This window comes from Serratia ficaria, from assembly GCF_900187015.1.
Lineage (GTDB): Bacteria > Pseudomonadota > Gammaproteobacteria > Enterobacterales > Enterobacteriaceae > Serratia > Serratia ficaria.
In genome coordinates this window covers 3,174,299-3,231,741 of sequence record NZ_LT906479.1, presented here as the reverse complement: position 1 = coordinate 3,231,741, position 57,443 = coordinate 3,174,299, and the positions used below count along the sequence as shown (strand labels likewise).

The following is a 57,443-nucleotide window of genomic DNA, read 5'->3' as shown; positions in this document are numbered from 1 at the left end:
GTTGTCGTCATTACCGCGTGCGTGTTACTGATTTTGGCATCGGCGTGTATACGTTATTGGCGACTGGCTGGGTCAGGCCGGAACAACGGACATGGTCCGCACTGAGTCCCGGAAAACGAGCAATCACCATCCTGATGGGCCCTGCCGCCAGTTTTTATTATGCAGCGGTGGGCATTGTTATATGGGGAATAACGGGAGTCGGCTCGCCGTTCCATGATATGGCGGTCGTGATGATCGTCGCCTCCTGCCTGTCATTAATACCTACGCTGTTGCCAATTTTCAACGGTGATACCTACCTCGCGTTGACTGAATTGTTTAACCAACCCCGTTTGCGGCAACGTGCGTTGCGTTACTGCCGCCAACGTCTGGTAGGTAAGTCTACTGAAGATGATAAAAATAGCCGTCTCTATTGGTTAGTAAGCTTGTTCACCGCATTAGGCTGGGTGCTGGCCTGGTGCGGGATTGCCATGATGATTTTTCGTCTATTGCCCTAAGGAGAACCTGATGAAACCTGAAATGAAAGAAAATGAACAAAACCAAGTTGTGGAGCAACAGCCTGCGGATGAGCAGGTAGATAATCTGTTTGAAGAGTTTGATCTGGATGATATCGAAGTGATTGAAAGCAAAGTCTTTGCATAAACACTACTGCCCTGGAAACAGGGCAGCTTTGTTCCGACGGGGATTGTGGACGATATGACTATAATGGCAAAACCCACGGTAGTTGGAGTGGGTATTCAATATAACCCAGAAATACTGGACTGGTTTCCTTTTGAAACCTTGCACGTCGATTTGTTGGAGATACTGTTAGATAACATTATGGCGCCACTGGACGGGCCGCATATTATGCGCCCGGAAATGCGTGCGACGTTGGAGAAACTTGGTGAACGTTTCACTCTATTGGCGCATTCAAACTATGGTTGCGATTTTGGCTTTAATCCTTTGGCCAGCACTGCCGCGGTGCAGCGGCATATTCCATTGGCCAAGATGATCAACAGCCCATGGGTGGCTAACCACTGCTTTTACGGTGATGATTCCTGGTTGGATATTTGGAGCAGCCCACTGCAGTTTTCACAGCGAGAAGTGATCCGTTGCGCCGATCGCGCCGCTGAATTGCAACAACGTTATGGTATGCCGTTGGCCCATGAGAATGCCGCTTATTATCTGCCTTGTCCCGGAGCAGAAATGCGTGAAGCAGAGTTTCTTGCTCGTTTGGTGCAGCGTTCTGGCACTTTTTTGCATCTGGATTTACATAATATTTATGCCAACTCTATTAATCTTCCGAGTTTCGATCTGGCTGATTATCTTGACACTTTACCGCTGGAACGCGTGATTTCGGTCCATCTGGCCGGTGGCAGTTGGGCGGACGGTCTGTACCACGATTGGCACGATGCCGCCGTACCGGAGCCGGTGTGGGATCTGTATGAAGATCTCCTGTCGCGCACCTTGCCTTCGGCCATCGTGCTGGAGTATCAGGGACAGGCGCACCATGCGTTGACGCGGATAATGGACGCTAATGATGAGTCGATGATTGTCAAAGACGTGAAGCGTGCTCAGGCTATTTGGCAGCGAGCGGTGAGCGGTCAACAGGTGGTAAGCGATGGATGCTAAAATTGCCTGGCATACCTGGCGTAAGATCCTGCGCGATGAAGGGTTACAACAACAATTGGTTGACCGCCAATGGCAACCCCAGATTTGTGATGCATTTACGCCGGAAGAGCAAGCGGTGATTGCCGACTATGCTGAAAATATTGATCGTGCGAGGTGGTTTATTGAGAACTACCAATTCCGATTGGTAAATTCCTTTATTAATGCGCTGGAAAATGGTGCTCCGTTGACGTTGCGAGCGCTGCTTAATCGCGGCGTAGGAATGCCGCAACTGTCACGAGAGTTTTTACAGGCGCACCAATGGTATGATTATGGTCCACGTGTTTACACCTATTGTCGGGATATCCTCAATTGGCTGACTGCGGACGGGAAAAACCACGTATGGCCAGCGCCGTTGGTCGATTTAATGGAACTGGAGTCCCAAGTGGTATCGTTGTATCTGTCGCTGCAACAAGGAGTATTTTCTGAGGTTGCGGGAACTGCGGGTTATACTCACACCGGCATGGCCCGTCTGTACTGCAGCCAGTTTCGGCTTTCGCAGTGGTTGCGCGATAAAAAAACGCTGGGGCAAGCCATGCCACCACCCGGTGAGGAACACCTGCTGGTGACGTTGCCGGATTTGAACAGCCGTCATAAGTACCTATTGTTACCACCTCGTTGTGCCGCATTGTTTAACCAGCCCCCCGTTGCCGAAGCGCCTTTGGATGAGAGCGACCGGCCGTTTTTGGCACGTTTGGTCGCTGCAAATGCCTTGATGTGGCGGGAGGTAACGCATGAGGTGCGCTGATTATTTTTGGTTGCGTTCTGCGGGGTTTCCAGCGGATCAACTAATGCAGGCCACGTCGTTCCCCAGTCTGCCAGCCTTTACCTCACTGATGGCACTGCACCAATTGCGTGGGCGGTTATTACAGCAATTTGAGCAGCAGATGGCCGTCGTTGGGGAAGTGCAGTGTCGTAAGTTCGCACGTAAACTGGCGGCTCAACAGGCGGTGAGCGTGAGTGACTTGCCGTTGCCGTTACGCGATGTATTGCAACAACCACTCGATGAGTGGCACAACGTCAACGCGAAGATTGTGGCACAAGAAACTACTCTGCGCCCCGTGTTTGCCAACTTTAATGAGCAGGGACGCCAACAGTTGATTGATTTTCTGTCTCGGGCCGACGTATCGGAAGCGATATTCATTTCTAACCCTGATGCCGCACAGCGAATCAATGCACTGATCACTGAACGTCATGCGCCCCATGACAGTCGTAAAAAACAGAAAATTCGCTTGGGGTGGAGTTATGCCCAACGTTTTTGTACCAAGAATGATACCTGCAGCTTTTTTGGGCCGATCGCCTGGGGGCGCTTTGACGATCGGCAAACAGTGCTGGCCAATGTCAAGTGGAGCATGGGGTCGTGGCTTTCTCAGCGGAAGACTTTTTTTGAAAGCTGGGTAATACAACGCCTTGTTGCCCAGATAAACGCGCAGTGTCCGGAACCGATGTGTTTGCCGTTATCGGTTAACCCTGGCTGCTATCTACAGGGCGATGTGCTGCACTATCCGTTGGGTAAATCACGCCGCTTGACAGGCCCGACTTTTGATGTTTTGAAAGCATTGACGATGGCCGTTGTCAGTGAAAAACAGTTGCGTGACCGTCTGGATAACAACCCGGGGCAGGTAGTTAAACACTTGATTAGCGCTGGCATTGTGCAACGCGGTTTCCAGCTTTCGCCGCGTGATCCGGCCGCGTTAACCACGATATTAGAGGCAATGCGCACAGCCGCGCTGCCTGAACGTTTCGTTGCCCACTGGTCCGAATGTTTTCAGCGTTTGGAAAGACAACGTGAAACTTATGCCGGCGGCGATTTACAGCAGCGCCAGCAGGCATTGGCGGCGATGAACCAGACACTGAGTGATGCGGGGGTTTCGTTAGCGCGGGACAGTGGGAAGATGTATGTCGGGCGTTATCCGGTTTATGAGGATTGTGCCCGCGCCAGTACCCTGACGTTTAACCGTAAGTTGCAACAAGCGCTGGATGTGGATTTTGCACCGCTTATGTCGTTGTATCAGTGGCTCACTCGCGCTACAGGCGTTTTGTTGCATCAGGCCTGGTTGGATGTTTACCAGCTCATCCCGCCATGTCCGGATGGGCAAGACGTCAGTCTGTTGGCGTTTCTGCACCTATTGCATCCGCAACAAGCGGCGATCCAGCAACAGGTTTGCGACCGGGTCCGCACCATGCTGAATGAAGCCTGGCAACCGTTACTCAGCGTGGTGCATACCGAAGAGTTGCAACTTAGCGCGGCGCAATTAGAACAGGTATTGGCGGCACTGAATCAACAATGCCCTGCGGCCGCAGATTTTCCGGTATTTGGTGACGATTTCCATTCACCGGATTTCATGTTGGCAGCAGATAATCTGGAGGCATTGAACCGTGGGGAATACCAAGTGGTGCTGGGAGAGACGCACCCCGGGGTTCATACGTTGAGTCAACCGGTCGCCGCGCCGTTTTGCCCCGTAACGGCAGAGATTGACCAAGGGGTTAATGCGCTATTGGGGCGAGAACGACTGATATTAGCCGACTCGCCTGAGAGTTATCAGCGTTCACATATCGATTGGCCACTGGTATCCCATTATGTTCAGTTGATATTGCCGGGCGGTGGCGGCAGCGTTGCCGCTGAAAAACGTTATCCAGCGGGGCGCGCACGTCTGCATTGCAAGACAGGTCGCTTGACCGTAGAGGATATGGACGGCGCTTTTCACGAGGACTTATTGTGTGTCAGCGGCACCTCTCTGCATCAATTGCTGTTCCGACTGGCGGGAGATGTATTGCCACGCCACGAGCCTCGCCGCATCCGTGTGAATCGCACCCTGTACAAGCGGCGTACCTGGGCGTTTAACGCCGGTGGGTGGCCCGAGGCGGTGTCTGACGAATTCATGGCGTTTATCCAATGGAGAGACTGGCAACAGCGGCAGGCACTGCCTCGTTGGGTATTTATCAAGTGTGACAGTGAACCCAAACCGTTGTTTATCGATTTCGACAATCCACTTTCTTTAGACGCACTGGCGACGGCATTGAAGAAGGCGCGGGTGATTCAGGTATCGGAAATGCTACCGACACCTGATGAACTATGGTTCAACGATGCTCGTGGCCGCGTCTGCTGCGAGATACGTACCACATTCTCCCCCATTAAGCAGGAGACGACCGAGAATGCAGAATGAAGAGGTTTCTAGCGTAGCGATACAAGAGACGAAAAAAAGCTTCGCCATGCTGTTCTTAACGATATTTATCCCCTTCGGTATGGGGCACTTTATCTCCTACCTGTACCGTACCGTGAATGCCGTGATTTATAACGACCTTGCCAATGAGCTTCAACTGCCGGCGGAAAGCTTGGGGTTGCTGACCGGGGTTTATTTTCTCACGTTCGCCGCCGCTCAATTGCCCCTCGGCGTCATGCTGGATCGCTATGGTCCCCGTTCGGTACAAAGCCCGATGCTGTTGATAGCCGCCGCCGGTTCAGTGATTTTTGCGCTGTCACACAGCGAGGTAGGGTTGTTGATTGGGCGGGGGTTGATCGGCTTGGGCGTTGCCGGTTCCCTGATGAGTGCCATCAAGGCATGCTCCATCTGGTTACCGATAGACAGGCTGCCGCTCAGTACCGCTTGTCTGCTTTCGGTTGGCGGCTTGGGAGCCATGGCCTCGACGGCGCCGTTACACGCGGCGCTGACCTGGATCACTTGGCGAGATGCATTCCTGCTGCTGGCCGGGTTAACGGTGCTGGTGAGTGTGGTGATTCACTTTTCTGTACGCGGTGCTTTCATCTCGAAAAATACGCGTTTCAGCGATATGTGTCGTGAAGTGGGCCGTTTATACCGTTCATGGACCTTCTGGCGGTTGGGACTCTATTCGGTGTTTGCTCACGCGACTTACATGGCTATCCTGGCACTTTGGATGGGGCCCTGGCTGCACGACGTTGCCGGCCTGAGCAATGGACAGATGGCCAATGCACTGATGCTGGGTACGGTCGCGATGGTTGCAGGATCGCTCGGCTTTGGCTGGTTGACGGATTACTTGCGTAAATATGCGGTGCAACCGATTATGATTTGTGGCTGCGGCGTAGTGATTTTTGTGCTGTTTCAGGTGCTGATGTTAAGTGGCCTTTCCGTGTCACCTTACGTGATCACCATGGGATTCAGTTTCTTTGGCACCGCCGCCACCATGAACTATGCCATTGTGGCCCAGTCCGTTGAACCCGCGTTAGCCGGCCGGGTAAGCGCTTCATTCAATCTGGTGGTCTTTGTGTTGGCATTTATCGTGCAGTGGTTGGTGGGGGCGGTGATCGGTAACTGGGGCACGGTGGCCGGCAGTTATCCGGTGGTGGCTTACCAGTGGTCGCTGGTCCTGCTGATCGCCCTGCAAGTACCGGGTTTACTGCTGTGGTTAACCTTTAAACCCTGGAAACAAACACACGTTTAAAGACGTTCGCGTGCCGATCAGCCCTCAGATATGGACCCCATCAAGGCCAAGGGCCTGGAAAAGGGCATTTTACGATGGACGCCCCATATCAGAGCTGGAGTATTGGCATGCCTGATCTGAAATTATACCCACTTCCCTTCACATTGACGAAGCTTTTCTGATGCCCCTCGGGGGACCTCAGAGCACCGGCGCCGCTAGCCGGAGCCGATCGCCAGTAGCGCGCATGGGCCGTTATTCACGCATTCGCCGGAATGTGCTTGCTTGTCCGCTCATGCCAAATGTTTTCCAACCCTTCACGGTAAGTGGTGACGGTGAAATCTGGGAAGCGGCGTTTGAACTTTGCCGAGTCGAATATATTGTCATGCTGATACCGCGGCAGCAGCTCCCGCATTTCACGGGCTCCCTGCGAAAAGAGACCCGCGACGGCCAGGGCTGCTGGGCTGATGATCGAGTAAGCGACATCCTTACCGAACACCTCACCGGCCAGGGAAACAAACTGAGCGTAGGTGAGCCGATCATCGCAGCAGGGCAAGTGCCACGTCTGGCCGAAAGCATCGGGCGTATTACCGAGGATCGCCAGGGCCCGGCTGGCGTCAGGCGTCCAGATGAGCGTGCGCAGCTTATCGTCGCGAACCGGAACGCGCGCCTTCTTCGCTGCTTTAAGTTTGTCGATGATCAACGCATTGGTGAAGCTCTGCGTTTTGCCCGGCCCATAGAACTCCGGCGCTCGCCCGATAGTGACGGGCATGGCGTTTCGCGCCATTTCCTCGAGCACCATGTTCGCCATCAATGCGCGAACCCGCCCCTTGCGCCCCCTGGGGGCAAAGCCGGTTTCCTCGGTCTGCGGGGCGCCGTTCTGCGGATACATATAGGTGTTGTCAAAGTAGACAAAACGGGCGCCCACCGTGCGGCTCGCGTCCAGCGCATTCTTCAGCATCGTCGGGAACTGTTTCTCCCACAGTGCCGAATCCGGCGGCAACCCCGCGGCGAAGTAGAGAACGCTGCTGCCTTTGACGGCCTCCAGGGTCTGCTGCGCATCAAGCAAATCCGCCGCCACGGTGACATCGCCGTCATTGACCTTCCGCGGGGTGCGGCTGACCAATCGCAGGTCCGGGGTATACGCGCGCTTCAACTCACGCGCAAGTTCTTGGGCTATCTGGCCATTGGCGCCCAGGATGGTTTGCATTGTTGTTCCTCGCATCGGGATTAGGCCGCCAACGGCAGAGCGAATCTCCAACTCTGGCGTTTTGCCGGATGCTCTCAGAGACGGGCCCCGGCCCTGTCGTGAGCCGGGGCCCGCCCGATCCTGGGCCTCAGCTGTTCACAAATGCCAGCAGATCGGCATTGACCTGGTCGGCATGGGTGGTCGGTATGCCGTGCGGCGCCCCCGGGTAAGTATTCAGTTTGCCGTTTTTGACCAGCTTGGCCGAAAGCAGGCCCGAATCGTGGTAGGGAACCACCTGATCGTCGTCGCCATGGATCACCAAAACCGGGATGGAGATATTCTTGAGATCTTCGGTGAAATCCGTTTGCGAGAAGGCGACGATACCGTCGTAGTGCGCCTTGGCTCCGCCCATCATGCCTTGCCGCCACCAGTTCCAGACGACAGCCTCCGACGGATTGGCCCCTGGGCGGTTGTATCCGTAGAAGGGGCCTGCGGGGACGTCGTAATAGAACTGCGCTCGGTTGGCGGCCAGCTGCGCCTGGAAATCATCGAATACCGATTTGGGCGTGCCCTGCGGATTGCTGTCGGTTTTCACCATTAACGGCGGCACCGCGCTGATCAGCACGGCCCTGGACACCTTGTCCTCGCCGTGGCGCGCGATGTAACGCACAACCTCGCCGCCGCCAGTGGAGTGGCCCACGTGCATGGCGCCCTGTACGCCTAAATGCTTCACTACCGCGGCAACGTCATCGGCATAATGGTCCATGTCGTGACCGTCCCACACCTGGCTGGAGCGGCCATGGCCGCGCCGATCGTGGGCAACGACCCGGAATCCCTTGTTCACGAAGAACAGCATCTGGGCGTCCCAATCATCGCTGGACAGAGGCCAGCCATGGTGGAAGAAAATGACTTTTCCATTTTTTGGGCCCCAATCCTTGTAGAAGATATCAACGCCGTCGCGAGTGGTTACGTAACCCATGTCGTTTCTCCAATTAAGTCGGTGTCAAAGAGGGATGGTTATGTTGCGCTTAGCGCCGGGGCCTGCCGATTGCAGCCCTGGCCCGGTTTGCCTGCGGCCTTACGTTGACCGTGCAGAGAGTATAGGTTTAAAGTTAACTTTAAGGTCAATAGGGAGTCTGTAAACGGCATGAAGATTGGTGATGTGGCAAAAGCGACGGGGCTAGCGCCCTCTCGAATTCGTTTCTACGAGGCCGAGGGCCTGATCAGCCCCCCGCCGCGCCAGGGCAATGGCTACCGAAACTACTCACCCGACGTAGCGGGGGTTCTGAAAATTATCGACAACGCCCAGCGGGCGGGATTTTCCCTTGAACAGATCCGCCAGTTTCTGCCGCATGCGCAAGAAAACTGGGACCACGAGGGGTTAATGCAATCGCTACAAACCCGCGTAGCCGAGATCGAGCGATTGCAGAATCAACTGCAGGAGAGCAAAGAGGGGCTGATGACGATGATCGCCAACATTGCAAATCGACCCGAGGGCATCTCCTGCGGGGACAATATGCAGCGGTTGATAGGCCTGTTGCGGGATCCGCAGCTGTTATCGCCTTCAACCAACCCCGCCCCCGCAGCGTGAAGCGTCGGCCCGCACATCAGGCCACCGGCGCCACCGTCAGCAGCAGATTGGCGAAGCGGCGCCGTTCGCCGGAGGCGATCACCAGCAGCGTCCGATCCGATTTGACCGCCGCATAAAAATCCTCGCGCGCCAGGTGCTCGATGGCGCAGCTTGCAGGCAGCAATCGCCGATACTCGGCTTCGGCGCCGTTGATAAAGTCCGGCGGGCAGGCCATTAGCGCGGCGCTTTCCACGTTGATGCAGGTCAGGATTTTTTCCAGGATCAGCGGGGCCGCGAGCGTGCCGGGCGACAGGTTCAAATAAACCCGGGTCGCGTCTTTGGGCGCGTTGGTCACGCAGGCGTAGTTGCCGTCGGCGATTAACAGCTGGGATTTGTGCCCGCATTGCGCCAACGCGCAGAGCAGCTGCGGATGAATGAGGTCTGATTTAATCATGATGGCTCTCTCTGAGCAGGCAGCCGCAGCGGGCCGCCTGCGGGTGAGTTACATGCGGAAAATGCCGCCGTTGATATCGATGGTGGCGCCGGAGACGAAGCCGTCATATTCCGCGGCCAGGAAGGCGATCGCCCGCGCTACATCGTCCGGCGTGCCGGCCCGGCCCAACGGAATGGCGCGAATGGTTTCCTCCGCCGACTGTTGGGTGGTGTGGCGGTTATGGAAACGCGTGCCGAGGATAAGCCCGGGGGCGACGGCGTTGACCCGAATGCCATGCTCGCCCAGCTCCGCCGCCAGCGAACGCGTCCAGGTCAGCACCGCGCCTTTGGTGGCGGAATAAACCAGCGAGCCGGAATGGCCGCCGGAGCGGCCGGCCAGCGAGGCCAGATTGACGATGCTGGCGCCGTCCTGCGCCGCCTTCAGGAAGGGCAGCGCGCTCTGCGTAACGTTCAACATGGTGGTCAGATTCACGTCGAGCACGGTTTGCCAGAACGCGCGGTCGATCTCCCCCAGCCACTTGCGCCCCACGATACCGCCGACGTTATTGATCAGAATATCGATGCCGCCGAGAAACTCGGCGCCGGCCAAAACGCAGCGCGCGGTCTCGTCGGCCGAGGTTAAATCGGCGTAGCTGTAGGCCGCCTTTTGCCCGCGCGCCTGGGCCAGCGCCACTAACGCTCTGGGGCCTGACTCATCGCTATGGTAGTGAAAATAAATATCGCAGCCGGCCTGAATCAGCCGCTCGGCCGTTGCCCGGCCAATGCCCTGTTCCGCCCCGGTAATGAAGACTTTTTTGCCTGCGAGGTCGCCCATGGTTTATTTCTCCGTTGTTAACGTGGTCTGAAAAAGAGTTAAGAGTTGATGACGCCTTCACGCTGTTTGGCGCAGTAAAAAATGCAGGTCAGGCCGGTGGCCAGCAGGCATAAAGACAGGAAAACCAGCCCCGGGGTGCTGCTGTGGGTCAGATCGTTCAGCAGCCCCACCGCATAGGGGGCGACAAAGCCGCCGATATTGCCGATGCAGCTCACCACCGCCAGCCCGGCGGCGGCGGCGGCCCCGGTCGAAATGTTGGCGGGCATGGATAAAAATGACGGCACGGAGGTGTAAATGCCGATGGCGGCGATGCACAGGAAAGACAGCGAAACCCACAGGTTGTATTTAAAGAAGATCACTGCGCCCACCAGGCCGATGGCGGCGACCACCATGCTGATGCCGGCGAATACGCCGATTTTCCTGGTTTTGCTGGCCCACAGGCTCCACGGATAAACCAGCAGCGCGGCCAGGCCATAAGGAATGAGCGCCAGCAGGCTGACGTTGAAAATGTTGTCGCCGGAAATCGAGGTGAGGATGGAAGGCAACCACATGCCGAAGCCATAAATGCCGCACACCATGCCGAAGTTGAGCGCGGCATAGAGCAGGTATTTTTTGTTTTTAATGCCGTTGAAAAAGTCGGCCAGGGTGATTTTGGAGCCGGATTTGGAGCGGCTGGCGTTGTTCATCAGCCAGGCCTTTTCTTCGACATCGAGATAGCCGACGTCCTTGGGCGAGTTTTTGATGACAAACGGGATCAGCAGGCCGATGATCACCGGCGGGAGACCCTCGATGATAAACAGCAGCTGCCAGGGCTCCAGGCCGAACCAGCCGTGATCGATAGCGAGGATAAAGCCGGAGATCGGCGAACCGACGGCATTGGACAGCGGCTGGACGATAATGAACATGCCGAGGATTTTGGTGCGATACTTTTCCGGAAAGAAAACCGTGAAATAATAGACCACGGATGGGAAAAAACCGGCTTCACATACGCCCAGCATAAACCGGCAAATATACAGCTCCATCGGCGTGCGGACAAAACCGAGCAGGGTGGCGAAAACGCCCCAGGAAATGAGGATCCTGGCGAACCAGATGCGTGGCCCGAATTTTATGGTTCCCGCATTGCTGGGTATTTCAAACATGAAATAACCGATAAAAAATATGCCGGAGGCGAACCCGAAGGCCGACGCGGTTAGCCCCAGGCTGCTTTCCAGCGCCATCGCGGCATAGGCCATGTTGTTCCGGTCAAGAAAGGCCAGGAAATACAATAGGATCATCAAAGGGACAATATGCAGCGTAAGTTTCCTTATGGCGCTGCGCTCAATTTCCTGCTGCGTTCTTTTTTGCATGTTCGTTTTTCCCATGAGGGGCTCGGAATAATAGAATCTCTGGCTCATCGGAATGAGCTGAGCAATTAATTAAGCGTCTAGTAGAGATGTGTCTGATGTATTAATTACCGCCGTGCAAAAAAAACATTGGCGTGCATATTTATTTCCTCTGGTTTTGGCTAATACCGCTCCGGACAATGAAAGCCCGCTCATCGTCGAAACGCATTCGTTTTATATCGCGCCGTTTAATTGGCGCTAGCTTGTTTCGCTTCTGACCGACTGCCGGCTGATAAAGGACGGCGGAAAGAGAAATTCGCCTGGCGGCAGCGCATGGTTATTGATGCGGCTGATCAGGCGCTCGACCATCAGCTGCGCCATTTCCGCCAGCGGCGGCATTACCGAGGTCAGGCCGGGGTCGGCCAGGCTGGACAATGAAATATTGTCGATGCCGACGAGGGAAACCTCTGCGGGCACCCGCACGCCGGCGGCGCGCAACCCCGCCATCAACCCGATGCCCAGCGCGTCGTTAATCGCCACGATGCCGTCCGGTCGCGGCTGCAGGGCGAGTATTTTCGCCGCCAGGGTCAACCCCAGTTCGAACATTTCGCTGTCGCCATATTCGCTGCGGGCTGTGCCTTCGATAACCCGCCGGCGCACCGGCAAGCGGTGATGGCGCAGCGCCGCCAAAAACCCCTCTATCTTGTGGTTGCGGCTCATGGTCAGGGTCGCTTCGGTCGCAAAAACGACGTTTTGGCAGCCGCGTTCAATCAGATGCTGCGCGGCCAGGCGGCCCGCTTCCGCGTTGTCCATCGATACGCTGTCGAATATCCGGGTCTCTTCGGCCATGCTGTCCGAGAAGCGGTTATCGTAGCTGACGACCCTCATTCCCCGCTCGGCGGCCCGCACAAAGTGGGTTTTGCGAATATCGCTCGCCGCCACGATAATGCCGCGCACGCCGTGCGCGAACATATCTTCGATAAACGCCGACTCTTCGTCTTCTCGCCGGTAAGAGTTGCCGAGCAGCACCCGATAACGATAGGCCCGGGCGGACAAATCGACGGCATGAGCCAGCGCCGAAAAGCTGGGGTTGACGATCGACGGTACCAGCAGGCCAATGATTTTCGCCCGATCGTTATCGCGCGGCGCCGGGGGCCTGAGCGGCCGATAATCCAGCGCGTCCATCGCCCGCTCGATCCGCATCCGGGTTTCTTCGCCCATTTGGCCGGTGCGGTTATTCAGAACGTTTGAGACGCTGCTGATGGATACGCCGGCCAGCCGGGCGACATCGCGAATATTGGCCATCTTGTCGATATCCTTGCTTCTTGCCGGCTGCCGATATTCAGCAATCTATAAGGGAACCAGGGCGCAGGCAAGCTGCAACGGGCGGCGAGCCGCGGCCGGATATCGCTTTTGTGAAAATAGTCATGCGCCGGCGGATATGTTTACTAAACAGCGGGGCGGTGGGTATGACCGAGATCTGCGAGGCAACTCTCGTTTATAGTCCTTCGGGGGGGCGGGTTCTGTACTATTGTTTTCTCTTTGCAGCACGCGCCAGGCCGTTCCGGCGCTGGGCACCGCGGAGATAACAGATGAACAAACGGGAATTAGAAAGCGCGATTGTCACCGATTTTTCCAAACGCATGAGCTACGGCGACTACCTGTGCCTGGACCAACTGCTGGACTGTCAACATCCTCTCTCCAACCCGCAGCATCACGATGAGATGCTGTTTGTGGTGCAGCACCAAACCTCCGAACTGTGGATGAAGCTGATGCTGCACGAGCTGCAGGCGGCGCGGCTGCTGGTGCAGCAGGACAAGCTCAGCCACTGCTTCAAGATCCTCGCCAGGGTCAAACAGATCCAGCGGCTGCTGTTTGAACAATGGGCGGTGCTGGAAACGCTGACGCCGTCGGAGTATGTTGAATTCCGCGACGTGCTCGGCAACTCTTCGGGGTTCCAGTCGCATCAGTACCGTTCCATCGAATTTCTGCTGGGCAACAAGAATGCCGCCATGCTGGCGGTGTTCAGCAACGATGCGGAAAAACACGCGGCGCTGAAGGCGATCCTGGAAGCGCCCAGCCTGTACGATGAATATTTGTTGTACCTGGCGCGCCACGGCCTGCCGATCCCGCAGGAGTGCATCGAGCGCGACTGGACACAGCCTTATCAGCGCAACCCGAACCTGCTGCCGGCGTTCAAGGCGATTTACGACAACCCGCAGAGGTATTGGGAAGCTTATGAAATGGCGGAGAAGCTGGTGGATATTGAAGAGAGTTTTCACCTGTGGCGTTTCCGCCATATGAAGACGGTTGAGCGGATTATCGGCTTTAAAACGGGCACCGGCGGCTCCAGCGGCGTCAGCTTCCTGAAAAAGGCGTTGGAACTGACCTTTTTCCCTGAGTTGCTGGACGTGCGTACCGAAATCGGCGCTTAGCGGCCGGCCGGGCGCGGAACCTTAAACAGTGAGGGGAAGGGCGATGAGCATCAGGATTATCGATAAGGCGGCGGAGAAAGTGGTGGGGGTGCGGGTGGTGGGGCCTTATCCGCAGACCATCCCGCAGGGCTGCCAACGGCTGATGGCCTGGCAGCGGCGGCAGGGGGTGCCGCTCGGCAACCGGCTGGTGCTGTATTGGGACGATCCGGCCGAGGTGGCGCCAGAGCGGCTGCGCGCCGACGTGGCGTTTACCGTGGCGGACGATTTCATCCTGCCGGCGGGCAGCGAAGGCTTCAGCGTGCAGAGTTTGCCCGCCGGGCAATACGCGGTCTACAACGTGCGCGTCAGCGATGGGGACTTCGAACGGGTATGGGGGGATTTCTACCAGAAAGCGCTGCCGGCCAGCGGCTACCAGCCGGTAGAAGGCGTGAGCTACGAGCACTATCTCAACGACTGCGAGGCCGACGGTTATTATGACCTGGATATCTACCAGACGGTGCAGAAGTGGTGAGGCGGGGGATCGCGAGGCGGGAACGCGTCGCCAGGGGCTCCGTTGGAGCCTTGTTGATGGACCGATGACGTTGATGGATCGATGACGTTCATTTCTCCCGGCTAATCCGACTCGTCGAATAGCCCAAGGAGTTTTATATGATATCTGACGGGTTGGCTTTCACCTGCGGCGACCACCAGGACAATGACGCGGGATTTATCTGCGGACTCAACGCGTTGAAAGTACACATCTAAATGTTCAACCAGCCATCAATCAGCGTGCAACTCTTTCCGCCAATCCATGGCTCACCCTGAATAAAACGAACGTTGATCCGGCCTTCTCGATGTAGTTGAGTACCTTGCCGGACCTGATACCCCTGTGCCGTCAGGCCACCGTCGGGGAAGTTATTGGCCTTCAACCAACGGGCCAGGCACGCATTGGCGCTGCCCGTCACGGGATCTTCAACCAGGTTATCCCACTCAACCAGAAACGCGCGCATTTCGTAATCTGCAGGATCACCCGCTGAATAGGGACCATAAATCACTACGCCATCAACGTGACAAGCAATTTGCAGCTGTTTAATCACGGCTTGAACCGGTGTCACTCTCAGGCAGGATTGAGCGTCGGGCATACGTACCATAAGCCAGCGGATGCCCATGTCGGCAATCACCGGCATCGAATCTGTTGCAATAACCGCAGGTTGGAAAGCGGCCGTTAGCAATTCCTTTTCCTCAACGGCCATCGCGCGAAACGTCACCGCCGGTGCGGCAAACGCCAGGGTTCCTTCAGGTAAGATATTGACCGCAACCAGACCAACCCCACATTCTTGCATCACAACCCCCGGCCGTTTGGTCACCAACCCAGCCTCCAATAATGCATGGGCCGTACCCAATGTCGGATGCCCGGCAAAGGGCAACTCTTTCTCGGGGGTAAAAATGCGTACCCGATAATCTGCATCCGGATGAGTCGCTTTGAAAACAAAGGTCGTTTCCGAAAGGTTGGTCCAGCGCGCTAATGAAAGCATCTGCATTTCATTTAACCCTTCCGCCGCCAGGATCACCGCCAGGGGATTCCCCTGCAATGGCGAGGTGGCAAATACATCTACCTGTTTGTAGGCGCGTGGGGTTACCCTATCTCTACTGAGCATTTTCTATAATCCGCTATATACCAGGGTTGATTATGGTTTTATCTGATTATTTATATCAAGCTTTAACTGTTTTTGTTTTTTATTGTCGGGTTAATTTCTGTATTTATATTTTGAACAGGACTCATAGAGTTTTCTCCTAGGCCCGTCAAGTTTTTTACTCTCTTCTCTTAGAGGGAAGTCATTCTTGCCAAATACAACGTCATTCAGTGTTTCCATACCGCCAAATAATCCTTTAACATTGTCTATAAATCGATCTGGATCTGTATCAGCTTCTGAGTAAACATTTTACAGGCATTTGGCTAGACTAATCTCATTGTTGTTCGGTAATAATTCGATGATTGATTTTAAGTGTTTTCACCTTCATTAATCATAATAGCGGCCACTTACCTATAACTTTAACTCCAGGGATACCACAAGCCTGATGGATGACGATTTATTGATAAAATCCCATATGATATTGTTAACTCATTTATCTCCCATCTTCATGAGGTCGGTTTCTGACGCTTGGGTAGTTTGCTGGATTTCTAATCCTTATATGAGTTAAGTCCGGATTTTTGATATATTTAATGATCCACTCAATAACATAAAGTTTCTGTAGAGGGACTTCTGTTATTTAATTGTATTGCTTTGTCACTATCAGGGGCTTATTTTAATTTAAGATCAATCCAAGTAATTTTACTTTGTATCTTGCTGGTTGAGTCTCACCAGCAGCAGTGACTATTGTGACTTTTTTATTGCCTTTTTCCGTGGTCGTTTCTTGTGTGTATATATCTAAATTGTCATGTTTATATGATGGTATTGGATCGAATTTGTACTCAATGATATCTATCCCGGCTATTTCTTTCGCGATTTTTTTTCTAATGTTCTCATCTAATTTCCATATGGGTATTGCAAGTGCGTTTTTATAAATAACTTTTTCATCAGTATTTGGAATGAGTATTTCCTCTTTGAAAATACGGAATTTATCTTCATTCCCATCAAAAATCTGTCTTTTAGTCTTGATGTTAATATATTTCTCGTTCATATGTTCATCAATTTATCAATCGCTCGATTTTCACTATGCAAAGTCACCTCTCAATCTAGAATGTCGAGTTGTTTATTATATTTCTTTATAGGCATGTTCCGCTTCTATAACTAAGCTGCCAAGCTCAAGATCAAAAGGCCATTGATCCGCGACTATATTGGCTATCCCTAAGGCTCTTTCATTTTTAGAAGGAACTGTATCTGAAGCTATTTTCTGGAGAGTGATCTCGAATACTTTTATGAACCTAGATATTTGCTCGGGTGAACTCACCGCTAAAACCGTCGAATTATGTGTGGCAAGAACTTCCTTGAGTTCATGAATGGCTTTTTTATCTTTTCTTCTGCTCTACACATTATTCAATGTCTATATCATAAAATGTATATTTAATATTTTTTATAAATTCTATTATGTGTAATAGTCTGTCATCTATTTTTTGGTGAGTTAAACAATCATTTTCTAATTTATTGATAATGGATAGGCAGTGTTCGTCTTTCACATCCATCGCGTCATAAAATTCCTGGTTGCATAAGTCAAACATTCTTGAAAAGAATGAGTTTGATATTTTTTGATCTAATGACTCAATGCTGCCTGGGATGTGGGTTGTTGCATTGATTAATATAAATCCTTGGTATGAAAAATCATCACTCAATAAAAAGTAAAGGCCATCTGAAATAAGTGTTTTATAAGCGGCCCGAGACATGTCAGATGTGACGATCAAACTGTTACTATCTGCTGAAAAGAAAGCTGTATCTTGAATGGTCACGTTAGATAAAAACTTATCAATGCAATCTGCAAGTTTTATATCATGCAATGAATTAGCGTTAATTAAATCTCCCTCATGTAAAACATTAAAAAAAGAGGGTACACTCAACAATATAAAAGATAGTTCCTTGGTTTTCTTGTCGATCAAGAACCAATCTAATGAATCCATCTCGCTAAAATTGCTGCTTCCCAATAACTTGCTTATATCATTTTCTAAATTATATATGTCGTTATACTTATTTTTCATCGAAATATTAAAATGTGCAACATCCCAAATAATTGATTTCATCTGTTAACCTCAGAATACTATAGCCGTTGCAGGTGGTAGGAATCCACCGCCTGGTTTCGAGATTTGTCCATTTAGAATCATGCTATCTGTTATTGGTAAGCCAGGATCGCTATCTAGCCCACCATGAATAGCCGCACCGCTAGCACCTCTTGGACCTGAAGGACCGTAAGATGTAATCGCTTGCCCTTTATATGCCCCTGACTTACTTCCGGCTAGAATGACAATATCTCCATCTTTTGCGAAAATAATATTATTATTACCTCCAGTGGAAACGTAAACCCCATCAGGGCTTTTAATTATTTCCTGCATTCTTTGCTCTGAAAGCCTACCGTGATATCCCTTGGGTGATATTTTACCCGGCGCTATCTTAGGGATTTTCCCATCAATTGCACGTTCTCGAATTTTATTCGCTAACTTAGCATGAGGGCATCCAGCCAACCCCAGCGGATCCACCCAGCCCAGCGGGTTCGGCGCATACTGATACAGGTTAATCCCGCCCGCCAGCCCGATCGGGTCGTGCTGGGTAAACCTGCCGATGTCCGGATCGTAATAGCGGAACAGATTGTAGTGCAATCCCGTTTCGCGATCCAGGTATTGGCCCTGCAGGCGCAGGTTTTGGGAGTAATCCAGATCTTGCTGATTTTCCTCATACTTTGTGCGGCCCCAGGCGCTGCTGTGGCCTTGCCAGCGCAGGGTGCCGGCGCTGTCGGTCAGGCTTTCCGGCTCGCCGTTCGGGGCGGTATGGAAGTAAAACACCTGCGCCTGGTGCAGGCCGTCGATACGCGCCAGCGGCTCGTAGCTGCCCTGATCGGCATACACGTAAGTGAGCGGCATGCCGTTGCGGATCTCCTGCAGCAGCCGGAAGCCTTCCCACAGGAAGGTGGTGGTCTGGCGCTTGCCGGCCGGCTGGCGCAGGTCCGGGCTTTGCAGCCACACCTGCTTTTGCGTACGCCGCCCGAGCGGATCATAACGGAACCGAACGTGCTGCTGTGGCTCGCTGCGGTGCAGGCTGTAGCGCACTACCTCGCTAAGGCGATGTTCGGCGTCGTAACGGTACTGCCAGCGGTAGTGGCCCTTGCGCTTTTCCACCGTGCGGCCGAAGGTATCGTAGCGATAGTCGATGCCCTGGTAGTGCATCACCCGGTTGTGCCGCTGGCGGAATTGCCCTTCGTCCAGCAGGTTGGAGGCCGGATCGTAACGGTAGCGTTCGGTGTCCGGCAGCGTACCGTCCTGGCTTAGCAGCCGGCCCGCTGCGTCATACTGGTAACGCTGATAGGCGAACGGGTTGGCGTTTTGTTCCTCGCGCGTCAGGTTGTTCTGATAGTCGTAGAACCACTGGCGTGAACTGCTGGCGGGCGCCGGCGACCTGCGGTTGTCATTGAAGATTTCTCGACGATCCTGGCGGCCGAGCCGATCGTAATGCACCCGGCTGGTCAGCCGCCCCTGGGTGCGGCTCAGCTCGCGGTGCAGGTTGTCGCGTTCGAACTCGCTGATGGTGACGTCATTCAGCGCCAGCTGCAGCAGGTGGCCGCTGCCGTAGTACAACGCGCGCAGCGTGCGGCCATCGGGCAGGGTTATCTGCGTGCGGTTGCCCATCGGGTCGTAATCATAGTGCAGCGCGCCATTGGCGCCTTGTTCGCCGAGCACGCGGCCCAGCGCGTCATAGCGGAAGCTGACCTCGCTTTCCGCCTCCGACTGATAATCGCGCCATACGCCGCCGCGATGGAAGGCGGCGTGCAGCAGTTGGCCAACCGGGTTGTAGCGATAGCGGGTTTCCCCGTCCGGCGTTTGTTTGCTCAGCAGTTGTCCGGCGGCGTCGTGGCTGAAGTAGTGCGAAAAAGCGGCGGGGGTATTGGCGGCGAAGCTGCGTTCAATCACCCGGCGGCACTCGTCGTAGCGGTAACGGGTGCTGATGCCGTCCAGCCCGACCTCTTCCTGTAGCAGGTTGCCCGCCATCCAGTGGAAAGCGTAACTTTCGGCGTTCTCATTGCGCAGGGCGGTCAAGCGACCGCGCGCATCGTAGCTGCGCAACACCTCGCCATCGAGCGGGTTGCGGGTGGCCAGCAGGCGGCCCTGGGGGTCGTAGCGGTAGTGGGTCAGGCGGCCATCGGCGCCCTGATAATGCGCCAGCTGGCCCTGTGCGTTCCAGCTCAGGGTTTCCTGCCAGCCTTCGGCGCGCTGCAGCCGGGTCAGGCGACCCGCTGCGTCGTAATGGTAGCGGGCGCTTTCGCCGGAGGCGTCGGTCACTTCGCTTAGCCAGCCTTGCGCAGTGTATTTGTAGGCGGTTTGCTTGCCGGAGCAGTCGCGGGCGCGGATCAACCGGCCATGTTCATCATAGGCGAAATGGCTGACGCCACCGTTGGCGTCGACCGCCTGCACCACCTGGCCGCAGTCGTCGCGCAGGTAACGTTGGGTATGCCCGAGGGCGTCTATCTCCGAAACCAGCGCGTGGCGTTCATCGTAGTAGAAATGCTGCGTGGCGCCATTCGGCTCCTTGAGGCTGACCGGCAGCGCGCGCTGCGGCAGCCAGTCGGTCAGGCGAATATTGCCGATCGGATCTTCTTCCTCAACCAGGTTGCCGGCTTCGTCGTAGCGGAATTGCCAGCCGTGGCCGAGCGGATCGCGGGTGGCGATCAGCATGTCTTCGTCATTCCACTGGTAATGCCAGACTTCGCCGCGCTCGTCGGTGTACTCGACGATCAACTGCTGAGCGTTCCAGCGGTGGCGGTGCTGCAGGCCGTCGTATTCGGTCACCGTGGTCAGCCCGGCGGCCAGATCGTAATCGATGACGCAGCCGCCGCCGGCCGCATCGCGGTGTTCCACCACTCGCCAGTCGTCGAACATCGCCCAGCGATATTCGAAGCAGGGGCCGCCGGCCTGCTGATGGCGGGTCAGCAAGTGTCGGTCGTTATAATGGAACTCGCGCGTCGCCAGGCCACCGGCGTCGATCACCTGATGCAGGTCGCCGCCGTCGTCGTAACGGTAACGCACTCGCGGTTCATCGTTATGCCGCAGTGCGGTGACGCGCTCGGCAAAGCGCGGGTCGGCATATTCCAATTGCAGCGTCATGGCGCCGATGCTGTCGTCGATGCGGCTCAGGCGCTGCTGCTCGTCGTAGCTCAACAGCAGCGCATTGTCGTATTCGTCGCTCAGCGACACCAACCGCAGCCGGGAAGGCGCCTGGGGCAGCGGTACGAACAGCCGCCATACGCTGCCGTCGGTATCGGCGACGATCAGCTGGCCCTCTTCACCGCTGCGGAACATCAGCCCCTCGCCGGCGCTGAAGCTCGGCTTGTTCACCTCGGGCAGCGGGAAGCGCAGCTCACGGCCTGTTTCGTCATGCAGGCAGCACTCGACGCCGCCGTTGCCGTCGTCGGCCAAATCGACCCATACTTCAAATGGCGTGCGCCAGCCGTGGCCAAACAGCCCCTGATAGCGGTTGCGGCTGTTGTAATTGCGCTGCCAGGCCAGCGGGAAACGCGCCGGCAGCAGCAGGTCCAAATCTTCTTCGCCGTTCAGCACCTTGGCGCCGGTGGCGGCATGCACCGGATTAAAGGCGGCGTGGATCGCTTCGCCAAGCGCATTGACGCCCGCCGCCGCCAGGCCGCCGCCGATCATGCAGGGCAGGTTCTTGGCCAGCTTGGCCGGGTTGCCGAGCAACAGCGGCAGCACGGTCAGCGCCAGTCCGATGCCCGGCAGCTTGCCGCTCTTGATTTCGCGCACCGCTACAGCGTCACCGCCGATCCGCACGTTGTTCGAGACGTCGGTCGACACCTTGGCTTCGCAGGTGGAGCGGTCGTTGCTGCGCACCGCGGGCTGGCCGTTAATAAATACCTTGCCGGATCCTTCCGCCAGGTATTGCGGCAGAGGGTGTTTGTCACAGGTGATTTTATCTTCTTCCAGCGATTGGCTGGGCTGGCTGGGGCCGGCGACGCTCGGTTGCCACAGCTGCGAGATGATGTTGCCGCCGGCGGCCAGCAGTTCGGCACCGTAGTCCCAAAAGCTTTGCGGCGGCTGCGGCGCGGGCAGGGCCTTTATTTCATCGGCGGTGAGCAGCCGGCCGGCGGCGCGCGCCGCCGGTTTGGCGTTGGTGAAAACATTGGGGGAACCGGTGAGGATCATGCCGGAAACGGCGGGGGGGAATAGCCAGTTGGCCACGGCGTCGCAGCCGTTGCCGATATGTTCGCCGACGCCGGTCAGGCTGGAAGCGAAGCCGACGATCAGGCCGGCGCCCACGCAGCCGGAAGCCGCCGTTGCCGCCGCGCCAAGCACCGCCACGCCCGCCAACGCCGGGGCTGCGGCCGCTGCGGCGGCCGAGACCGCCGCGGTCGCCACCGCATATACCGCCACTTCGGCTACCGCGCTGGCGATATCCGCCAACGGGCTGGTATGGATCAGTTCATCATCCTTTCGTGCTGCCCAGATCTCGCTCATGGTTATCGGTCATCCTGTCCGGCCAACGCCAGCGAAGCTTTCACCTGCCGCCATTGGTTGTCGTCCTCAGGGGTGAAGGGCTTCATTGAGGCGTAGGTGACGATCAACAACGTCTGGCTGTCATCCGGCTGCGCCGCCAGCTGGTGCTGGTGATGATGGTGCCCGGCGCGAATAAAATCGCTGCTGACCTCGATCGCCTTGATGCGGTTGTCCCGCCCGGCGCGGATGCGCTGGCGCGCTGACTGCCGCAACTCGCTGATTTGCGGCAGCAGCGCCTGCCATTGTTTGTCGAATTCCTCTTCCAACGAGCCGTCCTGCGGTATCACCCCACGGGTGATCACCAGCGAAGCGCCGGTCTGCGGATTTTTAAGGATGTTGACGGTGCAGTCCTGCCAAGGGCCGGCGGGCAGAGCGAAATGACCTTCCTGGAAAAGATAATTCATCGATGTTCTCTGGGGAAATGGGGCGCCGAAAATACGCGGCGGTCCGCCGCGTCAATAGTCAGGATTTGGGGAACATCTGATCGACGGCGCCCTGGATGGCCGCTTTGTGTCCCGATCCCGGTGCCGCGGTGCGTGCGGCGCCGCCCGGCTGGTTGAGATCCAGCTGACCGCCGGTATTGATTTCCCCGTCTTCTTTCACCGTGATGTTAAAGCTGGTGCCGGTGATGTTGATTTGGCCGTTGGCCAATAACTCAATTACGCTTTCGCCGCACTCCAGCCGCAGCGATTCGCCGGAGCCGAGGGTGAAGGCGTCCACCACGTTGTCGGCGCGCGTTTTGCCGGTCAGCGCCGAGGCGTCGCCTTTCACGCCGGTGGCCTGGTTGAGCACTACCCGCTTCATCTGATTGCCGCCCACCAGGTGCGTATGGTTCTTATCGATGGTGTGGCTCTCATCGTTCTTCACCTGGGTGTCCATATTGCGTTCCGCCTGGATCCACACCTGCTCGGCGCCGGCTTTGTCCTCGAAGCGCAGGGCGTTGGCGTTGTCCGCGGTGCCGTCCTTGGTGCGGCTCATAAAGCCCATCTGGGTGGCGGCGGCCGGCAGCGCCCACGGCGGCATGCTGGCGTCGTTATACACCCGGCCGGTGATGATGGGGCGGTCCGGATCGCCGTTGATAAAGTCCACCACCACTTCGTCGTTGACGCGCGGGATCTGCACCCCGCCGTAGCCCTGGCCGGCCCAGGCGCTGGAGACGCGCACCCAGCAAGAGCTGCCGTCGTCCTTCGGCCCGAAACGGTCCCAGTGGAATTTCACCTTGATGCGGCCGTATTTGTCGGTCCAGATCGATTCGCCGGCCGGGCCGACCACCCGGGCGGTTTGCGGGCCGTGGGTCTTCGGCCACGGGGCTTGCTGCGCCGGGTGCCAGGGAATATCCGCCGGCAGCACGGTGAAGTCGATGCGGTGTTCGCTGCCCTGGCCGTCGCCGCTGGCGTAGCGGTTCTCCTTCAGCCGGTATCTGGCCTGCAGCGTCAGGTATTCGCGATTGTCGTCGGCATGCGGCGCGTTATACAGCGTGAAGGTGCTGCCGGGGGCGATGCCCAGCGCGGTGGCGGTGCCTTTAATCTGCTGATGCTCGGCCTGCCAGGCCTCCTGGCGGATGCGGGCGTAGAATTCACCCTGCTGATGCTCGGTGTAACGGCCCGGCCAGTCGTAAACGTCTATCTGGCCCGGCGTCGGCGAAACCGGGTTCTGGCGCGCCTGGAACAGCCAGGCGTTAGGCTTGCGGAAGTCGTAGTCGTCGAGGCTGTAAATCCCCGGGGTAACGTGGTCGGAAAGGGTCCACTGGCTGATGCCTTCCTCGCTGGTGCTGCCGCCGGACGGGGTCAGATGATAAGGGATCATCTCGTAGCCGGGGTAGGGCTGATGATGGTGGGGAGCGTCGCCCAACACCAGAGTGTGCTTGCCCATCTCATGTTTGAAATAGTAATAGATGCCCTCCAGCTCCATCAGCCGGCTGATGAAGTTGAAGCTGCTCTCGTTGTACTGCACGCAGTAGCCCCACAGGCGATAGTCGCCGGTCAGCTGATCTTCGATCTGCACATTGTGCTCGCTCAGCAGGGTCTTGACGATCTGCGGCACCGTCTGTTCCTGGAAGATGCGGAAGTTGCGGTCCTTGGTCATCGGCCACAGGTCCGGCTGCACGTGCAGCTTGTACACCGCGTAGCGGGTGCCGCCGATCTCTTCGCTGCTGACGGCGATCGCGGTTACCTTGCCGTTCAGGTAACGGGGGGCGCTGAGAAAGCCCTGGGTCGGGATCTCCAGCGTCAGCGGCTGGCCGAGCAGCGCCTTGCGGTCCAGGCGCGCATCCTTGCTCAGCAGCTCGATATCGAAGTCAAACAGAGCGGAAAGGGCCTCGGTCCCATCCAGCGAGTGAAACAGCAATTGTTCTTGGCCCAGCGGCGTGTGCGCGATAATGCGGTCCAGCATGAGAACGTCCTCTGTGAATGACGCCGCGCCCATGGGGTGGGGCATTTACGCGTCAGTCTCATGAAATAAGGTAAGGGCCCGCCGCGGCGGGCCGGGAAGTCGGAATTAACCGGCGACGGCCGGGCTGACCAGCCAGGTGCCGGCGTTGTCGATGTTGAGCTGTTGGCGGCGCAGCTGGTCGTTGTGGCGGATTTCCAGCCGGTAGCTGCCCGGCGCCAGGTTGAGGCTGGCGAAGCCGTTGTCGCCCGGCGTCACCTGCTGCGGCTTGCCGTCGAGGCTGACCTGCTCGCCGGGCTGCAGTTTGAAATACACCAGCGCCACCGGCTGCGGCGGCGCAACGGCCTTGGCCGGCTCGGCCGCCGTCGTTTGCGGCGCGCTTTGCTGCGGCGTCAGGGTTTTATCGGCCGGCGAAGCATCGGCGGTGTTGGCGCTGGCCGGCGTCTGGACGTCGTCACCGCCGCTCAGCCAGGCGGTCGCGCCGATCACCAGCAGCGCGGCGACGCCCGCGCCGATCATCGTCGGGCGGGTGAGCTTCATGCTGCGTGCGGTTACGGTGCCGGCCGCCGCTGCGCCGGCCGCCGGATTGGTGGCCACCAGCAGGTTTTCCGGCGCGGCGGCCGGGGTGCTGATGATTTCGTTCTCGTCGGCGATCGGCAGGTGCAGCAGCTCGGCCATTTCGTCGATGGTCTGCGGCCGGTCTTCCGGCTTCAGCGCCAGCGCATGGTCGATAGTGCGCAACAGCTCCGGCGAATATCCGGCGGGGCGGCGCTCGCTCAGCGGCCGATAGCTGTCTTCGATGCTGCGCACCACGCTGACCGGCGGCGGGGTGCCGACGATCAGCGTATGCAGCACGGCGCCCAGCGCGTAGATGTCGGTCCAGGGGCCCTGTTCGCCGTCGCTGTTTTCGGTGTACTGCTCAATCGGCGCGAAGCCCGGTTTCAGCATGATTTCCGTTTCGTCGGACAGGTTGCCGATCTCTTTGCGCGCCGAACCGAAGTCCAGCAGCACCGGCAGCTGATTCTCCTGGATCTGAATGTTATCCAGCGAGATGTCGCGGTGCAGGTAACCTTCCTGATGGATGGTGTTGATGGCGCTGAACAGCGGCGGCAGCAGCCGGCGGATCCAGGCCTCGTCGATTTTTTCCGGCTGCTGGGCATGCAGGTTTTTCAGCGTGGTGCCGCTGTAGAACTGGGTGCCCATATAGGCGGTGCCGTTCTCTTCCCAGAAGCGCAGCACGTGCAGCAGCCCCGGGTGCGAGAAGCGCGCCAGCAGCCGGGCCTCCTGAATAAAGCTGGTCAGCCCGGCCTGGAAGGTTTTGCTGAAGCGTTCGCCGCGCAGCCCGATGCTGAGATCGTCGTTGCGCTTGGCCAGCGAGGTCGGCATGTACTCCTTGATGGCGATGGTGCGCTCCAGCTGATGATCGTAGGCGCGGTAGACGATGCCGAAACCGCCTTCGCCGATAGCTTCCTCGATCTCGAACTCATTGAACCGATAGCCGTTCGGCAGGCTGTTTGAATTCGGTTTTTTTACCCCGGTTCCCGACATAATGATGACTCTCTGTGTTCAAGTGGCCGCCATACCGGCGGCCGCGGCGTTAAGCCTGAAATTGACAAATAAATTCGTTCTGCTGCAGCGCGATATGCAGCCGGCGATAGCGCTGATCGTTGGCGCTGCCGGTCAGCAGGGTGTGGCTGATCTGCGGCAGCAGCGTGTTGGTCAGGATGGCGTCGACCATGCGGCCGCCGGACTCCACTTCGGTGCAGCGGCTGACGATCTGGTCGATCACCGCATCGTCGAAGGTGCAGACAATGTCGTGGTTCTCCGCCAGGCGACGCTGCACGCGGCCCAGCTGCAGGCGCACGATGTTGCCCAGCGTCGCGTCGGTCAGCGGGTAATAAGGCACCACCAGCAGGCGGCCGAGCAGCGCCGCCGGGAATACCGACAGCAGCGGCTCGCGCAGGGCGCCGCTCAGCGCTTCCGGCTCCGGCATCAGGTCCGGATCGCTGCACAGCCCGGCGATCAGATCGGTGCCGACGTTGGAGGTCAGGATAATGATGGTGTTGCGGAAGTCGATATGGCGGCCTTCGCCATCCTCCATCCAGCCCTTGTCGAACACCTGGAAGAAGATCTCGTGCACGTCCGGATGCGCCTTTTCGATCTCGTCCAGCAGCACCACGCTGTAGGGCCGGCGGCGCACCGCTTCGGTCAATACGCCGCCCTCGCCGTAGCCGACGTAGCCGGGAGGCGCGCCTTTCAGCGTCGAGACGGTATGCGATTCCTGGAACTCGCTCATGTTGATGGTAATGACGTTCTGCTCGCCGCCGTACAGCGTTTCCGCCAGCGCCAGCGCGGTTTCGGTTTTACCCACGCCGGAAGGCCCGGCCAGCAGGAACACCCCGACCGGCTTGTTCGGGTCGTCCAGCCGCGCGCGCGAGGTGCGCACCCGGCGGGCGATCAGATCCAGCGCATGCCGCTGGCCGATGACCCGCTGATTCAGCGTATCCGACAGCTGCAGCACCGCCTCAATTTCGTTTTTCACCATGCGGCCCAGCGGGATGCCGGTCCAGTCGGAGACCACCGCCGCCACGATATTGGCGTCGACCGCGGCGAAGATCAGCGGCGCCTCGCCCTGCAGTTCACTCAATTGCCGCTGCAGTTCGCCCAGCTGGCCGCGCAGCTCATCGGCGGAAGGCGCGGGCTGTGATGCGGTTTCGTCGTCGGCCGGCTCGGCTTCCTGGCGGTGCAGCTGAGCGCGCAGATCGATAATCTGCCGGATCAGCGTCAGCTCTTCCTGCCAGCGGGCGGTGAGCTGTTCCAGCTCTTGCTGCAGCGTGGCCAGCTGGGCTTCGATATCCTGCGGGCGCTGCGGATTGCCGATGCCGACCTTGGTTTCGCGGCGGGCGATTTCCAGCTCGATTTGCAAGGCGTCGATGCGGTGGCGGCAGTCTTCCACCTGCGCAGGCTCCGCATGCTGGCTGACCGCCACGCGCGCGCAGGCGGTGTCCAGCAGCGCCACCGCTTTGTCCGGCAGCTGGCGCGCCGGAATATAGCGATGCGACAGGCGCACCGCGGCGTCGACCGCTTCGTCCAGCAGCAGAATGCGGTGGTGCTGTTCCAGCGGGCTGACGGTGCTGCGCAGCATCAGCAGCGCCTTGTCCTCGCTCGGCTCATGCACCTGCACTACCTGGAAGCGGCGGGTCAGCGCCGGATCTTTTTCGATGTACTTCTTGTATTCCGACCAGGTGGTGGCGCCGACGGTGCGCAGCTGGCCGCGCGCCAGCGCCGGCTTCAGCAGGTTGGCGGCGTCGCCGGTGCCCTGAGCGCCGCCGGCGCCGATCAGCGTATGGATTTCGTCGATGAACAAGATGATCGGCGTCGGGCTGGACTGAACCTCGTCGATCACCGCCTGCAGGCGTTTTTCAAACTCGCCCTTGACCCCGGCGCCGGCCTGCAGCATGCCGATATCCAGCAGATGCAGCTGCACGTCGCGCAGCTGCGGCGGCACGTCGCCGGCCACGATGCGCAGCGCCAGGCCTTCCACCACCGCGGTTTTGCCAACGCCGGCCTCACCGGTCAACAGCGGGTTGTTCTGGCGGCGGCGCATCAGAATATCGACGATCTGGCGGATTTCTTCGTCACGCCCGGCCACCGGGTCAATCTCGCCGTTGCGCGCCCTGGCCGTCAGATCCTGTGCAAACTGCGCCAGCACGCTGCCGCCGGCGCGCGGTGCGCCCGGCTCGCCTTCGGCGCCGCTTTCCGCCGCCGCGTCCTGGTTATTTTCCGCCGAGTTGGCGGTGACGGCGGCGAATTGCTCCAACAGCAGATCGGCGTTGATGCGGTCGAACTGCGCCGAGATGGCTTTCAGCAGATGGCGCAGGCTGTAGGTTTTCAGGATGCCAATCAGCAGATGGCCGCCGCGAATGCGCGACGCGCCGAACTTCAGCGAGCCGTATACCCAGGCGCGCTCCACCGCGCTGTCGATGTGTTCCGACAGGTCGGAAATCGCGCTGGCGCCGCGCGGCAGGCGGTCGAGCGCCTCGACGATATCGCGCGCCAGCTGCGCTTCGTCCAGCGCGAAGTGGCGGATCACCTGCTGCAAATCGCCGTCCGGCGACTGCATCAGCTGGTGCAGCCAGTGCGCCAGCTCGACGTAAGGGTTACCGCGCAGCTTGCAAAACGCCGTCGCACTTTCCAGAGAGGTGAATAACAGGCTATCCAGTTTGCCAAATAATACCGAGCGGCTGATTTCAGACATGGTTTTCCTCAGGTCTCAGAGTGGCGGAGCGCCGTGCGGCTCCGGCCAGAACAAGGGTCAGAACGGGTTTTCCAGCGGTTCGGGGCTGAAGGTCAAATCGTCGAGATCGCGTTGCCGGCGGGGGGAGGTCATCCAACTGCTCAACCCCAGGCGTTGGGCGCCGCCGAGCTGGGTGCCGCTCAGCTGATCCCGCGCCAGAACCAGCCGCACTTCCCAGACAAATTCGATGCCCAGATATTGGCGCACCCAGTCACGCAGCTGCAGGCAGAGGTCGGCGCCGGGCAGAAAACGCGTATAGTTTTCCAGCGACATCGGCCCCAGCTCGATGCGGAACTTGTGCTGTATGTCGCGCACCGCGATGCCGAGGAACGAAGACTCGCCGAGCCGTGGCGCGCCGCGGCCCGCCTTGAGGCGCGCCTGCTCGCGTTTTTCCACCCGCAGCCAGTGCGGCACGTTCTCCACGATGCGCACCGGTACGTTGAAATACTGCTGTAAAATCTTGCACAGCCCTTCCGGATCGCGGCTGTGGCGAATCAGGTGACCGGCCATAAAATGCTTGGCGTGGGCGTTGATGCTGTCGCGCTGCCGCTGCGCCGGCTGGCCGATGCCGATCAGGCTCGACAGGTAGTCGTCGAAGCGCCGGTTGTCCGGGCGATCCAGCGATACCGTCGGCTGCGCGTCGGCCCAGGCGCGGTAAAACAGTAGCGTCAGCCGGTGGTGAAACAGGTTGGCGAAGGCCAGCAGGGTGGTGTCCTGATGGTGATAAACCCGTTCGCGCACGTATTCGGTCAGGTGCAGCGGCAGCGGCCCGTTGGGGCCGAACAGGCCGAAGCTGAAAATCGAGACGTCGTGCAGCGGGCTTTGCGGACGCGGGCTGACCTGCGCCAGCGTCGACGGCGCGAACGACAGCGAAGGCTCTTGCCCCAGCCGCAGCATTTCGTGGCGCGGCAGCGGGGCGCGGCCCAGCAGGTAGCGCTGCCCGCCCTGGGCGTCGATGCGTCGCAGCAGCTGAAACAGATCCTGCTTGTAGGGCGCCTGGCTCAGCCGCAGCCAGAAATCCGCCGGCAGGCGGTGCAGCGCGCTAATCTTCGGCGCCGCCGCCAGCTCGGGTTCGGTGAAGTTTGCGCTCATATCAGCGTCCTTTTGCCCATGCGCGCCTGCCAGTGGGCGATTTCACCGCGCTGCTGGCTGGAAAGCGTCATTTCGGTAAAGGTGTTCATCGCCACCAGCCGGGCGAACAGCCGCTCCAGCACGCTGCCGAGCAGGTAAGGGCTGCTGCCGGAAAACGCCTGCTCGTCGACGGCCAGATCGACGGCGATGCCGCGCGCAAACACGATCGGGCCCGGTTCCGGCACCCGGCGATAAACCGGCCGCAGATTGCAGTGGCGCACGCCCTGGATTTGCTTGGCCACCGCCGGTTCGCTCAGGTTGCCGTACAGCCCCAGCAGCTGGCGCAGGCTGGCGGCGCCCTGTTCCGGATCGCCGTCCATCATGCTGAGATAGTTGAGCTGCAGCTGGCTGATCAGCCGCCAGGTGATCATGCCTTCGGCCAGCGCCGGGCGGGGCGGCGTGGGGCCCTTTTTCAGCGTCACCTGTTTGATGGGGATCGAGTCCGGCATCACGAAGTTGCCCTGATCCTGCTGCAGCAGCATCAGCGGCAGGTCGCGGCTGGTGCACAGCACGTCGGCGGTCAGGTATTTCAGATCGCTGTGCCACGGCGATTGCCGTTCGTCCACCAGCGAAACGAACACCTCCGAACCGACGTAGCCGGTGCGGGTACCGTAGCGGCGGGCGTGTTCGGACAGCGTGCGCTGCTCGCGGCGCAGCGAAAAATAGGCGCCGTAGTTGCCGTCGTCGGCGCTCAGGGTGCTGTAAAACGGCCGGAACTCTTGCTCGTAGCGTTTCTCGCTGGCGCTGCCGCCCAACCGCTGCACCGAGAACACCTCATAATCCAGCGGGCGGATGTTGTCGACCACCAGGTGATATTCGTGGTTTTTTTCGCTGACCGTGATGCGTTCGGCGACCTTGGGGAACAGGTTGATCACCGGCGTGCAGTGCAGCGCCAGATGGGCGACGTCGATCACCCGTTCCAGCGCCGCATCCTGACGATCCAGCAGCACCACGATCTCGAACTGGCGCAGCGCCTTTTTCCCTTCGCGCACGCTTTGCAGCAGCGGCTTCATGCCGCTGACGCTGAAAAACTGGAAGCGCGCCGGGAAGGCGAAGTATTCCTGCAGCAGGCGGTAGCCTTCGAAATTGCGCAGGTCGTTGGGCAGCAGCGCCTGCTCGGCGGCGAAGCCTTCCTGCCGCAGCCCGTCCAGCGCCAGCGCCCGCCGCTGCGGCTGGGTTTCCACCGTTTGGCAAATCAGCCCGACGCTGTGCTGCATCAGCAGCTCCAGCAGCTGTTGCGCCTGCAGGTCCGGGCCGGCCAGGTAGAACATCAGCTGGTCCAGCTGCAGGTTGTTGAGCGTCACGCTCTCATAGCATTCCAGCCGGATGCGCAGCGCGCTGACGCAGCCGCTGTTTTGCAGCCCCAGGGCGGCCAGCGGGATATCCGCGGGGATGCCGCCCAGCTCGACGCTTTTCAGCCGCACCGGCTGCAGGGTAACGTCGTGCGCGGTGGTGTAGCTGCAGGTGATGCCGCTCTTTTTCAGCGTTTGGCTGTCCATCATGGTGCCGCGCGGCACCACGAAGCCGCTGCTGATGTCGCCTTTGCTGCTGTCGGGCTGCAGCTCGGCAATCGCCATCGACGGGGTCGGCGACAGGTAATTGGGATAGATGATTTCCAGCAGCCGCTGGGAAAAACGCGGAAACTCCGCGTCCATTTTCAGCTGCACGCGCGAGGTGAGGAAGGCGAAGCCCTCCATCAGCCGCTCGATATAGGGATCCGCCACGTCGATGCCGCGCATGCCGAGGCGGCCCGCCACCTTCGGATACTGCTCGGCGAACTCGGCGCCCATCTCGCGCAAATAGGCCAGCTCGCGGTTGTAATACTCTAAAAGTTTACTGTCCATCGCCTTACCCTATGTCTTTCAGATCGAAGTGGCCGTTTTCCAGGTCCACGTCGGTACGGAACAGAAACTCCAGCGGATAGGGCACGCACCACAGGCGGCCCTTGATCTCGATCGACAACACGTTGTGCAGCTCCAGCGAGCCGGTATCCGAAACGCAGCGCACCTGCAGCCCTTCGGGCAGGATGCGCGGTTCGAAATTGAGAATGGATTCGGTCAGCGCGCGCTGAATGTCCAGCCACTCGATGTCCGACATGCGTTTGCCGGCCAGCGAGGCGATGCCGTAGTTCAGCGTCGAGCGCCGCACCTGCGGGAAATCGCCCAGGTCGAGATTGGATTCGCTGTTGACGCAGTTGAACAGCCATTGCAGATCGCGCAATACCCGGCGGCGCAGCTCGCTGTGCGACACCAGATTGCGCACCTGGGCTTCCTGCTTTTTCTGCGGCTCGTCGTCGGTCAGCATGTCGAGCAGCACCGGCTGCATCTTGTCGCGCGACGTCAGGCGCTCGCTGTCCTGGCGGAAGCGGTAGCCCTGGCGGTGCAGATCGCCGCCGTCATGATGGGTGAGTCGCTTGTTGCTCATCGTCAGGCGTCCGCGCCAAAGCTCAGATGGCGCAGGCTGTGCAACGGAAATTCTTCGCTCTCGCTCAGCCAGGTTTTCAGCCCCTGGCCGGCGTAGTGCGGGCCGTCGCCCAGCGGCAGCCATTCGGTGCGCTTGCCGAGCAGCAGGGCGTCGTCGCTGTCTGCGGCCAGCGGGTAGCGGGCGGGCAGCTGGCATACCTGTTCGCGGCCGTCATGCAGGCGTACCAGCGCATGGCTCCACACCAGATCGATGGCGCTTTGCGGCGCCTGGAATTGAATTTCGGCGATATCGGCGAACGGCAGCCAGTAATAGACGCCGTTCAGCGCCAGCTCGCACACCGGGCCAAGGCGGCCGTCGCCGTCGGTCAGCCATTCGAAGGCCACCGGCTGCTCCTGTTCGCCCTGAGCCAGTGTCAGCCGCCCGGCGCTGGCCGGTGCGGCGTCCAACGCGCTGTCGCGCAGCGCCTGCGCCTGTTCGGCCTCTCCTCGCGCGTCGTGGTCCAGCGCCTGGATCATCTGCTGCAGCCAGGGCTGATTCTGCTGCAGCAGCGCCGGCGCGGCCTCGCCGGCGAATACCGCCTGGCGCTGCAGCTCCGCGCTGACCGACTGCATCAGCAGCAGGGTGGTGGGCTGAGCGATCGGCTTCAGCGCCTGCCACGACTTCAGCTGCGCATTGGCGCGCTGCCAGTTGCCGCTCAGGCACAGCAGCTGCACCAGCGCGGCGCGCAGGTCGGCATCCGCCGGGCGCGCCTTGATTTCACTTTCCACGGCGCCGATGGCCGCGCTGACCGAACCGCCTTGCAGCATGCTTGCTAATGATTTCACAGGGCCTTCCTTATAATCAGTGAGTGGCGTCGTTAACCGACAGGTAGCTGCCGCTGGCGGGATCAACGCGATCGTCGGCCAGTTTTTCCACCAGCCTGAAAGTCAGCGGCGTGGCCGGAGCGCTCAGCAACGGTTGCCATGCGCTTTGCGCCTGCTTGATGCGCTGGGTGACCTTGGCGGGATCGGCGGCGTCGGTGCGCGGCATTTCCACGATCACCACGCCGTCAAACGACCAGGCGTGCAGCTGCGGTTCGAACGGCAGCAGCAGGAAGCTGCCCGGCGCCTGCGGGTTGGCGCCCAGCACCAGCCGTTGGGCATTGGCGCTGACCACGCTCAGCGGACGATCGCCGACGTTGACCTTCGCCAGCGGGTAACCCTGATGGAACGACAGCCTCGGCGACGCGGTTTGGCCATTTTGCTGCAAACCGATCTCGCCGCTGCCGCTCAGCCAACCGTCGTCGCCGCAGCGCAGCGCGGCGCCGCTCGGGATAAACAGCGCGCTGCCGTTGGCTTCGCCGTTCCAATAGGTGCGGAAATGGCACCCCTGCGGCAGATCGAAACGCTGGGCCGGCGCGCTGGCCGCCGGCGGTGAAGTGACGGCCACGGCGGCGGGGATCGCGGGCTGCGGCGGTGCGGCAGGTTCGTCGGCCGCCGGCTTAGGCACCGGTTTCCAGCCGCGCGCCTTGCTGGCCTCGCCGGAGGCCAGTTTTTCACCGCGTTTGTCGGTGAGGATCCACGGCAGCTGGCTGGCCTTGGCGCACTGTTTTTCCAGCAGGTTGCCGACGCGCGGCAGGAAGTCATTCAGCACTGCGGCGTCCTTGCTCTGCGCGGAGACGATGCGCAGCGGAATGGTTTTGCCGCACCAGCTTGCCGGCTGGCTGTTTTTGACGTTATCGATAAACACTTCCAGCTTTTGGCTGGGGGAATAAACCAGGCGATAATTCGCCGCCTGCGCGGCCGGTATCGCCATCAGGGCGACAAGCCCTGGCATCCAGTATTTCATAGGTAACCTTGCTGTAAATTTGCGCTCGACTCAGTCGCGGGAAAGAAACCGCTCCGCATCCGCCAGCGAATGCAGCAGGGTGGTTTCCTGCGGTGAGCCAATCCAGACGGCGATAGCGCTGTAGTTATCGCTGTTATTGTTTTTCTTCCATGCCTGCTGCATCAGGGCGATCCACTCGCTGGGCGAGTTGACCATATGCAGCGATTGTTCGAGCTCGGACTGGCTGAAGCTGTGCCAGAAACCGTCGGTGCACAACAGGAACACGTCGCCGTCTTCCAGCTGCAGCACGTCGCTGTAGGTAGCGTCGCGCTCTTCGTTCAGGCCCAGCGCGAAGTACAGCAGGTTGCTGTTGATGCCGCTGGTCTGATAGCCGGCGTCCTGCATTTGTTGGATCAGGCTGTGATCGGTGGTGACGGCGTAGAGGTAGCCGCGGCGGAACAGGTACAGACGGCTGTCGCCGGCGTGCGCCCAATAGGCCAGCTGGTAATCGCGATCGATAAACAGGCTGACCAGCGTGGTGCCCATTTTGCTGTATTCGTCTGATTGCCGCTGCTGCTGGTGGATTGCCGCATTGGCGCGCGAAATATGCTGGCGAATGCTTTGCGCGTTCATGTGCTTTTCGCCGTCGAAGTTCTGCAGGATGGTGTCGCGCGCCAGCCTGGCGGCGATGTCGCCGCCGGGGAAGCCGGCAATGCCGTCGCACACCACGAAACAGGCCGCGCGGTTGCCGACCACTTCGCCGGTCTGATCCTGATTAGAGTCGCGGCCGCCCTGATTGGAGGTAGAGGCTATAGTGATATTCATTACGCGTCCGGTTTGGTCTGTGAGTCTTTATATTGATTCACTTCAACGTCATAGGCGTGCAGGAAGGCTTCGCCGAACAGAGTGTGGAAATCGTCTTCTATCTCTCCGGAAGTCTGCTGATAGTTTTTCACGAAGTAATCCCACAGCGCCGCCTTGCGATTGGCGGGCAGCGACAGACGCGGCGCGGCGCCTTCCTTGCGGGCCTCTTCTTCGAGACGGTCCGGGTTGAACGACTGCAGCATGGCGGCGATGATGGCGCGGATGCCGGCGATCATGCCCAACTGGTGCGCCTGCAGGTCGATCAGCGCATCGCGCACCGCCTGCTCCGGCGGCATAAAGCCAGGCATCTGGCTGCCGAACATCTGCATCAGCACCGTTTTGCCCGAGGGCAACAGCTTGAACGGGTTGTTGGCCTCGTCGAGGATCATGGTCATTTCCGCCTTCACGCCGCGTTTGAGGATTGAGCGCGAAGACAGCAGGGCGACGGTTCCCTGCGAGAACAGGCTGAGCAGCCGGCCGAACTGACGGATCTGCTGTTCATCGAAATGCGGCTGCGGCTGCAGATCATCCAGGCCGATGCCCTGCAGCAGCGCCGTCAGCAACGGCCCCTCCAACCGATCGCCGTTCGGTGCGGCGCCGTTTTGCGGGCGGGCGGACTGATAGGCGACGGGATCGATGCCCAGGCGATTGCCCTGGCGCGGGCGCGGCGGCTGTGCCGGCGGCTCCTGGCGCTGGAATTGCGGCTCCGGCTCCGGCATCGGCGCGGCGGGTGTGGCACGCGGAGGCTGCGGCGCTGCCGGTTCGGCGGCCGCCTGCGGCTGCGGCTGAGGCTGAGACGGCTGTGGCTGCGGCTGAGGCTGAGACGGCTGTGGCTGCAGCGGGGGTTGAGACGGCGTGGAAGAGCCCGGCTGCGCCAGCGGCACGGCCCCGCCCATCAGCAGGCCCAAAGGATCGTTGCCGTTCAACGCATCGGGTGCGGCGGGGGCGGAAGAGTCGCCAAACAGCGCCAGCGGATCCAGTTCTTGCTCGCGTTTCTCCGCCGCGGCGGGCGACGCTTTCACCGGTTCGGGCTGGCGGGTCGCCGCCGGGCGCTGTTCGGCCAACAGCGCGCTGGGGGTGGTGTCGGCCAGAATATGGTCGCGGTTGAACGTGGTGTCGGTATTGAACAGCGCCGCCGGATCGGTTTCTTGCTGCTGCAGCTGGCGTAAATCGACGTTGCCCGCCAGCTGCGCCAGCGGATCCGCCGGATTCAATTCAGGCTGCGGGGTTTCCAGCAGCGGATGGTTATCATGATTAACGGCCGGCGCCGGCGCGGCGGCGGTCGGCGTGTTAGGGGTAAACTCCTCCACCAGGCTGTCCCAGATCTCATTGGGAATGGGCCCGGCGGATTTTTCTTTGGCGGCGGGAGCCGGCGTTGGCGCAGGCGCGGCCTCGGTGACTCGCGCCGCCGGTTGGGCCGGCGGCGCGGCGTGCTGTTGCAGCGCGCTGACCTGAATTTGATAGTCGTCGATACCCAGAATGTCGCCGTCCTGCAGCTCGACCTGGCGGCCGCGCTCCAGCGGGATATCGTTAAGCAGCACGCGGGTCACGTTGCCGCGGTTGGTCACCCGGCATTCGCCGTCAGCGGAAATATGCACGATTGCCTGCAGGCGCGAGATGGCGCGCTCTTCGTCCGGCAATACCAGGTTGTTGTCTACGCTGCGGCCGATGGTGCCGCCCGGCGGCAGGAAATCGCAGCTGCTCTGTGGCGGAACCTGGCCATTTTTGTTTTTTACAATAGAAAATCGCATAAGGCATTCCTGCTGATAAGATCTTATGACCCAGACAGTTGAGCTCGGTAACTGGATGAATTCGACTTGATTTATTTCTAAGGGAGGTCTTTAAATGTGAGTGACCCAATTTTTTTTGGCAAGCACATTTTATTCTCTCGAACCTAAATATATGAATGTGAGGCTGTATATGTCAGGTGATGTTTTTGCCATCACGATCATTTTTTTTACTCTTTTCCTTGTAATATAAATTAGTTGGCAGTTGAGATAAATATATTATTGCAAATATAATGCTGGCGTACCATACATTATCATAATCTTGGAATTTTATATTGATAATTGGATCTAATATCTCCGAGCCATAGTTAAATACCAAACCTTGAATGATGCTTGAAAATATGTTCACTATGGTGGCTATCACAAAAAGGAAGTATGATTTTTTATTGTTGGCTTTTTGCTTTAGGCGATACAATCCGACAAATACTATGATTGACAGGAAAAAGTATAAAAAAACAAATGAGTAAGAGTAGGTGGAAAGCGTGACGTCATCACTCACTGTTTTGTTTCCTCGTCGATTAGTTTGTAAATTCCATAGCCAGTTATGGCATTCGAAAAAATTTCTGTGCCCAATGGGACAGTGCCAAGCTGTTTCCACCCGCGAATGTAATCACTATTTATGTATCTAAATAAACGCCACGAGTCGGGTCTTAATGATTTACTAAAGATACCGTACCCCGATAGAGAGATGTCAACGGAGCTATATACTATATCAGCTTCATTCTTATTATAACCTAGGTAATTAGCAGCGTAGTGGTATGCCTCTCTTATACTGCCAACCTTATTTTTTCTGAAAAGCAAGTAATAACCATTTTCATAAACATTATTTGTTCCTTGAGCAATTAACGGTACGCCAACGCCTCCGCAGGCTATGCCTACGGAAAGTGCACAAGTCCCGATTCCAGCAAATATCTGAGAGCCGCCGCTGACAAAGCCAACTTGTTTCATAATCAAGTTTGAAAATTTTTCTCTTTTTTCTTTTTTTATTGCGACAAAAAGTTTAGCTTTGCCCGTGTCAATATCGAACTCTTGTTGCTTTAGGTTTTTTATTTCATCGTCAATAATACTGATTGCCCCAGAGTAGGATGTGCAGTGTATACTGATCTCCCTTTGCGCAAACTGAATAAGTTGGTCTATTTCCAGTGAGAAATTAGCTCTCGATTCGTTGGTTTATAGATACTGTCGTGAAAACGTTCTTGATAGTTTTTTGAGTTCATCGATAGATCTATCCAGATCTGCTTTTGTTTTGTATTGCATAAGGATTCCTTTCCCATTTCTCTAAACTAACATTTACTCTGTGAAGGGATACAGATTTATGATCAATTGTCGTCTTTCCCTTGATATTTCTTGATGATGACTTGCAACTCTTGGCTATGTACAAGATCGATGCATTTCACCATCGTCATCGGTTCGCCTGACTGGCTGTCATATGGCTTCGCCAGAAATTTCTTTGCCAGCGCCCTGACGGCGGTATGTGCTTCGAGAGAGTAATCGCCAAACTCCGTGTAACCCCGAGCTGCGGCGGCGGCATCGTTTTTTATTTCTTTTGCTGAGTACCCGTCGGCGACGCAGACGCTGAGTGCGTAGTTTTTGAGGTTCTCTTCCGGGGAATATTTTACGTTGGCGACCGCTTTCATACTCAATACCGCCAATATTAATAGAGTTGCAATTTTACTCGTATGCGGAAAGATCATTGATTCTCTCTTGCATCATATTGGTCAGGCAATCCTTGTTATCCCTGCATTTATCCCTTTGCAGTAACCAGGTTTTTTGCGTACTGCTTAAAGAGGTCATCAGCTTTTTATCTCCTACGTCGGTAGCCTGTTTTTTTGCCAACAGCCAAGCTTGAGAGACACTTTTGTCATAGGCGGATAAATTGAAGTCTGAGCAGATTGTTTTTTCAACAATGCTTTTAGCTTTAGTACAGTCAAAAGACGCGACGGGTTTAGGGTTCTCTGGTAATCGTTCTAACTGCAATAGTGAACCATCGTACCATTTAACCAGCGCTTTTTGCGGATTGAGTTCGGCAAACCAGGAGCCTGCGCTATTTTCTGATGGGCCGAACGAGCCGGAATTGCACGTGAGCTTGAAAAGAGAAATTTCTGCTTGCCCGCTTTCATTCAGTTCATAGTTTTTAACAGTGACATTTGGCCCCATAGATTTAGCTATGAGTTGGTTTAATGTATTCTTCTCAATGCTCAAGGTTGGCGTTGTGCAGACGTCTTTTTCCGGTAAATTGCTTTCAATTGATTGACTGGATATATTGATGATCCTGCCAAGCAATCGAGGGTCGTTAAATTGATAATTGAGTGTGCGAGTTGCCTCATTGTCGATATTGACTTGAGTTACTTGCCACAGGCCATCAATAGCCAATGGTTTGACGTTTTTTTCTGCCGCATAAGCGGTGGAAGATAATAATAAGCTGCTGAGCAAAAATGCACATAATTTCATTAGGGCAAATTCCTTAGCGATAATTTCCATTTAAATAGAGCTCGACTTCATAATTTATTCTGTTTATCAGCCCTTCATCACTTTTCCGCTTTAAGTAATTGCTCTCTGCTGTCGTGATGGTTTTGCCTGGAATTTTTTCTGGCTATTTCTCATGGGTTTTTCTATTTACTCTATCCGGATTGTCTTTCACCCAATTATCATTAGGGCGCTGTACATAGTCTTTCGCAAGTTTGTCAAGATCTTCACTATGGTACATATCCATGCACTTCATTAAGTCTAAGCGGCTTTTACCATCTTTTGCATTGTAATTCTGTTGTAAGTACCGTTTTGTCAGCGCGATGATAGGGGATTCTTCATCACGAATTGCATAGTATGACCAGGCATCGATTCCATTCGATGAGGCAATTGCATCTTTGCTGGCCTCTGGTGATGTCTTATAAGCGACGGAAATGCAGTAGGTTAGAGCAATATCCTTGTAGTTTTGCAAATAGTTTCGGTACGCCGCTTGCGGCGGCCACTTTTCAATAGGTGTTTCTTGATTTTTCTGTGCTATAGCGCAAGTGGCATATATACAAAAAAAGGAGATAAGAATTTTTTTCATCTCAATAACCAAAAGTTAGCGTAATTTGTTGTATAGCGAGCTTCTGGTTCATTGAAATAACAATGATCATAACAATCGCCGTTCCCATTCCAGAGCGTAGCATGTCCTCCTGCATCACTCCAACCTGCAATTTCAAACAATATTATCCCTTTCTTTCCGGCTAATTCACCACCACCTGGAGGAGGGAACTTGACTCGAAGGTCGGGTTTGCCCCAGATCTTTGTCAAATAAGCGATAAGATCTTTAACTCTAAAAAAATACCACTGACGATCTGCACCTGATACGGTCTGATCTTTTACATAAGGAATGGGAAAACCGGATTTATTCAAGATGTAGCTCATACGTACAGCGCAGGTGTTTTCCCACTTTCCATTAGGCGCAATATTCATGGCTACACGCCCGCCGATAATTTTGGCAACATTCTGAGCTGAATATTGCGCGTTATATATTTTAGTGCTTGCAGTCCATGCGGCTGAAAAAATGGGGCGGTTATTATTCATTGTTATTTCCCTATATTAAACCCCCCGGTTGCAACCGGGGGGCATACAAATTAAGCTTCGCGGTTTTCCTTGATATTCCAACCTGCGCTGCTTTCTGCGCCTTTACCGCCTTTATCGCTCTGCTCCCAGTATTGCTGCTTGACTTTAGCCGCCTGGAAGGAGTAGGTAACGCCTACGGTGTCTTCGCCGCCGGCACCGGTGTACTGCACCGCGGTGACCAGCACGTCGTCCAGAGTAATTTTGACGTACTCAACCTGAGTACCGCCGGCCTTGCAGACCGACAGCTCAATCTTGGTCAGGTGTTTGCCGCTGGAACAGTGTTTCAGCAGTGCAGGAGTTGACTTGTCGACCAGCGCATTCACATGCAGGTCGTTAAAGCACACCTTGCCGGCGCCGCCGCCGCCGCCTACACCCATGTTGCCCGGTTGAGAAGCGCCCCAGGAGAAAGAAGTAATGTCGGTCCAGCCCTTGTGATTCGAATCTTTAGATTCGCCGCTGGCACCTTCAACTTTCAGGAACATATCAATAGCCATAGTTTCTTCACTCTTTATTAAGGGTTAACAGTAGTATTAACGTTGCGTTGAAAAATTCAGGTAATAGCAGCAGGAATTGCAATGTGGTAATGCATTACCATTTTATATCCTTGTGCCATGCACCTTATGAAATACCGAAAGCTATCGGTATTAATTACCGGGCTCTTATTTCATTGAATAAGAAACCCAATTCGATGGTTGTGGCCGCTAATCCAACGCCCAAAACCAAACTTCTTGCAATTAAGACGGATGCCGGTCAGGCCGCCCGATCGCGGCCTGACTTTCAGCACATCAGGACGCGTCGTTCTGCTTCAGCGAAGGCAGCTTCGACACCAGGCGCAGGGAAACGGTCAGGCCTTCCAGCTGGTAGTGCGGGCGAAGGAAGAACTTGGCGCTGTAGTAGCCCGGGTTGTCTTCGATCTCTTCGACCTGCACTTCCGCCGCGGCCAGCGGTTTGCGCGACTTGGTTTCCTGCGAGGAGTTGGCCGGATCGCCATCCACGTAGTTCATGATCCAGTCGTTCAGCCAGCGCTCCATGTCGTCGCGTTCGCGGAAGGAGCCGATCTTGTCGCGCACGATGCACTTCAGATAGTGCGCGAAGCGGCAGCAGGCGAACAGGTACGGCAGGCGAGCGGAAAGCTGGGCGTTGGCGGAGGCGTCGGCATCGTAGTATTCCGCCGGCTTCTGCAGCGACTGGGCGCCGATAAAGGCGGCAAAGTCGGAGTTTTTGCGGTGGATCAACGGCATAAAGCCGTTTTTGGCCAGCTCGGCTTCGCGGCGGTCGCTGATGGCGATCTCGGTTGGGCACTTCATGTCCACGCCGCCGTCGTCGCTTGGGAAGGTGTGACACGGCAGGTTTTCCACCGCACCGCCGGATTCCACCCCGCGGATCGCGGTGCACCAGCCGAACTCTTTGAACGAGCGGTTGATGTTGGCGGCCATGGCGTAGGCGGCGTTGGTCCAGGTGTAGTTGCCGTGGGTCGCGCCGTCGGTTTCTTCCTCGAAGTCAAACTCGTCCACCGGGTTGGTGCGGATGCCGTACGGCAGGCGCGCCAGGAAGCGCGGCATCACCAGGCCCAGATAGCGCGCGTCTTCCGATTCGCGCAGGCTGCGCCAGGCGGCGTATTCGGTGTTCTGGAAGATCTTGGTCAGATCGCGCGGGTTGGACAGCTCCTGCCAGGACTCCATCTGCATCACGCTCGGCGCGGTGCCGGCGATGAATGGGCAGTGGGAAGCGGCGCCGATTTTAGCCATCTCACCCAGCAGCTCTACGTCCTGCGGGCTGTGATCGAAGTAATAGTCGCCCACCAGGCAGCCGAAGGGTTCGCCGCCGAACTGGCCGTATTCTTCTTCGTACACCTTCTTGAAGATAGGGCTCTGATCCCAGCCCACGCCCTTGTGACGTTTCAGCGTGCGGCCCAGCTCCTTCTTGGAAATGCTCATAAAGCGGATCTTCAGCATTTCGTCGGTTTCGGAGTTGTTGACCAGGTAGTGCAGGCCATGCCAGGCGCCTTCCAGCTTCTGGAACTCGTCGTGGTGGATGATCTGGTTAATCTGCTGCGACAGCTTCTCGTCGATTTCGGCAATCAGCGCCTGGATGGTGCGGTAGGCGTCGGAGGAAACGGTAACGGTGTTTTCCAGCGCTTGCTGCGCCAGGGTTTTTACCGCGTTTTCGACCGCTTCCTTGGCCTGATCGGTTTTTGGACGAAACTCTTTGTTCAGCAGCGCGCTGAATTCATCGCTGGAGAAGGTCTCGGTGGTCTGCAACGCTTTTTGTTGCTGAGGCGAGTTGCTCATCAATTAATCCTCACGCTCGTTGTTGTCGTCCTTTGCCGCCGGCTTAGGCGCATCGGTCAGGGATTGCAGCAGCGTCGGGTTTTGCAGGATCTTGGAGATCAGCTCTTCGGCGCCGTTTTTACCGTCCATATAAGACAGCAGGTTGGAAAGCTGCGTGCGTGCGTCCAGCAGGTTGTCCAGCGCGTCGACCTTGCGGGCGATGGCGGCGGGGGAAAAGTCTTCCATGCTCTCGAACGTCAGGTCGATATTCAGCTTGCCTTCACCGGTCAGGGTGTTGTCGACCTGATAGGCGACGCGCGGCTTCAGCGATTTCATGCGCTCGTCGAAGTTATCGATGTCGATCTCCATGAATTTACGCTCGTCGACGCTTGGCAGCGGATCAACCGCTTTCCCCACCAGGTCCGCCATCACGCCCATCACGAACGGCAGCTGGATTTTGCGCTCTGCGCCATAAATTTCGACATCGTATTCAATCTGTACGCGCGGCGCGCGGTTGCGGGCGATGAATTTCTGCCCGCTGCGGGATTTCGAGTTTGGCATGATTTACTCCATCTTGTGGCGATTGGGAACGCGCCTCATCCGGCTTGGAGAGTCAGGTTCAAATGCTGGCCTGCGCAGGTGAGCAGACGTTATGGGTGTCGTAAAGAGAACCGAAGGGTAGGCGGCTAGCTGTTCTCCTCGTTGTCGGGGCGACCGAGAATGGTCTCCAGTTGGTTGAGACCATCGGGCGCCAAATCGCGGACGATTTGCATAAAGTCCAGCGCGATCAGCCGCTGTACCCGATCGATCATCAGCGGCGCCGGGTGGCTTGGCTCATGAAGACGAAAATAGTTCTTTACCTTGTCCAGCATCAGCTGGGCGTCGTCGCGCGATTGGATCTGCGCGCTGCGCCAGTTGAGCGCCGCGGCGGCCTGGGGAGCCGCCGCGCTCGTCGGCGGGAGGCCGGCCTGCTCGGGCTGTTCCGCACCGGCGTCGGGAGCCGGCGCGTCGCTGTGGCAATACTGCGCGATCAGGGTGAATACTTTGGTCAGGCCGTTCATCTCCGGCAGCGCGCTCTCGCCCAGGTGGCGGCTGACCACCGCGCGGATGGCGTTCAGCGTTTCGTCGATGCGCGTGACCAGCAGCCCTTCGGAACGATCCGCCTGCGACAGCTCATCCTGCAGGCGCGCCCGGCCGCCGGGAAAGTTGGCGCACTCCAGCTTGCTGCCGTCGAGCAGCGCGCCGGCGTCGCGCAGCGATATTTCACCGGCGGCGCCTTTCAACAGCGGCGCGGCGCGCACGCTGGCGGCCAGCGCGGCCTTGTCGCCCAGGTCGGCCAGCACGTTGATGCGAAACAGCGGATCCGCTTCGCCGTCGAACTCGAGCAGCGGCAGCAGCGTATCCCAGTAGCGCTCCAGCGCCTGGTGGATCAGCGCCAGGCCGTCGGCATAGCCTTGCAGACCGCGCAGCTGCGTCCAGGCCCGGGTGAGATACAGCATGACCCGCAGATCCTTGGTGCGCGCCAGCAGGGCGGTGGCGAGGCGTTCCACCTGCATCCAGTCCGGCGCCTCCGCCGGGATGATGGTGCTGCCGAACTGCTGTTCGGTCTTGCCGGTGGCGGCCTGCTCCATCGCCAGAAAGTCGGCGTCATATTCCAGGTTGTCGCCGCAGGGATTCTCCGCGTCAACCGGGGCCAGCAGGGTGTCGATAGCCATAAAATTTCCTTAACAGACCGGGTTAATCAAACATTTGCGGGTACTGGCCGCTGCGGCCGGTGCGCGTCCAGCCATTGGGTTCGAACAACAGCGCAAACAGCTGCACCGTCAGGTTGCCGCTGTGCACGTGGGTATAGAGCGGATGCCCGTCGGCCTGATTGGTCCACCAGAAACTGGCGTACTGCGCCGGATCGAAGCAGTCGGCGGCCTGTTGCCAGCCGAGGCCCGGCACGTCCGGATGCTGGAAGCCGATGATCGACAAGATCTCGGAGTCGGCCTCCGCCGGCGGGCTGGGCAACGCCGGAATTTGCAACAGCGAGCGGTCGATCTGATCGGCGGAAAACCCGTTGCGCACGCCGTTCAGCAGCCGATAGCCGAGCTGGTTGTACCATTCCGCCGCCATGTTGAGCTGTTGCGGGCGCCAGTCGTCCTGGCTGAACAGGCGCAGGGCGCAGATCGGGTAGAGGCGTCCCACCCGATCGCGGGCCGGCAGCAGGCAGCCCATCTGCACATACTGGCTGCCGAGCGTGGCGGGAATGACGAAGTTCCACACCGGCGCATTGCTGAAAGGGTGCCCATGCGGCCCCGGCTGGTCGCGCTGCAGATTGACCAGCCCGTTATGAAACCAGTGGGCCCAGTTATTGACCACCAGGTCGGGCAGGCGGCGCTGCAAAAAATCGCCGGCGGAAGGGATCTTGCCATACCAGCCAATGCTCGCGGTCGGGCTCAGGTCGTTGCTCATCATCTTGTCCTTTCGGGGCTACGGGCAGGAGAATGCCGGCAGCTGGAATGGATTGCGGATACTGTTGGGCGTGAACTCCAGCGTAACGTGGTGGCCATCCAGATTAAACGTCGCCTGGCGGCCAAGGCTGCTGCTGCCGGCGGAGGACTGCGCCATATCCACCATGCGGTTCAGCGCCCAGGGGCCGCTGGTCACCAGGCTGGCGGTGGTGCCGTTGGCCAGCGCCAGCTGCAGATGCACCTGGTTGGTGTTGCGGGTGCCCGGCCAGCTCACCACCAGCGGAACCTGCGGGCCGTGGCTGTATTTGAACAGCTGCCCGTCGATATCCAGCGTCAGGTTGAGGATGTCGTTATCCATCCGCACCGGCCGCACGGTGACGCGGTAAGAGGGCGTCGCGGTGCCGTTGGCGAAGAAGGCGTCGCGAATGCGCTGCGCCTGCTGGAACGAGCGCAGGATCCCTTCGCCGCCCGGCAGCGTTTTGCCGTCTACGCCGGGGGTGAAGCGCCAGTTGGCGCGAGTGGTGTCAACCTTGCCCTGCAAATTGTCGCGGAAGAAGCTGTCCATCAACCCGCTGTTAGGCGCGAACATGCGCGCCAGATCGTCCGGCGTCACTTCCTGACGCGCCCGGGCGACCAGCGGATAACGCCCGGCTATCGCCTGGCGGCAAAAGCTGCCGACCTCGAAGCTGATGCGTTTCTTGACGTTCTCCATCTCCTTGCGCTGGGTATCGCTGCTGGCGCCGATCGCCAGCGACAGCAGCATCTGTTTGAACGGCACCGGCAGGCGGCCGGATTCGGCCTGCAGACGCGGGATAATGTCGCTCGGCGGCGCCGACATGCCGCTGTTGGCGGCGCCCTGAACCGCCGTCAGATAGCTGTATAGCTCATCGACCTGCTTCAGCACGCCGTCGAACGGGATCGCCTTGTTGCCTTCGCCCTGGCTCTGCGCCAGCTCGAGCAGCGGCGCGAAGTGCGCCATCACCAGCTGTTCCGGCTGGGCGGAAACGTCGCCGTCGGCGTTGGCCGGGCGGTTGGTGAACAGCGCCTCCAGCGTGCGGTTGGCGTTTTGGTTCAGCCGATCTCCGGTTTTATCCAGCAGCGATCGGCTGTCGGCATCGCTTTTTTCGTCGCGCAGGGTGACATTCTTGCTGACGTTGACCAGCAGGTTGCGCATCGGCGACGGGTTGCCGGACAACAGGCGCGCGCTGCTGATGCGCTGGGTCAGGTTGCCGATATTGGCCAGCTGGATATCGCCCAGCAGCTCATCCCAGGCGCTGATGAAATCCTGCATGTACAGCTGGCGGATGGTCTTGATCAGATCGGCGCTTTTCAGCTCCGGCGTTTTGCTGTTCAGCACCCAGACGTCTTCTTTGCGCAGGGTGTCGGTCACCGGGTCGATATTGTCGTTGAAGGCTTTCCAGTAGCCCTGCGAGGTAAACAGGCCCGGCACGCCGTCGGTCACCGGCTTGCCGCTTTTGCGCGAAAAGGCCAGTTCGGTTTGCGGGCCGGCCAGGTCGACCAGGCTGACCGGCTTGATGTCGGTCTGTTTCAACAGCAGGCGCTTCAGACGGCCATAAACCCGTTGCGACAGGGGGGCGCGGTTCAACGCGGCCTGCGCCTGTTCCACCAGGGGTTCGTCTTTGGCGTACGGCGAAGGCTGGATCTGGGCGTCGAGCAGCTGGCTCAGGTGCCATTCAATCTGCTGCAGCTGTTTCTGCGTACTGCCCTGCGGCAGGTTGCGCTGCAGGTTGAGCATCACCCAGGCGCGCAGGAATTTGCCGTCGTACTGCTTTGGCAGATACAGCATTTGATAGGCCTTCAGCGCCTCGTAGCTGAAATCCGCATCGCTGCGGTTGTCGTTGCGCAGCGTGGTGGCGATTTGCTGCGCCACCTGCGGCAACAGCAGTTCCTTCAGCGCCTTCTGATACAGCGCGTTGCTGGCGTCGCTGACCTGATCGCCGCGGTACAGACCCATGCGGTAGGTGAACGGCGGATCGTCCAGCGAGAAGTTCTGGCTGTCCGGCAGGTGCAGCACGCTGTTGAGGAACGGCAGCAGCGAGAACATATCGCCATTGCCCAACTGGGTGAGGTTCTGGCCCTGGCGCTCTACCCCCGGCACCTTGGCGCCCACCTCCGCCAGATAGCTCTTGTTGTTGCCGTAACTGGTGAACCAGAAAATCGCCAGGATTGTCAGGAGCAGCGCCAGCGCGATGTAGCCCGCCCAATGCAGGGCGCGGTTGCGGTATTCCCACCAGCGGTTGCTGCCCGCCAGGCCGGACTCCTGGAAGATCACCGTTTCCAGCGTGTCTTTCAGGAAGAAACTTTGCCCCTTGGTCGCCGGGATCGGCGCCTGCTGGTTGACGCTGTCCCAGGCCGAGTTGGCCTGCTGCGGATCGCCGGCGCTCGGCAGTTGCAGATAGCGGTTCAGCTCGCCCATCACCCGGTCGAACGGCAGGCCCTCCTGGGTGCCGCTGGTGAAGTAAATGCCGCGCGGCGTGAAGCGGGTTTCGAAGCTGGAGGTGGCGAACACCTGTTCCAGATACTGGCCCAGCAGCGGGCGCAGGGCGGCGAATTCCTGCGGGAACAGGTAGCTTTCGGCGCGTTGTCGGGCGTCGTGCTCAACCAGCAGGGTATCCGGCAGCGCCGCGTCCAGCCGCTGTTGCAGCAGGGCGTACTGTTGTTCAAAGGTGGCGTTCAGGTTGAAATCCGCCTGGCGCGACTGCTCATAAGGGAAAGTGAATCCCCAAATCTGGTCGCGCTGCGCTTTGTCGAAGCCGCTGAAATAGGCCATAAAGCCGTTGAGCAGGTCGGTTTTGGTCACCAGCACGTACACCGGGAAATGAATGCCCAGCTGTTCGTACAGCTCAATCAGGCGCTTGCGCAGTGCGCTGGCCTGCGCCGCGCGGGCTTCGGCGCTGTCGCTCAGCAAATCGGCGACGCTGATGGTTACCATCACGCCGTTGATCGGCTGGCGGGTGCGGTATTTTTTCAACAGGCTGACGAAGCTTTTCCATTCGTCGGCGTCTTCTTCACGCTGGCTTTCCTGTGTGGTGTAGCGGCCGGCGGTATCCAGCAGCACCGCGTCGTTGGTGAACCACCAGTCGCAGTTGCGGGTGCCGCCGACGCCGCGCAGGGCGGATTTGCCGAAGCGGTCGGCCAGCGGGAAATGCAGCCCCGAGTTGACCAGAGCGGTAGTCTTGCCGGCGCCCGGCGCGCCGATGATCACATACCACGGCAACTGGTACAGATACTGGCTGCTGAAGCGCGTCATCCAGCGGTGCTTGCTGTCGCCCTGGCCCGGCGCAAAGCGCGCCTTCTTCAGCAGCTGCGCCGCTTCGTCGAAGCGCTGGGCCAGCTGCTCATCCTGTTTGGGCAGCGCTTTGCCGCTCTCCGCCGGTGGTTCCTCGGCGGCGCGCAGGTTGCTCAACAGGCGGCGATTGAACCAGGCGCTGTAGATCCGGGGAATGATGCGGCACAGGAACCAAATCAGATAAATTACGCCGATGGCTATCTGGCGGTTGAGTGCCGGTTCCAGCGGCCGATAGTCGCCGATAGCCACCAGCGGGCCGATCATCCAGATGATGAACGCCAGAGCGGTGATGCCGGCAAAGCCCCACAACAGGCGGCTGGTGATGATGGAGAATAACGTACTGAGCATTACTTTCCGTTTCCTTGCGGCAAGCCGTTGATTTCCGCCTGGGTGTTTTCCGGCGCGACCAACAGCGTAATTTCTACCCGGCGGTTCAGCGCACGGTTCACTTTGTTATCGTTCGGCGCCACCGGGTCGCTTTCGCCGCGGCCCTCCGCCTTCACGCGTTGCGGGTTATCGAGGTGTTTTTGCAGCCGGGCGCTGACCGCTTCGGCGCGCGCCAGGGACAGCTCCCAGTTGGAGGCGAAACGCGCGCTGCGGATCGGCAGGTTGTCGCTGTAGCCGGTGACCAAAATCTTGCCGCTGACGCCGTTCATCGCGGCGGCCACGCGGTCGATAACCGGAATATAGTTGGCGCGCACGGTGGTGGCGGCGGAATCGAACAGCCCGTCGCCTTTCAGGATCACCACGCTCTGCTGCGCTTCGTCACGCACCACCACCAGGCCTTCGGCGATTTCCTTGCGCAGGAAACTTTTCAGGCTCAGCGTCGGCGGCGCGGCCGGCGCCGGATTGCCGATCGCCACCTGCGGCAGGTTGGTCTGGTAAATCGAAGCCAGCACCGGGCTGGTGGCGTCGCCCAACCGCCAGTTGAGAGCGATGAACAGCAGCGACGCCAGGAAACCGGTCAGGGCCACGCAGGCCCACAACGGCACCAGCGGCCGCCACAGTTTTTGCTGCACCGGCAGATCCAGCGCGTTCGGCGACAGCGGCGGCGCATACCCGCCGCGCACCGAGCGGATCAGCTGCAGCAGGCGCTGTTTCATGGTTTCCAGCTGCGATCGGCCGTTTTCCATCACCCGGTAGCGGCCTTCAAAGCCCAGCAGCAGGCAGAAATTGATCAGTTCCAACAGCTGGATGTGCTCGCGCGGGCTTTGCGACAGCTTGGCCAGCAGCTGGAAGAACTTCTCCCCGCCCCAGGTTTCGTTGTGAAAGGTCACCAGCAGCCCGCTGCCGGACCATACGCTGTTGCTGCCCCAGGGCGTCAGCGCGGCGGCCTCGTCCAGCGCGGTGCACAGACAGTAGCGCGCGCCGATGATCACTTCGTACGGCAGGCTGGCGCGCTGGCCGCGGATTTCAAAGCGGCGCACTTCGTCGATCAGCTGTTGGCGCAGCTGGGCCGGGTTGGCGTGGGTCGCCGACTGGCGGATCTGCGAAATGGCGTTCAGCAGCGGGTTGGCGGCCTCCACCAGCGGGTTCTCCGCCGGCGCCATGCTATTTTCCTGAGTCATGAGTTAGCGATCCGTATGGCTGCGAATGGCCCAAAATTCCATGTCCAGCCCCGGGAACTCGCCGGCCAGATGCAGGGCGAAGGCGCTGGATTTTTCCATCTGCTTCCACAGGTCGCCGCCTTTTTCCAGCTCGAAATAGGTGTAACCCGCGTGATAGGGGATCTGGCGCGGCGCCGCCGGCATGGTGCGCAGGCCGATACCCGGCAGCTGCAGCTGCACCAGGTCGCGTATGCGCGTCACCGGCGCGATCTTCATCTGCGCCGGGAAGTGCGTCAGCAGCACTTCGGCGGCGACGTCGGCGCGCACCGCCAGCACAAAACCGAAGTCGCGCATCATGCTGGTATCCTGCACCGTGGCGACGTTCAGGCCGTGCGAACGCTCGACCAGCGTCAGCTGGATGGCGTTGTCCTCCAGCACTACCGACAGGCCCTGACGCAGCAACAGCATCAGCTTGCCGAAGCACAGCGCCAAATTATCGTGGTCATACACCGGCAGGCGGCCTTCCGGCGTGCGCTGCGCCGAGAAGCTGGCGAGCTCGGTGGCGAACTGCAACCAGTCGGCGAACAGCCGTTCCGGATGAAGATGGTCAAGATGGTAAGCGTGGCTCACCTGGCCGAGATGGCGGTTGATCAGCTGCAGCAGCATGAAATCGACCATCTCCGAACTGCCGCCGCGGCCCGGCTGCAGCAGGCGCTGGCTCATTTGCTGGCTGCGCTGCTGCAGCAGGCCCTGCAGATCGTTGATGAAGGTTTTCAGCACCGGATTGCCCTGGCAGTTCAGCATCGGCGGGATTTGCGCCTGATCGAGCCGCAGGCTGTTGTCGCCGCGTTTTTCCAGCACCCGGGTCAGGCTGAGCGCGGTCCATTCGGCGTTGAGATCGCTCTCCAGCATCAGCCGCAGCCGCAGCTGGCCGAACTGCAGCGCCGCGCTGCCGACCGAGACGGCGTTCAGATCGTCGACTTCGTTTTCATAGGCCAGATAGCGCGCCAGCGCGTCCGGACTTTCCTGGAAGATCACGTCTTCGCGGCCCGCGCGGTAGGTCGGCAGGGCCAACACCACGTTTTCGCCGGTCTTGTTCTCGGCGATGGTCAGCGGAGCGGGCGCCTGTTGGGCGCCGGAGAAACGAAACGGCGTGCCGTCCGGCATAATGCCGCTGGCGGCGTTGAGCGCGATTTTTCCCTGGCGCAGCAGCGTCTGATCCAGATCCAGGCTGAGGAAGCCCCAGAAGCAACCGTTATGGGCCTGGCCCCAGTTGCGCATGTAGCCTTCGAGGTAATTTTCCGCCTGCTGAAAATGGTGAGGGCGCAAAAACATCCCCTCAGTCCAGACTACCTTATGAGCATCTTTCATCATCACACCTATAGTTACTTCGCATCAGCGCAGCGGTTGGTCAGTCCGGATCTTTCACGGTACGCAGGCCGCTAATGCCCGCGACGACGTGCGCCGCCAACTCATCCGGCGAGAATTGCCATACCTTGTAAAAATTGGTCTCGGTGGGTTCCGGCAGCGGCAGCGAGATGCGCCAGGCCTTGCCGTCCAAATTCTGATATTCGGCGATGATGCCGATGTAGCGGGTTTCCAGCGTGCTCTGGCCGCGTAGCTGTTTGCCCACCTGGCCCGGCGTCAGGAAGAACTGATCGCTGTCCAGCAGGCTGTTGCCGAGCACGCTTTTCGCGTCGTTCTGCAGGCTGAAGAAATCGGCCTCCATAAACTCCGCGTCGGAACGCAGCAGCAGCACGCGGATTTTTATCGGCGCCGGCCGTTGCCCCGCCGCGGCGTTGACCCGGGGGTCGGCGTCGAAGTTCAGGCTATAGCGCGAAGGTACGCTTTTGGCGGAAGACATGCAGCCGCTGAGCGCCAGCGCGCCCAGCATCAGGAATAACATCCCGCACCAGCGGGAGGCGATTGGTTTTGTCATCGTGGGGAGTCCCGTCACCCATGGGTGAACTACTGGAGGATCCAGGTGGCTGAGCCGGCGTTCTTGCAGGCCTTGCTGTCACCGCCGACTTTCACGCAGTCTTGTCTGGCGGCGCGGGCGCGGCGCGGCAGGTCCTTGCGCAGCGTCGATTTGTAACGCGCCTCCGGCACCCCGGCGTTTTTCTGGATATAGCCGATCAGGTCGCCGTCGCGGATCGCCGAGATCGCCAGCCAGTTGTTTTCGACTTCGCCCAGAGCATAGAACGCGGCGGCGTTATCCAGGCTGCCGACGGCGCTGCCGTTGTAACCCGGGCTGCTCATGATGCTGGCGGCGTACAGGCTGCGGTATTCCTCACCGATCGGTTTGAACTGCTTGGGGGCGGCGACGGCGGCGCGATGCTGCAGTTTTACGCCGTTGACTTCGCTGCTGACGATGGCGTCGTTGTCGAGCGCCGGCGGCGGCGGCGGCGGGCTGGAGCAGCCGGCAAGCGTCAGGGCGGTCAGTAGCGTCAGGGTAATCCGTGTTTTCACAATATCCTCTTTGATTTTTTATTGGCTGAAACGAAGGGGCTGTGCATTAAGAGCGCCGGTTTCATGGCGCAGGCAGCGATGTCTTTCGCCGGTCCGGCAGCCTGCGTGGCGACGCCAGGCGGCCATTCAGCGGTCCGATATCCGATAACGAATGAGCGTCGCCGCGGAGGAAAAACGGGAGAGGGGGGGCGAGCCCGGCGCGGTCGTGGCGGTACCGCCAGTCGGGCTCCGGGTACGGACGCGGGGAAACCCCCATGTCGGCCGGCGCCAAAATGGAGGTTCCCAGAGGATGTTGCCCCTGCCGGCGGCAAGGGCGATGAGGTACGCGTAGGCGCAAGGGTTTTACGGCTTTCATTGTGTGTGCAAGGCTTCCTGTGGATATCAGCGAGCAGGCACGCCGCATCGCTCAAAAACAATCCCGTTTTTCGGTTTAATAGATATCAGGCTACTTCACAATAAATACATCCAGGGGCAGGGAACCCAAGCGGTAACGTTCCCTAAATCAATGACGTGCATGGGTCATAACGGGAAATAGGGCGAAATCCCTTGCCGCACCGGCATTGGCGGCGGGCAGGCTACCGAACGGTGACCCGCGGCGCCGTACCGGAGAATGATAAGTCAGATCGTAGTATTGCCGGCTTCAGGCATAGCTACCGCACGAGAGTAGACGCACGATCCCGATGGCGTAGCTGTCACGATTAGAGACAGGCGCTGACGAAAAACTTAACAAAGTTTACACATCAACAGATTTTCTGCAGTCTACAATAGCCGTCGGCATTTGCAAAATAACCTTCTGGATCAATGCCTAAATCGTTAACTCACGCACACTTTGCATTTACATCATTTAAAACAATATCTTGTGTCTATTTGGTGTTTTAAGTCAAATCACAAGGTTAATTGGTAATACCAGGAAACAAATGTGTCACACTTAAGTCAAGTTGCTTAAATGACAACAAATTTTTTACGGAAAAAAAGTGACAGATCGTTTTTTGCCCTTACCATTTGCAAGTTAAAGATGATCATATATATAAATTACGTGAATATGAATTAGGATAATTCCTATTGGAGTGGGCGAAAAGTGCCCGCGGAGAACGGCTGGCGGGCGATGAGGCGGCGTGAAAATGCGGTAAAATTCGGGGATCAGAGAGAGGGCGGAGCGAGGTTGAGTTGACCTATGGTGTCGCATAACCAGCCGAGGGCGGGATCGCGCTTTATCTGCCGGCCGGCGACCAGCTCGATGGGGAAGGCCGGCAGGCTCAATTCGTCCGGCAGCGGCAAGCATTGGATGCGCGCCGGATCGGCAAATTTTCGGGCGACGCTGGCCGCCAGCGTCGCGATCAAATCGCTGCCCGCCACTACCGCCGGCAGGGCGACAATGTGCGAGAAGGTGGCGGCGACGCGCCGTTGACCGCCGATTTCCGCCAGCCGCCGGTCGATCAATCCGCGTGCGGAGCCGTCATCCGTCGGCGCATACAGGCCGTGCGGCAGGCTGAGGTAGCGCGCCAGATCCCAGCGGCCGTCCGCCAACATCGGGTGATTGCGGCTGGCGATGCACAGCAGATGCTCGTCGAACAAGCGGCGGACGTAATGGCTTTCCGGCCCGGAAATATGCCCACCCAGGGCGATATCCACTTCGCCGCGCGCCAGCTGTTGGTGGATCCGGCGGCGATCCAGGCGTGAAACCCGAATGTCGATACCCGGCGCGTCGCGGCGCAGTTTGCCGATAATGGCCGGCAACAGCGTGATGTCGGCATAATCGCCGGCCGCCAGCGTAAAGCGGCGCTCGCGGGCGCTGGCGGGATCGAAATCCACGGGGGGCGCCAGCGTCAGATCGATCTGTTCCAGCACTTGCCGTATTGGCGGCATCAGTTGATGAGCGCGCGGCGTAGGCTGCATGCCGCCGCCGCTGCGCACAAACAGCGGGTCGCCCAGCAGGATGCGCAAGCGAGACAGCGCATTGCTGACCGACGGTTGCGCGCGGTTCAGGCGCAGCCCGGCGGCGGTGACATTCCGCGTTTGATACAAAGCGTCAAATACCACCAGCAGATTAAGATCGACCTTCGCTAAATTCATTTAATGAATACTCTATATGCAGATAATCCATTTCCAGAATCATACTGCGTTATCTAGGCTGGTAGCACGCCAAATCGGCCGGAATAGAGGGTGTTGCAATGGAAAGGGTACTGGTAACCGGCATCGAGCCGTTTGATGGGGATGCGATCAATCCCTCGTGGCAGGTCGCTCAGGCGCTGGCGGGCGAGCGCATCGCCGGTGCGCAAATCAGCGTGCTTGAGCTGCCGTGCGTACTGGGCGTCGCCAATGAGCGGCTGATTGCCGCGGTGGAGCAACTGCGGCCGCAGGTGGTGATTTGCCTGGGCCTGGCGGGCGGACGAGCGGAAATCTCACTGGAATGCGTGGCGATTAATCTGATTGACGCGCGCATACCCGACAATGCCGGCAAGCAGCCGATCGACGTGCCGGTGGTGGCGGGCGGCCCGGTGGGTTATTTCAGCACGCTGCCGCTCAAGGCGGCGCTGCAGCGCCTGCGCCGGCAGGGGATCCCGGCGGCGGTGTCATACACCGCGGGCACCTACAACTGCAATCACCTGTTTTACGGCCTGCGCCACCATATCGCCAGCCGGCAGTTGGCCATCAAGGGCGGATTTGTGCATATTCCTTATAGTCATGAGCTGGCGGCCAATCACCCGGGCAAGCCGAGCATGGCGTTGGCGACGATGATCGATGCCGTGCGCAGTATCGTTCACTGCGCATTGACGGTGGAGGAAGACGTATTGCTCAGCGACGGCGCGCTGCATTGAGAGCATCAGGGCGCGGAGTGCGCCCTGAGCGACGGTTATTCGTCGGCGACGCGGATCACCAATTTGCCGAAGTTTTTGCCCTGCAGCAGGCCAATAAATGCCTGAGGCGCATTTTCCAGCCCGTCGACGATATCTTCGCGGAACCTGATTTTCCCCTGTTCGAGCCATTCGCCCATCTGGCGCAGGAAGTCATCGTAGCCGGCGGCATAGTCGTCGAAGATGATAAAGCCCTGCATGCGGATGCGTTTGCGCAGGATCAGCCCCTCCAGCATCGCCAGACGGTCTGGGCCGGCGGGCAAGCCGGTGGCGTTGTAGTGCGCGATAATGCCGCAGACCGGAATGCGCGCCCTGGCGTTCAGCAGCGGCATCACGGCGTCGAATACCGCGCCGCCGACGTTTTCATAGTATACGTCTATGCCCTGCGGACAGGCGGCGGCCAGCTGTTCGGCGAAGTCGGCGGCGAGATGATCGATGCAGGCGTCAAAGCCGAGTTCTTCCACCACGTAGCGGCACTTCTCCGGCCCGCCGGCCACGCCGACCACGCGGCAACCCTTGATGCGGCCGATCTGACCCACCACCGATCCGACCGCGCCGCTGGCGGCGGCAACCACCAGCGTTTCGCCCGGCTGCGGCTGACCAATATCCAACAGCCCCATATAGGCGGTGAAGCCCGGCATGCCCAGCACGCCCAGCAGGCGAGAAGGGTGTTCGAGATCGGCGCCCAGGTTGCGCAGGCCGCTGCCGTCCGACAGCGCGTAGTCTTGCCAGCCGTCGTGACCCAGCACCCAGTCGCCGGTGTTAAATTGCGGATGCTGCGAGGCGACAACCTGCGAAACGGTGCCGCCGACCATCACCTGGCCGATTTCGACCGGCGGCGCATAGGAAGGCGCGTCGCTCATGCGGCCGCGCATATAGGGATCCAGCGACAGATAGCGGGTGCGCAGCAGCAGCTGGCCGGCCGCCGGCTGCGGCACCGCGGCGATGTCGAGGCGAAAATCTGCCGCCTTGGGCTCACCGTGCGGGCGGGAAGCCAGCAGAATACGACGGTTTTGTTGAGGTTGGGACATGGGGCGCTCCAGAATGCAAACAGGTGCCCTAAGCCTAGTCGAGAGCGGCCGGGACGACGTACCCTAATGTGCGCTGGCTCAGAGCGGGACGATCAGCACGTCGACGCGGCTGGCGTTGATAAAGCGCGCGGCGGAGCAGGAAACCTTGTTCATTATGCTGTCGCTGTGGTTGCCGCAGACCACCAGATCGAAGGGCTGCCGGCTGCTGGCGTAGTTCAGGCTGTCGCCCAGCTCGCCGTGCACGATCAGCGTGTCGGCGATCGGATAGCCCGCCCGCAGGCGCAGCTCCTCCAAAAACAGCCGGGTTTCTTCTTCCATCAGCGCCCGCAGGTCGCCGAGCATCGGCCCGGCGAAATTATTGTACATTTCCGGATTGGCGATGGTGCTCAAAAGGGTGATTTTTCCCCGGTAGGGGCGAACGATGGAGACGGCCTTTTCAACCAGGCGATGGCTGTCTGCCGCGACGGCGACGGTGACCAGAACGTTTTGATATCCCATCTTCACCTCCTGTAGCCACTCTTCGGCTAAAAGGATAGGACCTGACGGGCAAAATAAATGTGTTTTGTATCACGCGCGGCAATAAATCCACGGGCGGAGCGGTTATATAGCAATAAAAGATAAAACGCCCGCCGCGCGCAATTAGCTGAATTAAAGCACCTGCGCCCACAGCGTTTTCGGCACCTTGCCCAAATCGAACAATTTACCGGCAACCAACTCGGCGCGACGGTGGTCGGCGGCGCGGTACATGTTGCTAATTTCCGTATCATTATCAATGGAATAGTTCAGCTTGTCGTACACCTTTTCCAGGCTGTCCAAACTGGAGCATTTGCGGAATGTCATCAGATATTCGAGGGTATCAGTCATGATTAAAATATAGCCTGTTAATAGTTGTAGCCGGGCGGATTAAACATCAGCGGCTCGCGGAAACCCCGTCGAGGCAGCGATGTACGACCTGACAAAATCATTTCGAATAAATAAATTGCACTGCGGTAATAATGACGCGGCCAGACGGCTGCGGCGCTGGGTGAATAATAATATGCCGACGCGCCGTCAGCAATGTCATCCTGCTGATAAATGAATAAATAGGGAAAGTCTCAGGTTGCGGGGGCGGAGGGCGCGGCGGGCAGGGCGGCGGCGGCGGTTGCCGAACCCTGCGCTTGACGATGGCGCGGATGAGCGGCGCCGTTCGCACGATGCTGAACCTGGC

The 57,443-nt window shown here is 58.5% G+C and carries 51 protein-coding genes (1 of these 51 cut by a window edge); 10 read left to right on the top strand and 41 right to left on the bottom strand.

Annotated elements, in window-relative coordinates; translation table 11 throughout:
• From CKW09_RS15315 to CKW09_RS15295, 6 genes are all read left to right on the top strand, one after another.
• Positions 1–494, top strand: the end of a protein-coding gene (locus CKW09_RS15315; RefSeq protein WP_181907833.1) for a M50 family metallopeptidase. The gene continues 625 nt to the left of window position 1, outside the view; only the last 494 of its 1,119 coding nucleotides appear in the window; its start codon lies beyond the left edge, outside the window; its stop codon occupies positions 492–494.
• A 10-nt stretch (positions 495–504) separates the two neighbouring features.
• Positions 505–639: a 3-thiaglutamate biosynthesis pearlin carrier peptide TglA gene (tglA, locus tag CKW09_RS24885; RefSeq protein ID WP_220376223.1), complete on the top strand. Its 135-nt coding sequence runs from the start codon at positions 505–507 to the stop codon at positions 637–639.
• 63 nt (positions 640–702) lie between these two features.
• Positions 703–1,608, top strand: a complete 906-nt coding sequence (locus tag CKW09_RS15310; RefSeq protein WP_095100173.1) for a DUF692 domain-containing protein — start codon at positions 703–705, stop codon at positions 1,606–1,608.
• A complete protein-coding gene (locus CKW09_RS15305) occupies positions 1,598–2,392 on the top strand; it encodes a hypothetical protein (protein ID WP_095098128.1) in 795 nt (264 codons plus the stop codon). The genes CKW09_RS15310 and CKW09_RS15305 overlap by 11 nt, the downstream gene beginning before the upstream one ends.
• 43 nt (positions 2,393–2,435) lie before the next feature.
• On the top strand, positions 2,436–4,811 hold the full coding sequence (locus CKW09_RS15300) for a lantibiotic dehydratase (protein ID WP_167387251.1): 2,376 nt from the start codon (positions 2,436–2,438) through the stop codon (positions 4,809–4,811).
• Entirely contained in the window at positions 4,801–6,066 is a 1,266-nt protein-coding gene (locus CKW09_RS15295) for an MFS transporter (RefSeq protein WP_095098122.1), read from the top strand. The genes CKW09_RS15300 and CKW09_RS15295 overlap by 11 nt, the downstream gene beginning before the upstream one ends.
• A 235-nt stretch (positions 6,067–6,301) precedes the next feature.
• On the opposite strand, the gene CKW09_RS15290 is transcribed toward CKW09_RS15295, so the two are convergent.
• Entirely contained in the window at positions 6,302–7,252 is a 951-nt protein-coding gene (locus tag CKW09_RS15290; RefSeq protein ID WP_095098119.1) for an NAD-dependent epimerase/dehydratase family protein, read from the bottom strand.
• Between the two features lie 127 nt (positions 7,253–7,379).
• A complete protein-coding gene (locus CKW09_RS15285) occupies positions 7,380–8,210 on the bottom strand; it encodes an alpha/beta fold hydrolase (RefSeq protein ID WP_095098116.1) in 831 nt (276 codons plus the stop codon).
• A gap of 168 nt (positions 8,211–8,378) precedes the next feature.
• Here CKW09_RS15285 and CKW09_RS15280 point away from each other — a divergent pair, with 168 nt between their 5' ends.
• Positions 8,379–8,822, top strand: a complete 444-nt coding sequence (locus tag CKW09_RS15280; RefSeq protein WP_095098112.1) for a MerR family transcriptional regulator — start codon at positions 8,379–8,381, stop codon at positions 8,820–8,822.
• Between the two features lie 16 nt (positions 8,823–8,838).
• Here the strand turns inward: CKW09_RS15280 and CKW09_RS15275 are convergent, their stop codons facing one another.
• The 4 genes from CKW09_RS15275 to CKW09_RS15260 form a co-directional block, all read right to left on the bottom strand.
• Complete coding sequence (locus CKW09_RS15275; protein WP_061794752.1) at positions 8,839–9,255, bottom strand: RbsD/FucU domain-containing protein; 417 nt, start codon at positions 9,253–9,255, stop codon at positions 8,839–8,841.
• A gap of 48 nt (positions 9,256–9,303) precedes the next feature.
• Complete coding sequence (locus tag CKW09_RS15270; RefSeq protein WP_061794751.1) at positions 9,304–10,068, bottom strand: SDR family NAD(P)-dependent oxidoreductase; 765 nt, start codon at positions 10,066–10,068, stop codon at positions 9,304–9,306.
• Between the two features lie 38 nt (positions 10,069–10,106).
• On the bottom strand, positions 10,107–11,414 hold the full coding sequence (locus CKW09_RS15265) for an MFS transporter (protein WP_095100170.1): 1,308 nt from the start codon (positions 11,412–11,414) through the stop codon (positions 10,107–10,109).
• Positions 11,415–11,648: 234 nt separating this feature from the next.
• The gene (locus CKW09_RS15260; protein ID WP_095098109.1) at positions 11,649–12,695 is read right to left on the bottom strand and encodes a LacI family DNA-binding transcriptional regulator; all 1,047 of its coding nucleotides are present in this window, start codon (positions 12,693–12,695) and stop codon (positions 11,649–11,651) included.
• Between the two features lie 287 nt (positions 12,696–12,982).
• On the opposite strand from CKW09_RS15260, the gene kynA reads away from it, so the two are divergent.
• Both kynA and sbmC read left to right on the top strand, forming a co-directional pair.
• Complete coding sequence (kynA, locus tag CKW09_RS15255; protein ID WP_095098106.1) at positions 12,983–13,825, top strand: tryptophan 2,3-dioxygenase; 843 nt, start codon at positions 12,983–12,985, stop codon at positions 13,823–13,825.
• Between the two features lie 43 nt (positions 13,826–13,868).
• Complete coding sequence (gene sbmC / locus CKW09_RS15250; protein ID WP_061794747.1) at positions 13,869–14,336, top strand: DNA gyrase inhibitor SbmC; 468 nt, start codon at positions 13,869–13,871, stop codon at positions 14,334–14,336.
• A gap of 229 nt (positions 14,337–14,565) precedes the next feature.
• On the opposite strand, the gene CKW09_RS15245 is transcribed toward sbmC, so the two are convergent.
• From CKW09_RS15245 to CKW09_RS15080, 32 genes are all read right to left on the bottom strand, one after another.
• Positions 14,566–15,462 carry a PhzF family phenazine biosynthesis protein gene (locus tag CKW09_RS15245; RefSeq protein WP_095098103.1) on the bottom strand — a complete coding sequence of 299 codons (897 nt, stop codon included), beginning with the start codon at positions 15,460–15,462 and terminating at the stop codon, positions 14,566–14,568.
• Between the two features lie 649 nt (positions 15,463–16,111).
• Positions 16,112–16,486 (bottom strand): hypothetical protein, encoded by a 375-nt coding sequence (locus tag CKW09_RS15240; protein WP_095098100.1) that lies wholly within the window; start codon positions 16,484–16,486, stop codon positions 16,112–16,114.
• Positions 16,487–16,838: 352 nt separating this feature from the next.
• Positions 16,839–17,537 carry a hypothetical protein gene (locus tag CKW09_RS15230; protein WP_095098094.1) on the bottom strand — a complete coding sequence of 233 codons (699 nt, stop codon included), beginning with the start codon at positions 17,535–17,537 and terminating at the stop codon, positions 16,839–16,841.
• A gap of 9 nt (positions 17,538–17,546) precedes the next feature.
• Positions 17,547–21,971, bottom strand: a complete 4,425-nt coding sequence (locus CKW09_RS15225; protein WP_231922062.1) for an RHS repeat-associated core domain-containing protein — start codon at positions 21,969–21,971, stop codon at positions 17,547–17,549.
• 2 nt (positions 21,972–21,973) lie between these two features.
• Positions 21,974–22,414: a DcrB-related protein gene (locus CKW09_RS15220; RefSeq protein ID WP_061794744.1), complete on the bottom strand. Its 441-nt coding sequence runs from the start codon at positions 22,412–22,414 to the stop codon at positions 21,974–21,976.
• 58 nt (positions 22,415–22,472) lie between these two features.
• A complete protein-coding gene (locus CKW09_RS15215; protein WP_061794743.1) occupies positions 22,473–24,401 on the bottom strand; it encodes a type VI secretion system Vgr family protein in 1,929 nt (642 codons plus the stop codon).
• A gap of 105 nt (positions 24,402–24,506) precedes the next feature.
• Positions 24,507–25,946: a serine/threonine protein kinase gene (locus CKW09_RS15210; protein WP_095098091.1), complete on the bottom strand. Its 1,440-nt coding sequence runs from the start codon at positions 25,944–25,946 to the stop codon at positions 24,507–24,509.
• 49 nt (positions 25,947–25,995) lie between these two features.
• A complete protein-coding gene (gene tssH, locus CKW09_RS15205) occupies positions 25,996–28,656 on the bottom strand; it encodes a type VI secretion system ATPase TssH (protein WP_095098088.1) in 2,661 nt (886 codons plus the stop codon).
• Positions 28,657–28,713: 57 nt separating this feature from the next.
• Positions 28,714–29,787, bottom strand: a complete 1,074-nt coding sequence (gene tssG / locus CKW09_RS15200) for a type VI secretion system baseplate subunit TssG (protein WP_095098085.1) — start codon at positions 29,785–29,787, stop codon at positions 28,714–28,716.
• Entirely contained in the window at positions 29,784–31,670 is a 1,887-nt protein-coding gene (gene tssF / locus CKW09_RS15195) for a type VI secretion system baseplate subunit TssF (RefSeq protein ID WP_095098082.1), read from the bottom strand. Before tssF ends, tssG begins: the two co-directional genes overlap by 4 nt.
• Positions 31,671–31,674: 4 nt before the next feature.
• Complete coding sequence (locus CKW09_RS15190; protein ID WP_095098079.1) at positions 31,675–32,250, bottom strand: type VI secretion system baseplate subunit TssE; 576 nt, start codon at positions 32,248–32,250, stop codon at positions 31,675–31,677.
• A 2-nt stretch (positions 32,251–32,252) separates the two neighbouring features.
• Complete coding sequence (locus CKW09_RS15185) at positions 32,253–33,074, bottom strand: type VI secretion system accessory protein TagJ (protein ID WP_269458451.1); 822 nt, start codon at positions 33,072–33,074, stop codon at positions 32,253–32,255.
• Positions 33,075–33,090: 16 nt separating this feature from the next.
• Positions 33,091–34,077: a type VI secretion system-associated protein gene (locus CKW09_RS15180; RefSeq protein ID WP_095098073.1), complete on the bottom strand. Its 987-nt coding sequence runs from the start codon at positions 34,075–34,077 to the stop codon at positions 33,091–33,093.
• A 30-nt stretch (positions 34,078–34,107) separates the two neighbouring features.
• Positions 34,108–34,881 carry a PP2C family protein-serine/threonine phosphatase gene (locus CKW09_RS15175; RefSeq protein WP_061794735.1) on the bottom strand — a complete coding sequence of 258 codons (774 nt, stop codon included), beginning with the start codon at positions 34,879–34,881 and terminating at the stop codon, positions 34,108–34,110.
• Entirely contained in the window at positions 34,881–36,671 is a 1,791-nt protein-coding gene (gene tagH, locus CKW09_RS15170) for a type VI secretion system-associated FHA domain protein TagH (protein WP_095098070.1), read from the bottom strand. The genes CKW09_RS15175 and tagH overlap by 1 nt, the downstream gene beginning before the upstream one ends.
• 172 nt (positions 36,672–36,843) lie before the next feature.
• Positions 36,844–37,206, bottom strand: a complete 363-nt coding sequence (locus tag CKW09_RS15165; RefSeq protein WP_061794733.1) for a hypothetical protein — start codon at positions 37,204–37,206, stop codon at positions 36,844–36,846.
• The gene (locus tag CKW09_RS15160; RefSeq protein ID WP_231922171.1) at positions 37,203–37,727 is read right to left on the bottom strand and encodes a DUF4225 domain-containing protein; all 525 of its coding nucleotides are present in this window, start codon (positions 37,725–37,727) and stop codon (positions 37,203–37,205) included. The genes CKW09_RS15165 and CKW09_RS15160 overlap by 4 nt, the downstream gene beginning before the upstream one ends.
• Before the next feature lie 299 nt (positions 37,728–38,026).
• Positions 38,027–38,344, bottom strand: coding sequence for a T6SS amidase immunity protein Tai4 family protein (locus CKW09_RS15155; RefSeq protein WP_231922060.1), 318 nt, complete (start codon positions 38,342–38,344; stop codon positions 38,027–38,029).
• A gap of 34 nt (positions 38,345–38,378) precedes the next feature.
• A complete protein-coding gene (locus CKW09_RS15150) occupies positions 38,379–39,188 on the bottom strand; it encodes a lysozyme inhibitor LprI family protein (RefSeq protein WP_231922058.1) in 810 nt (269 codons plus the stop codon).
• 112 nt (positions 39,189–39,300) lie between these two features.
• Positions 39,301–39,759, bottom strand: coding sequence for a T6SS amidase immunity protein Tai4 family protein (locus CKW09_RS15145; RefSeq protein ID WP_095098064.1), 459 nt, complete (start codon positions 39,757–39,759; stop codon positions 39,301–39,303).
• Positions 39,756–40,259, bottom strand: a complete 504-nt coding sequence (locus CKW09_RS15140) for a type VI secretion system amidase effector protein Tae4 (RefSeq protein ID WP_073970217.1) — start codon at positions 40,257–40,259, stop codon at positions 39,756–39,758. The genes CKW09_RS15145 and CKW09_RS15140 overlap by 4 nt, the downstream gene beginning before the upstream one ends.
• Before the next feature lie 50 nt (positions 40,260–40,309).
• Positions 40,310–40,792 carry an Hcp family type VI secretion system effector gene (locus CKW09_RS15135; protein WP_061794732.1) on the bottom strand — a complete coding sequence of 161 codons (483 nt, stop codon included), beginning with the start codon at positions 40,790–40,792 and terminating at the stop codon, positions 40,310–40,312.
• A gap of 291 nt (positions 40,793–41,083) precedes the next feature.
• Positions 41,084–42,589, bottom strand: coding sequence for a type VI secretion system contractile sheath large subunit (tssC, locus tag CKW09_RS15130; protein ID WP_061794776.1), 1,506 nt, complete (start codon positions 42,587–42,589; stop codon positions 41,084–41,086).
• Positions 42,590–42,592: 3 nt separating this feature from the next.
• Positions 42,593–43,129 (bottom strand): type VI secretion system contractile sheath small subunit, encoded by a 537-nt coding sequence (gene tssB / locus CKW09_RS15125; RefSeq protein ID WP_061794731.1) that lies wholly within the window; start codon positions 43,127–43,129, stop codon positions 42,593–42,595.
• Between the two features lie 125 nt (positions 43,130–43,254).
• The gene (gene tssA, locus CKW09_RS15120) at positions 43,255–44,283 is read right to left on the bottom strand and encodes a type VI secretion system protein TssA (protein WP_061794730.1); all 1,029 of its coding nucleotides are present in this window, start codon (positions 44,281–44,283) and stop codon (positions 43,255–43,257) included.
• Between the two features lie 22 nt (positions 44,284–44,305).
• Positions 44,306–45,025, bottom strand: coding sequence for a type VI secretion system-associated protein TagF (gene tagF / locus CKW09_RS15115; protein WP_061794775.1), 720 nt, complete (start codon positions 45,023–45,025; stop codon positions 44,306–44,308).
• Between the two features lie 18 nt (positions 45,026–45,043).
• On the bottom strand, positions 45,044–48,682 hold the full coding sequence (tssM, locus tag CKW09_RS15110; protein ID WP_095098061.1) for a type VI secretion system membrane subunit TssM: 3,639 nt from the start codon (positions 48,680–48,682) through the stop codon (positions 45,044–45,046).
• Positions 48,682–49,884, bottom strand: coding sequence for a DotU family type VI secretion system protein (locus CKW09_RS15105; RefSeq protein ID WP_083950325.1), 1,203 nt, complete (start codon positions 49,882–49,884; stop codon positions 48,682–48,684). The genes tssM and CKW09_RS15105 overlap by 1 nt, the downstream gene beginning before the upstream one ends.
• A gap of 21 nt (positions 49,885–49,905) precedes the next feature.
• Positions 49,906–51,252, bottom strand: coding sequence for a type VI secretion system baseplate subunit TssK (tssK, locus tag CKW09_RS15100; protein ID WP_061794774.1), 1,347 nt, complete (start codon positions 51,250–51,252; stop codon positions 49,906–49,908).
• Positions 51,253–51,292: 40 nt separating this feature from the next.
• Complete coding sequence (gene tssJ, locus CKW09_RS15095; protein ID WP_061794727.1) at positions 51,293–51,820, bottom strand: type VI secretion system lipoprotein TssJ; 528 nt, start codon at positions 51,818–51,820, stop codon at positions 51,293–51,295.
• A gap of 29 nt (positions 51,821–51,849) precedes the next feature.
• Positions 51,850–52,350 (bottom strand): type VI secretion system accessory protein TagV, encoded by a 501-nt coding sequence (gene tagV, locus CKW09_RS15090; protein ID WP_061794726.1) that lies wholly within the window; start codon positions 52,348–52,350, stop codon positions 51,850–51,852.
• A gap of 1,140 nt (positions 52,351–53,490) precedes the next feature.
• Positions 53,491–54,423, bottom strand: a complete 933-nt coding sequence (locus tag CKW09_RS15080; RefSeq protein WP_061794725.1) for a LysR family transcriptional regulator — start codon at positions 54,421–54,423, stop codon at positions 53,491–53,493.
• Between the two features lie 98 nt (positions 54,424–54,521).
• Between CKW09_RS15080 and pcp the strand changes: the two genes are divergently transcribed.
• Positions 54,522–55,169: a pyroglutamyl-peptidase I gene (gene pcp / locus CKW09_RS15075; protein WP_095098054.1), complete on the top strand. Its 648-nt coding sequence runs from the start codon at positions 54,522–54,524 to the stop codon at positions 55,167–55,169.
• A gap of 35 nt (positions 55,170–55,204) precedes the next feature.
• Here pcp and CKW09_RS15070 read toward each other — a convergent pair whose 3' ends face one another.
• The 3 genes from CKW09_RS15070 to ydgT form a co-directional block, all read right to left on the bottom strand.
• Complete coding sequence (locus CKW09_RS15070; RefSeq protein WP_095098051.1) at positions 55,205–56,236, bottom strand: NADP-dependent oxidoreductase; 1,032 nt, start codon at positions 56,234–56,236, stop codon at positions 55,205–55,207.
• Between the two features lie 78 nt (positions 56,237–56,314).
• Positions 56,315–56,734: a universal stress protein UspC gene (uspC, locus tag CKW09_RS15065; RefSeq protein WP_061794722.1), complete on the bottom strand. Its 420-nt coding sequence runs from the start codon at positions 56,732–56,734 to the stop codon at positions 56,315–56,317.
• Between the two features lie 150 nt (positions 56,735–56,884).
• Positions 56,885–57,100: a transcription modulator YdgT gene (gene ydgT / locus CKW09_RS15060; RefSeq protein ID WP_061794721.1), complete on the bottom strand. Its 216-nt coding sequence runs from the start codon at positions 57,098–57,100 to the stop codon at positions 56,885–56,887.
• Between the last annotated feature and the right edge of the window lie 343 nt (positions 57,101–57,443).

Excerpts from the sequence above, each read along its gene's own strand:
- CKW09_RS15285 (WP_095098116.1), bottom strand. The coding sequence starts at position 8,210 with ATGGGTTACGTAACCACTCGCGACGGCGTTGATATCTTCTACAAGGAT.
- CKW09_RS15190 (WP_095098079.1), bottom strand. The coding sequence starts at position 32,250 with ATGAGCAACAAGCGACTCACCCATCATGACGGCGGCGATCTGCACCGC.
- CKW09_RS15180 (WP_095098073.1), bottom strand. The coding sequence starts at position 34,077 with ATGAAATACTGGATGCCAGGGCTTGTCGCCCTGATGGCGATACCGGCC.
- CKW09_RS15215 (WP_061794743.1), bottom strand. The coding sequence starts at position 24,401 with ATGCTGGACCGCATTATCGCGCACACGCCGCTGGGCCAAGAACAATTG.
- tagH (WP_095098070.1), bottom strand. The coding sequence starts at position 36,671 with ATGCGATTTTCTATTGTAAAAAACAAAAATGGCCAGGTTCCGCCACAG.
- tssC (WP_061794776.1), bottom strand. The coding sequence starts at position 42,589 with ATGAGCAACTCGCCTCAGCAACAAAAAGCGTTGCAGACCACCGAGACC.
- tglA (WP_220376223.1), top strand. The coding sequence starts at position 505 with ATGAAACCTGAAATGAAAGAAAATGAACAAAACCAAGTTGTGGAGCAA.
- CKW09_RS15260 (WP_095098109.1), bottom strand. The coding sequence starts at position 12,695 with ATGGCCAATATTCGCGATGTCGCCCGGCTGGCCGGCGTATCCATCAGC.
- CKW09_RS15220 (WP_061794744.1), bottom strand. The coding sequence starts at position 22,414 with ATGAATTATCTTTTCCAGGAAGGTCATTTCGCTCTGCCCGCCGGCCCT.
- CKW09_RS15275 (WP_061794752.1), bottom strand. The coding sequence starts at position 9,255 with ATGATTAAATCAGACCTCATTCATCCGCAGCTGCTCTGCGCGTTGGCG.
- tssA (WP_061794730.1), bottom strand. The coding sequence starts at position 44,283 with ATGGCTATCGACACCCTGCTGGCCCCGGTTGACGCGGAGAATCCCTGC.
- CKW09_RS15305 (WP_095098128.1), top strand. The coding sequence starts at position 1,598 with ATGGATGCTAAAATTGCCTGGCATACCTGGCGTAAGATCCTGCGCGAT.
- CKW09_RS15080 (WP_061794725.1), bottom strand. The coding sequence starts at position 54,423 with ATGAATTTAGCGAAGGTCGATCTTAATCTGCTGGTGGTATTTGACGCT.
- CKW09_RS15290 (WP_095098119.1), bottom strand. The coding sequence starts at position 7,252 with ATGCAAACCATCCTGGGCGCCAATGGCCAGATAGCCCAAGAACTTGCG.
- CKW09_RS15140 (WP_073970217.1), bottom strand. The coding sequence starts at position 40,259 with ATGAATAATAACCGCCCCATTTTTTCAGCCGCATGGACTGCAAGCACT.
- tssM (WP_095098061.1), bottom strand. The coding sequence starts at position 48,682 with ATGCTCAGTACGTTATTCTCCATCATCACCAGCCGCCTGTTGTGGGGC.
- CKW09_RS15230 (WP_095098094.1), bottom strand. The coding sequence starts at position 17,537 with ATGAAATCAATTATTTGGGATGTTGCACATTTTAATATTTCGATGAAA.
- tssK (WP_061794774.1), bottom strand. The coding sequence starts at position 51,252 with ATGAAAGATGCTCATAAGGTAGTCTGGACTGAGGGGATGTTTTTGCGC.
- CKW09_RS15150 (WP_231922058.1), bottom strand. The coding sequence starts at position 39,188 with ATGGAAATTATCGCTAAGGAATTTGCCCTAATGAAATTATGTGCATTT.
- CKW09_RS15310 (WP_095100173.1), top strand. The coding sequence starts at position 703 with ATGGCAAAACCCACGGTAGTTGGAGTGGGTATTCAATATAACCCAGAA.
- CKW09_RS15070 (WP_095098051.1), bottom strand. The coding sequence starts at position 56,236 with ATGTCCCAACCTCAACAAAACCGTCGTATTCTGCTGGCTTCCCGCCCG.
- CKW09_RS15280 (WP_095098112.1), top strand. The coding sequence starts at position 8,379 with ATGAAGATTGGTGATGTGGCAAAAGCGACGGGGCTAGCGCCCTCTCGA.
- CKW09_RS15145 (WP_095098064.1), bottom strand. The coding sequence starts at position 39,759 with ATGAAAAAAATTCTTATCTCCTTTTTTTGTATATATGCCACTTGCGCT.
- tssJ (WP_061794727.1), bottom strand. The coding sequence starts at position 51,820 with ATGACAAAACCAATCGCCTCCCGCTGGTGCGGGATGTTATTCCTGATG.
- CKW09_RS15105 (WP_083950325.1), bottom strand. The coding sequence starts at position 49,884 with ATGGCGCCGGCGGAGAACCCGCTGGTGGAGGCCGCCAACCCGCTGCTG.
- CKW09_RS15240 (WP_095098100.1), bottom strand. The coding sequence starts at position 16,486 with ATGAACGAGAAATATATTAACATCAAGACTAAAAGACAGATTTTTGAT.
- CKW09_RS15155 (WP_231922060.1), bottom strand. The coding sequence starts at position 38,344 with ATGAAAGCGGTCGCCAACGTAAAATATTCCCCGGAAGAGAACCTCAAA.
- CKW09_RS15265 (WP_095100170.1), bottom strand. The coding sequence starts at position 11,414 with ATGCAAAAAAGAACGCAGCAGGAAATTGAGCGCAGCGCCATAAGGAAA.
- CKW09_RS15295 (WP_095098122.1), top strand. The coding sequence starts at position 4,801 with ATGCAGAATGAAGAGGTTTCTAGCGTAGCGATACAAGAGACGAAAAAA.
- CKW09_RS15175 (WP_061794735.1), bottom strand. The coding sequence starts at position 34,881 with ATGAATATCACTATAGCCTCTACCTCCAATCAGGGCGGCCGCGACTCT.
- CKW09_RS15270 (WP_061794751.1), bottom strand. The coding sequence starts at position 10,068 with ATGGGCGACCTCGCAGGCAAAAAAGTCTTCATTACCGGGGCGGAACAG.
- tagF (WP_061794775.1), bottom strand. The coding sequence starts at position 45,025 with ATGAGCAACGACCTGAGCCCGACCGCGAGCATTGGCTGGTATGGCAAG.
- tssG (WP_095098085.1), bottom strand. The coding sequence starts at position 29,787 with ATGAGCGCAAACTTCACCGAACCCGAGCTGGCGGCGGCGCCGAAGATT.
- tssH (WP_095098088.1), bottom strand. The coding sequence starts at position 28,656 with ATGTCTGAAATCAGCCGCTCGGTATTATTTGGCAAACTGGATAGCCTG.
- tssB (WP_061794731.1), bottom strand. The coding sequence starts at position 43,129 with ATGCCAAACTCGAAATCCCGCAGCGGGCAGAAATTCATCGCCCGCAAC.
- CKW09_RS15135 (WP_061794732.1), bottom strand. The coding sequence starts at position 40,792 with ATGGCTATTGATATGTTCCTGAAAGTTGAAGGTGCCAGCGGCGAATCT.
- CKW09_RS15245 (WP_095098103.1), bottom strand. The coding sequence starts at position 15,462 with ATGCTCAGTAGAGATAGGGTAACCCCACGCGCCTACAAACAGGTAGAT.
- kynA (WP_095098106.1), top strand. The coding sequence starts at position 12,983 with ATGAACAAACGGGAATTAGAAAGCGCGATTGTCACCGATTTTTCCAAA.
- CKW09_RS15210 (WP_095098091.1), bottom strand. The coding sequence starts at position 25,946 with ATGTCGGGAACCGGGGTAAAAAAACCGAATTCAAACAGCCTGCCGAAC.
- tssF (WP_095098082.1), bottom strand. The coding sequence starts at position 31,670 with ATGGACAGTAAACTTTTAGAGTATTACAACCGCGAGCTGGCCTATTTG.
- pcp (WP_095098054.1), top strand. The coding sequence starts at position 54,522 with ATGGAAAGGGTACTGGTAACCGGCATCGAGCCGTTTGATGGGGATGCG.
- CKW09_RS15300 (WP_167387251.1), top strand. The coding sequence starts at position 2,436 with ATGCAGGCCACGTCGTTCCCCAGTCTGCCAGCCTTTACCTCACTGATG.
- uspC (WP_061794722.1), bottom strand. The coding sequence starts at position 56,734 with ATGGGATATCAAAACGTTCTGGTCACCGTCGCCGTCGCGGCAGACAGC.
- sbmC (WP_061794747.1), top strand. The coding sequence starts at position 13,869 with ATGAGCATCAGGATTATCGATAAGGCGGCGGAGAAAGTGGTGGGGGTG.
- CKW09_RS15225 (WP_231922062.1), bottom strand. The coding sequence starts at position 21,971 with ATGAGCGAGATCTGGGCAGCACGAAAGGATGATGAACTGATCCATACC.
- ydgT (WP_061794721.1), bottom strand. The coding sequence starts at position 57,100 with ATGACTGATACCCTCGAATATCTGATGACATTCCGCAAATGCTCCAGT.